Here is a 57,347-nt window from a genome sequence, read left to right as displayed (position 1 = left end):
CTTTGGCCTCACGCGACGCCTGTCCCGCCATCCCCCGGAGATTCCAGCCTCCGCTGGGATGGAAGGCGTGAAAATCGTTCGCCCCCTGCCCCGGCATTGCCGCCAGGCCGGAAACGCAGGAAGGGCCCGCGCGACGGATCGCGCAGGCCCCTGCCCTGTCACCTCCCCGCCCAAAAGGCCGGGAGGCGCTCCATCTTACTGGTTGTTCTGACGATGCAGGAAGCGCGGAATGTCCAGCGACGGGTCCGTGCCGCCCTGGGCATTGTCGTCACGCTGCGCACCACGCGCGGCGTTCGACATGCGCTCGAACAGCGTACCGCCGAGCTTTACGCGAGGCGCTGGCTGGGCGGGAGCCTCGCCCGCTTCGCTGCCCGGAGCGAGCCAGCGGCGACGCGCTTCCTCGCTGCCCGGTGCAGGCTCGGTCGCCTGGGGCTGCGCCTCCGGAGTCGGCGCGGCGGGGACGATCGTGTCGGCCCCCAGAACCAGTTCGTCGTCGCCGTTCTGCGCGGGCGCGGGCTTCGGCGCAGCGGCGGCGGTCGGCGCGGAGACCACCGGAGCGGCCGACGGCGCGGGCGCGACCGGCGCGGCGGCGGTGGCGGGCTGCTCGACCGGCGCGGCTGGGGTTGGCGCCGGGGGCGTCACCGCCGCCGGTTCGCTCGGCCGGTAGCTCGGCGTCTCGTCCGGCTTGCGGGCCATGCCGCCCATGCTGAAGCTGCTGCGCTGCGTCTCGGTCGGGGCCGCCGTACCGGGCTTGACGTCGGCGTCGATGCCGGTGGCGACCACCGAGACGCGGATACGACCCTCCAGCTCGGGGTTGAACGCCGAACCCCAGATGATGTTGGCCTCGGGATCGACCAGCTCGCGGATGTGATTCGCCGCCTCGTCGACCTCGAGCAGGCGCATGTCGTCGCCACCGGTGATCGAGATGATGACACCCTTCGCGCCCTGCATCGACACGCCGTCGAGCAGCGGGTTGGCGATCGCCTTCTGCGCCGCCTCGATCGCGCGATTGTCGCCGGTCGCCTCGCCGGTGCCCATCATCGCCTTGCCCATCTCCTGCATCACCGAGCGGACGTCGGCGAAGTCGAGGTTGATGAGGCCCGGCATGACCATCAGGTCGGTGATGCCGCGCACGCCCTGCTGCAGCACCTCGTCCGCCATCGCGAACGCTTCCTTGAACGTGGTGTTGGCGTTGGCGATCAGGAACAGATTCTGGTTCGGGATGACGATCAGCGTATCGACGTACTTCTGCAGTTCCTCGATGCCGCCGTCCGCCGACTTGGCGCGACGATTGCCCTCGAACGCAAAGGGCTTGGTGACCACGCCGACGGTCAGGATGCCCATGTCCCGCGCCGCCTTGGCGATGACCGGGGCCGCACCGGTGCCGGTGCCGCCGCCCATGCCCGCCGCGATGAAGCACATGTGGCTGCCCTCGAGCAGGCGCGAGAGATCCTCGATCGTCTCCTCGGCCGCCGCGCGACCGATCTCGGGACGGCTGCCCGCGCCCAGGCCCTGCGTGATCTTCGCACCCAGCTGGATACGACGCGGCGCGATCGACTGCTTCAGCGCCTGCGCGTCGGTATTGGCGACGAGGAAATCGACCCCCTGCACCTCGGCGCGCATCATGTTCGCAATCGCGTTGCCGCCGGCACCGCCGACGCCGATCACCGCGATACGCGGCGTCAGCTCGTCGACCTCGGGTGCGATGAATTCGATGCTCATCCCAATTCTACTCCGCCGTTCCCGATCGATACGCTAAGACCGGGCCCCTGATTGATCGTTGATGCACCACAGAAAGGCCCGGTGCCAACCCAAAACCGTCGAACCTACGACGCTTTTGCTTAATAATTTGCCTTCGCAGCCTGAATGAGCCGCCGAAACAGCCCCATGCCGCTCGGGCGATGCACGGTCTGATTGGTCGGCGCGATGCTGCGCAGGTCGATCGGATCGGTCGCGGCGTAGAATGCCAGCCCTGCGAGCGTCGCGAAAGCCGGTCCGCCATGCGCATCGGGCAGGCCGGACAGCCCGCGCGGTCGGCCGATCCGAACCGAGCGCCCCAGTGCCTGCTGCGCATAGTCGGCGATGCCCTTCAGCTCGGCGCCACCGCCGGTCAGCACGACCTGGCGCCCAACCGGCCCCTCGAACTTCAGATGCTGGAGCGCCTTGCGAATCTCACCCATCTGATGCTCCAGCCGCTGGCGGATGACCGCGATGAGCTGCGCCTTGGTGATCTGCATCGTGTCGCCGCCATCTTCCGCGGAGATCGGCGTCACCTGGATCATGTCGTGATTGTCGCGCGGGGAGGCGTTGGCCGAGCCGTGGAAGCACTTCATCCGCTCGGCCATCTGCCGCCGCGTGCCGAAGGCCGAGGCGACGTCGTCGGTAATGTCCGCCGCGCCCATCGGCAGCGAGCACAGCCCGACCAGCATCCCCCCCGCGAACAGCGAGACATTGGTGATCCCCGCTCCCATCTCGACCAGCGCGACGCCCAGCTCGCGCTCCTCGTCGGACAGGCAGGCGAGGCCCGTCGCCACGGGTGCCGCGATGATCGACTTGACCTCCAGATGCGCCGAGCGGACGCAGAGATCGAGGTTGCGCACCGGCGAGCCATCGGCGGCGACGACATGGATATGCACGCCCAGCCGGTCGGCATGAAGCCCGAGCGGCTTCTTCACCCCGGTCAGGCCGTCCAGCGTATAGAGCGCGGGCTGCGCGTGAAGCACCATCCGGCCTTGCGGATCGATCGAGTTGCGCCCGGCGGCCAGCAGCGCATCGATATCCCCCTGCTCGACCTGATGACCGCCCAGCTCGAACTCCACCTCGGCCACGTCGGACACCAGGCCACCGGCGGAGAAACCGACCCAGACATTCTCGATGTTCAGCCCGGCGATCCGCTCGGCCTGCTCGACCGCTTCGCGCACCGCCGCCTCGGTCGCGCCCATATCGGCGATATAGCCGCGCTTGACGCCCCGGCTCTCGCGCTGGCCGGTGCCCAGCACGATCAATTCGCCACCGTCCCCCTTGCGCGCGATCAGCGCCGACACCTTGGACGATCCGATGTCTAGGGCGGTGATCAGCCCTTCGGGTGCAATTTTTGCCATGCTCTTGCTACCCCTGTATTTCCCCGTCGCCGCGCGGCCCCTCCGCGCCGCCGTCCGTCGCGGGTGCGGTCGCATTCGTCGCGCCCGCCTGCGCCGGTTCGGCCAGGGCATGATTCTGATTCAAACCGGGCTTTCGCGCAACCAGCTTTGCAGGGTCGCGCATGTCGAAGCGCAGCCAGCCGCGCCCCAATAGCGGGCGCGAGCCGTCCATCGCCGCGAATTTCATCAGCGCCGCCCCGGCACCGTCCTCCGGCAGGGCCAGCGTCTCGCCGCTGTCGAAGGTCAGGTCCCAGCGGCGATTGCCGATCCAGGTCGCCGCCTTGACGCGGGGTTTCAGAGCGGGCGCGGCGGCAAGCAGCGCCTGATAGCCCGGCTCCTGCAAATTGGCGCCCGGCCCGATGATCAGCGGCAGATCGGGCATCGCCTCGGGCTGCACCGGCTCGAGCAGCACGCCGCCCGCATCGATCAGGGTGAGCTGGCCATTGTCCTGCCACACCGCCGCCGGGGTCCGCTCCTCGATATCGACGAGCAACGTATCGGGCAGGCGGCGCGAGACATGCGCGTCCTTGATCCAGCCATAACGCAGCAGCTTGGCGCGCACGTCCTCCAGATTGACGAGCGGCATGGCGCGGCTCTGCTGGTCGAGGGCCACGGCATAGACCGTCATCCGATCCATGCGCTTCAGGCCCGTGACCTCGATCTGCTGGACGCGGAAACCGGCATGGCCCGCCTGCTCGGCGATCGCCGTGCCGATCATGCCGGGGACGCCGACATAGGCCGCGACCGCCAGCAGCGCCGCACCCGCGCCGCCCAGGATCGTCCAGGTGACCGCCTTCTTGACCGCCTCCTCGCTGACCGGCACCCTCGCCAGCAAGCGTTCGGACAGCGTCGCGCGCTTGACCGGCTGGCGACGGCGCGGCACCGGGCGGCGGGGCGGCGGCCCGCGCTTGATCGTCCGGCTCATCCCGCCTGATCCTCGTACCAGGCCAGCGCCTCGTCGACGATCGCCTGGACCAGCGTGTCATAGTCCATGCCGATATGGCGCCCCTGCTCGGGCACCAGGCTGAGCGGGGTCATGCCCGGCTGGGTATTGACCTCGAGCAGGAAGAGCCCGTCGACGCCGCGCTCGTCATCCCAGCGGAAGTCGGAGCGCGAGGCACCGCGACACCCCAGGATCCGGTGCGCCTCGAGCGCCAGCGACTTGCAAGCCTCGGCGATGTCGTCCGGAATCTGCGCGGGGCAGACATGCTCGGTCAGGCCGTCGGTGTATTTCGCGTCGAAGTCGTACCAGCCATTCTTCGGCTTGAGTTCGGTCACGCCCAGCGCGCGGTTGCCGAGCACGGCTGTGGTCAGCTCGCGACCCCGGATATAGGGTTCCGCCAGCAATTCCTCGAACTCGGCCCAGGGACCGGCCGCGTCGCGGGCGATCGGATTGCCGTGGTTGCTGGTGTCGGTGACGATCGCGACGCCGACCGAGGAGCCCTCGTTGACCGGCTTCAGCACATAGGGGCGTGGCAGGGGATCGCCGGCGAACAGTTCCTCCGACCGCACGATGCGACCGCCGGGCATGGGGATGCCGTGGGGCACCAGCGCCTGCTTGGTCAGCACCTTGTCGATCGCGATGACCGAGGTGGCGAGGCCCGAATGGGTGTAGCGAATGCCCATCAGGTCGAGCATCCCCTGCACCGTGCCGTCCTCACCGGGCGATCCGTGCAGCGCGTTGAAGACGAGGTCGGGCCCGGCCGCGACCAACTGCGCCGCGACGTCGCGACCCATGTCGATCCGGGTAACGCGGTGGCCCTTGCGCTCCAGCGCATCGGCGACGCCCGCGCCCGACATCAGCGACACCGGCCGCTCCGCCGACCAGCCGCCCATCAGTACGACGATATGCATCACGCGATCCTTGTTGTTGGCGTGGAGTCTTCTTCAATCCTCCCCAAGCTCTGCTTGGGGAGGGGGACCAGCCGCAGGCTGGTGGAGGGGCAAGCCCCTCGCCCCTCCACCACTGCTTCGCGGCGGTCCCCCTCCCCATCGAAGATGGGGAGGATTGGGGAGGTGGCGCTCACTTCGCCACTCCGACGCGCTGGATTTCCCACTCGAGCGTCACGCCCGAATGGGCCTTGACCTTCGTCCGCACCTCCTCGCCCAGCGCCTCGATGTCGGCGGCGGTGGCGTTGCCGAGGTTGAGCAGGAAGTTGCAATGCTTCTCCGACACCTGCGCATCGCCGCGCGTCAGACCGCGACAGCCCGCCGCATCGACCAGCGCCCAGGCCTTGTGGCCGTCGGGGTTCTTGAACGTCGAACCGCCGGTCTTGGAGCGCAGCGGCTGCGACGCCTCGCGCGCGGCGGCGATGCGGTCCATCTCGGCCTGGATCGCCTCCGGTTCGGCGGCATGGCCCCGGAAGGTCGCCTCCACCACCACCGTCCCGTCGGTCAGGTTCGAGTGGCGATAGGTGTAGTCGAGATCGGCGACGCCCAGCGTCTCGATGGTGCCGTCGCGACGGACGACCGTCGCGGACACCAGCACATCGGCCACCTCACGGCCATAAGCCCCGCCGTTCATCCGCACGAAGCCCCCGACCGTGCCGGGGATCGAGCGCAGGAATTCCAGCCCGCCGATCCCCGCATCGCGTGCGTTGGACGACACGAGGATGCCCGACGCACCACCGCCACAGGTGATGCGGTGCCCCTCCCCCGGACGCGCATGGGCGAAGGGCTTGCCCAGCCGCACGACCACACCCGACACGCCGCCGTCGCGCACGATCAGGTTCGAGCCGAGGCCCAGCGCCATCACCGGCACCTGGTGGTCGAGCCCGCGCAGGAAGGCCGACAGATCCTCGACGCTCTTCGGCTCCAGCAGATATTCGGCCGGTCCGCCCGCCTTGAACCACACGAGCGGCGCCAGGGCCGCTCCGTGCGTCAATCGGCCGGCGGTGTCGGGCAGGTTCATCGGCGCGCCTCGATGGCGCTCGCCAGACCCGCCGCCCATTTCGTGATGTCCCCTGCCCCCAGGCAGACGATCATGTCGTCCGCGCGGATCGAGCCCGCCAGTTCCTCGGCCAGCGCATCCGCATCGGCGACCGTGGCGGTCGAGCGATGCCCGCGCCGCTTCAGCCCCTCGACCAGCGCGTCGGCGTCGACGCCCTCGATCGGCTGTTCGCCCGCCGCATAGACCGGCGTCACGAGCACACGGTCGGCATCGTTGAAGGCGGTCTGGAACTCCTCCATCAGATTGCCGAGCCGGGTGAAGCGGTGCGGCTGCACCACCGCGATCACGCGCCCGCGCGCGCCCTCGCGGGCGGCGGCCAGCACCGCGCGGATCTCAACCGGGTGATGGCCGTAATCGTCGATCACGGTCGCGACACCGCCGTCCACCGCGATCTCGCCGACCTTGGTGAAGCGCCGCTTGACCCCGCCAAACTGGCCGAAGCCCTGCTGGATGGTCGCGTCGTCGATCCCCAGTTCCAGCGCGACGCCGATCGCCGCCAGCGCGTTCTGGACATTGTGGCGGCCGGGCATGGGCAGTTCGATCCCCTCGATCGAGCGGGCCGTACCGTCGCGGTGGCGGATGATCGCCTCGAACCGATTGCCGCCGGGGATCGGCGTGACGTTGACGCCGCGCACATCGGCCTGGGCCGAGAAGCCATAGGTCACGACGCGGCGGTCGCGGACGCGCGGCAGAATGTTCTGCACCTCGGGATGGTCGAGGCAAAGAAGCGCCGCGCCGTAGAAGGGCACATTCTCGACGAACTCGACGAACGCGTCCTTCACGCGGTCGAACGAGCCGTAATGGTCGAGATGTTCGGGGTCGATATTGGTCACGACCGCGATCGTGCCGTCGAGCCGCAGGAAGCTGCCGTCGCTCTCGTCCGCCTCCACGACCATCCAGTCTGAGGCGCCCAGGCGCGCGTTCGAGCCATAGCTGTTGATGATGCCGCCATTGATGACGGTCGGATCGACACCGCCCGCATCCAGCAACGCCGCGACCATCGAGGTGGTGGTCGTCTTGCCATGCGTACCCGCAACCGCGACGGTGGACTTCAGGCGCATCAGCTCGGCCAGCATCTCGGCGCGGCGCACCACGGGGATGCGGCGTTCCAGCGCGGCTTCGACTTCGGGGTTGGAGCGGGTGATCGCGGTCGAGGTGACGACCACCACCGCCTCGCCCAGATTGTCCGCCGCATGGCCGATGGCGACCGGAATACCCTTGGTCCGCAGCCCCTGCACGACATAGCCCTCGGCCACGTCCGAGCCCTGCACACGGTAGCCGAGATTCTTCATCACCTCGGCAATGCCCGACATGCCGATACCGCCGATCCCGACGAAGTGGATCGTACCGATATCCGTCGCGACGCCCTTCATGCGCCCACCCCTGCCAAATTCTGTCCCTTTCGTGCCGCCCCGACCGGCAAGACCATGCGCGGCGCGTCGAGATTCTCGACCAGATCGGCGAGATCGCTCGCCGCTTCGGGCCGACCGCAACCGCGCGCACGGCCCGCCGCATTTTCCAGCGCCGCCGGATCGAGGCCCAGCTTCTGCATCTGCTTGGCGAGTTCGACCGGCGTGAAGTCCTTCTGCGCGATCGTCCTTGCGCCCCCCGCCTGCGTCATCTCGCGTGCGTTCACCGTCTGGTGATCGTCGGTCGCGGATGGCAGCGGCACGAGGATCGCGGGCCGCCCCGCGACCGTCAGCTCGGCGAGCGTCGAGGCGCCCGCCCGCGCGATCACCAGATGCGCCCAGGCGAGTTGCTCGGGAAGGTCGGGCAGATAGGTGGCTAGCTCGGCCGGAATCTCATGCTCGGCATATTTGGCGCGAACTTCGTCGATATCCTCGATCCGTGCCTGATGAGTGACCTGCAACCGCCGCCGGAAGGTGACGGGCAGCATGGCCAGGCCATCGGGCACGACCTTGGACAATATGCTCGCGCCCTGGCTGCCGCCGGTGACGAGGACGCGGAAGATCCCGTCCTCCTCCAGCAGCGGATAGGGCCGCGAACGCAACGCCAGCACCTGATCGCGAACCGGATTGCCGATCAGCCGGGTCTTGTCGGTATGCTTGGCGCTCAGGCGCTGCGTGTCAGCATAGGAGAGCGCGATCGCATCGACCTTGCCCGCGACCAGCCGGTTGACGCGGCCGAGCACCGCATTCTGTTCGTGAATCGCGGTCGGGATATTCTCGGCGAAGGCGGCGAGCAGCGCGGGCATGGCGGGATAGCCGCCAAAGCCGATCACCGCCTCGGGACGGAAGGTTCGGTACAGCTCGCGCGCCATCGCGCGGCCGCGCCACATCTCGCGCAGGGCCTTGGTCCAGCCCACCGGTCCACCGGCGAAGCGCCCGGCGGGCAGGACATGGGTCTGGATATCCTCGAACAGCCCCGGAAAGCGCACGCCGCGCGCATCCGACACCAGCGCGACGCGGTGGCCGCGCCGGGTCAGCTCGGCCGCCAGCGCGGCGGCGGGGACCATATGGCCGCCGGTGCCTCCGGCGGCGAGGACGAAGTGACGGCTCATTGCCCGCTCCACCTGACTACATAGGGGCTGCGCGTCAGGAACGGGTTGCGCCGCGTGAACGCCAGCAACAACCCCATCCCGATCGACAGCGCGATCATCGACGAGCCGCCATAGCTGATGAACGGCAGGGTCATGCCCTTCGACGGAGCGAGCCCCGTGTTCACCGCCATCGAGATCAGCGCCTGCGCGCCGAACTGCACGGCCAGTCCGGACGCGGCGTAGAGCTTGAACTCGTCCTGTTCGTCAAGCAGCTTCACGAAGACGCGCACCACGATCGCCAGAAAGACGAGGGCAATGATCGAGCAGGCGATCAACCCGAACTCCTCGCCGATCACCGAGAAGATATAGTCGGTATGCGCTTCCGGCAGGCCGAACTTCGCCGAGCCGCCGCCGGGTCCCGTGCCGGTCCAGCCGCCAGCGGTCAGCGTGTTGTGCGCCGCATTGACCTGGAAATGGTCCGCCGCACCCTCTCCGTCGACATCGGGGAAGAGGAAGGCGTTGATCCGGCTGCGCGCCACGCCGTAGAACATATAGGCGGTGACCAGCCCGATCGGCGCCAGCGATCCGATCGCGACCATCACCCGCATCGGCGTGCCCGAGATCATCAGGAGCGCGACCCAGACCAGGCAGAAGACGATGGTCTGGCCGAAATCGGGTTGCAGCATCAGCAGACCCGCGACCAGCCCGGTCATGCCCATCGTGATGAGCGTCGCGGGCAGATCCTTCTCCTTGGCGCGAAGCGACAGGACCCACGCCATCGTCACGATGAACAGCGGCTTCAGGAATTCGGATGGCTGGAACTGCGCGATGCCGAAGCCGATCCAGCGCCTTGCGCCGTTGATCTCCACCCCGATGAAGGGCGTGACGGCCAGGATCGCGATCAACACGCCCGTGCCCAGCACCGCCATCCGCCGCGCGGTAACGACCGGCAGCATCGAGACGGCGAACAGCACCGGCAGCGACACGCCGACCCACATCACCTGTCGCCAGAAATAATAGAGCGGCGCGAACTTCCGGTGCTCGCCCGAATAGCGGATCGCGGTCGCGGGGCTCGCGGCGGCGACGGCGATCAGGCCGATCGCGATGAGGAACAGGGTGAGCAGCAGCAGCACCCGGTCGATATCCCAGAACCAGGTGCCGAGCGGCGAACGGTCGCCGCGCCCGCCCCGGCCCTTCATCGAGCCGATCAGCCCGGGTCGCGGGCCGGACTTTGCAGTGCGATCACTCACGCCAGACCCTCCACCGCCGCGCGAAAGGCATCGCCCCGCGCTTCATAATCGCGAAACTGGTCGAAACTGGCGCAGGCGGGGGACAGCAGGACGGTGTCGCCCGGCCGCGCCGCCGCCGCCGCATGGGCGACCGCCGCCTCCAGCGTGCCCGATTGCTCGACCACGGGAACCCTGTCCTTCAACAGGTCGAAGAAAAGTGGTGCCGCCTCGCCGATCGTATAGGCCGCCACGACATGGCCGAGATGGGGCACGCAGGCGTCGAGATCCTCGCCCTTGCGCTTGCCGCCGACGATCCAGTGGACGCGCGGGAACGCGGCGAGCGCGGGGGCGGTGGATTCGGGGTTGGTCGCCTTGGAATCGTTGACGAACGCGACGCCGCCGCGGGTCACGACATGCTGCATCCGGTGCGGCAGGCTGGCATAGCTCGCAAGGCCGCGCTCGATCGCGTCGTCACCGATGCCCAGTGCGCGCGCGACGGCGATCGCCGCCTGCGCATTCTGGGCGTTATGCGGACCCTGCAGCGCGGGCCAGCGGCTCTGGTCGAGCATGGTGTCGAGCGCGATCGTCACGAGATCGTCGGTTCGCCCCGCCAGCCCCTGCGCGATATTGACCGAGGCCTCGTCACCCGTACCGACCACCGCGACATGTCCTGCCGACTGCATCGCGAACAGCCGTGCCTTGGACGCGGCATAGCCCGCGAATCCGTCATAACGGTCGAGGTGATCGGGCGTGATGTTGAGCAGCACCGCCACGTCGCAATCCAGACTGCGCGTCAGGTCGATCTGATAGCTGGACAACTCCAGCACATAGACCCCGCCATCGGGCAGCGGCACCTGTCCCAGGATCGGCAGGCCGATATTGCCGCCCATCAGGGTGGGCAAACCCGCCGCCTTCAGGATGTGGTGGACGAGCGCGGTCGTGGTCGACTTGCCGTTGGTGCCGGTGATGCCGACCACCTTGTGCGGGGGCAGATCATGCCGCGCCTGCGCGAAGAGTTCGATGTCACCGATCACCTTCACCCCGGCCAGGCGGGCGGCGGCGGCCAGCGGGTGGCTGTTGAGCGGCACGCCCGGCGACACGACGAGCGCGTCGAAGCCCGACAGATCGTCCAGCGGCGCGATCACCAGATCCTCCCCGGCACGGGGAGGGGGACCGCCAGCCGCAGGCTGGTGGTGGAGGGGGGTATCGGAAAAGGGGGTCGCTTGCGGCGCTCCCCCTCCACCAGCTTCGCTGGTCCCCCTCCCCGTACCGGGGAGGATAGCCTCGCGCCGGGCGGGATCGCTGTCCCACGCGACCACGCTCGCGCCGCCCGCCAGCAGCGCCGAAACGGTCGCGGCGCCGGAGCGTGCGAGCCCCAGCACCGCGTAACGTTGTCCCGCCCAGTCGCCCGCGACGATCATCGCAGCTTCAACGTCGACAGACCCGCCAGCGCCAGCACGAAGGCGATGATCCAGAAGCGGATCACGACCGTCGGCTCCGACCAGCCGAGCTGCTCGAAATGGTGGTGGATCGGCGCCATGCGGAACACCCGCTTGCCGGTCCGCTTGTAGAAGAACACCTGGATGATGACCGACAGCGCCTCGACCACGAACAGGCCGCCGATGATGCCCAGCACGATCTCGTGATGCGCGACGACCGCGATGGTGCCCAGCGCACCGCCCAGCGCCAGGCTGCCGGTATCGCCCATGAACACCGCCGCCGGGGGCGCATTGAACCACAGGAAGGCGAGCCCCGCGCCGACCACCGCGCCGCAGAAGATGGCCAGCTCGCCCGCGCCGGGGACGTGCGGGATGCCCAGATAGTCGGCGAACTTGGCGTTACCGGCGAGGTAGACGATGACCATGAACGCGACGCTGGCGATGATCACCGGCATCGTCGCCAGACCGTCGAGCCCGTCGGTCAGGTTCACCGCATTGCCGAACGCGACGATCGTGAACGCGGCGAACAACGGGTAGAAATAGCCGAGGTCGATATACATGCGCGAGGTGAAGGGCAGGTAGAGGTGCGGCCCGTTCTGCCCCATGATGATCCACGCCGCGATGCCCGCGATCGCGAATTCGAGCAGCAGCCGGGTCCGCCCCGACACGCCAGCGGTCGAGGCCTTCCGCACCTTGTCATAATCGTCGAGGAAGCCGATCGCGCCGAACCCCAGGGTGACGAACAGGCACGCCCAGACATAGGGGTTGAAGACGTTCATCCAGATGATGATCGCCAGCGCCATGCTGGTCAGGATCATCAGCCCGCCCATGGTCGGCGTACCGCGCTTGGCGAGATGGGTCTGCGGCCCGTCGGCGCGGATCGGCTGCCCCTTGCCCTGACGGACGCGCAACCAGCCGATGAAACGCGGCCCGATCAGCAGGCCGATGAACAGGGCGGTCGCCACCGTCGCGCCGGTGCGAAAGGATTGGTAGCGGATGAGATTGAAAAGCCCCGGAAAGCCCAGATGCTCCGCGATCCAGTACAGCATTAGTCTTGCGCCCCGCCCGTTCGCCGATCGTCACGCAGCGCCGTCACCACGCGCGACAGCCCAACGCCGTTCGACCCCTTGATCAGCACCACGTCGTCGGGCGTCATGATCGAAGCCAGCGCCTCACGCGCGGCCTTAGCATCGGTCACATGGACGAATTCCACCCGCCCCTCAAGCGCGGCCGCGAGCGGCGCCATCGACTCACCGACGAGCAACGCCCGTTCGACGCGCGCCGCGAGGATCGGCTCGACCAGTCCCGCATGATAGTCGGCGGAGTCCTCGCCCAATTCGCGCATCTCGCCCAGCACCGCGACATGGCGTCCCGGCTCCTCGGCCAGTACGGCCAGGGTGGCGCGCATCGAAGCGGGGTTGGCGTTGTAGCTTTCGTCGATGACGAGCGCGCCGTTGCCGGTGCGGAAGCGCGCGCCCCGTCCCGGCAAACCGCCGAGCTCCGCCAGTGCGAGGCCCGCCAGCCCCAGGTCGCCGCCCGCTGCATCGACCGCCGCCAGCACGGCGAGCGCGTTGGATACCCAGTGGCGTCCCGGTTGCGACAGGGTGAAGTTCAACTCGCGGTCGCCGAGCCTGGCGGTCACGAAGCTGCCGCCCGTCGCGCTGCGGATCGCCTCGACCGCGCGGACGTCGGCGGCCGGATCGAAGCCGAAGGTCACGATATGCGCCGCGTAGGGCCGGGCGGCGGCGATCAGCCGGTCGCGGTGCGGGCTGTCATAGGGGATGATCGCGGTGCCACCGGGCTCGAGCCCCTGGAAGATCTCGCCCTTGGCATCGGCGATCGCGGACTCGTCGGGAAAGAATTCGGTATGCGCCGGCGCGATCGCGGTGACGATCGCGATGTGCGGGCGGACCATCGCGGTCAGCGCGGACAGTTCGCCCGCATGGTTCATCCCCATCTCGAACACGCCCGCACGAACGTCGCGCGGCATCCGGGCGAGGCTGAGCGGTACGCCGGTATGGTTGTTGTAGCTCTTCACCGAGCGATGGACCTGCCCGCGCCAGCCGCGTTCCAGCGCGGCGTAGAGCGCTTCCTTGGCGCTGGTCTTGCCGACCGAACCGGTGACGCCGATGATCACCGCGTCGCTGCGCGCCCGCGAGGCACGCGCCAGATCCTCCAGCGCGTGGAAGCTGTCATCGACCCGGACCGAGGGATGGTCGCAAGCGTCGCTGACCAGCGCGCCCGTCGCACCCTGCGCGAAGGCCTGGTCCAGGAAGCGGTGGCCATCGGTCGCATCGCCGCGCATCGCGACGAACAGATCGCCCGGCCCCACCTCGCGACTGTCGAAGGCGACGCCCGATACCGCGAAGTCGGCGGAGGCGACGCCCCCGGTCGCGGCGGCGATTTCCCGCGCGGTCCACAGGCTCATGGACGCCCTCCCGGCGCGGAGGCGCCGTAATGCAGCGACAGCTTGCGGCGCTCACGCACCGGGGCTTCGGCCTGACCCGCGTCGGCGGGCGGTGCGGGGGGTGCCTTGGTGACGGGCGCCTTGACGTTGGCGCCGCTCATGCCGCGCACTCGCGCGCGACCGCGACATCGTCGAAGGGCAGGACGAGGTCGCCGACGATCTGGCCCTGCTCATGCCCCTTGCCCGCGATCAGCACGATGTCCTGTTCGCCCGCCTCGGCGATGGCGGCGGCGATGGCGGCGCGACGGTCGCCGATCTCGATCGCACCCGTAGCGCCGCGCAGCACCTGCGCGCGGATCGCGGCGGGATCCTCGTTGCGGGGATTGTCGTCGGTCACGATCACCCGGTCGGCCTGCATCGACGCCACCTGCCCCATCGCCTCGCGCTTGCCCGGATCGCGGTCGCCGCCCGCGCCCAGCACCACGATCAGTCGCCCGCCCGCATGGGGCTTGAGCGCGGCGATCGCCGCCTCGATCGCGTCGGGGGTATGGGCATAGTCGACATAGATCGGCGCACCGCTGCGCGCGATGGCGGCGCGTTCCAGCCGTCCGCGCACCGGCTGCAACCGGGCGAGATCGGCGATCGTCCTGGCTACATCGCCACCGGTCGCGATCACCAGCCCCGCCGAGACCAGCGCGTTGGCAGCCTGATAGGCCCCGATCAGAGGCAGTTGCACCTTATGGATCGTGCCCTGCTCATCGGCGATCACCAGCCCCTGCCCCAGCAGCGTCGGATGCCGCTCGACCAGCTTCAGCGTCGATCCGCGCGTGCCCACCGTGACCAGCTTGTTGCCCCGCGCGCGCGCCAGGTCGATCACCCGCCCGCTCTCGACGTCATCCGACCAGACGACCGCCGTCCCGGTCGGCGACAGCACCTCGGAGAACAGCCGCATCTTGGCCGCCAGATACGCGCCCATGTCGCCATGATAGTCGAGATGGTCGCGCGACAGGTTGGTGAAGGCCGCCGCCGATACCTCCAGCCCCTCGGTCCGATACTGGGTCAGGCCGTGGCTGGACGCCTCGAACGCCAGATGGGTCACCCCTTCGCGCGCCAGCCCCGCGACGTTGGACAGGAAGGTCACGACATCGGGCGTGGTCAGGCCGGTATAGGTCCGCTCGTCGGCGGTGGTGACGCCCAGCGTGCCGATCGACGCCGCATGATGCCCCGCCATCCGCCAGAGCTGCCGCGTCATCTCGACCGTCGAGGTCTTGCCGTTGGTGCCGGTGACCGCCACCGCCGTCGTCGGGAATGGCGCGAAGAACGCCGCCGCCAGTCGTGCGAAGGCCGCGCGCGGTTCGTCCGAGGCGATATGGACCGCGCCCTCGACCTTGACGCCCGGCCGCGCCACCACCGCGACCGCGCCGCTGCGCACCGCGTCGGCGATAAAGTCCTCGCCATTCACGCGCGCGCCCTGGAACGCGCCGAAGACGGTGCCCGGCGCGACCTTGCGATGATCGATCGCGAAACCGGAGACGAGGGCGTCGCCGCCCTCGCCGAGATGTTCGTCGGTCAGTTGGTTCAGCTTCATGCCGCCTGCCTCATCGCCCATCCACCGGCGGCCGCGTCGGATCCTGCCATAGCGTCGGCAGGATGTCCGACACGTCGACGTCGCGGTTCGAATCCGGCACGACGCCCAGCATCGACCCAACCCGCGCGATCGTCCGCCCGACCACCGGCGCGGCGTTCCAGGCTGCGGTTTTCCAACCGAATGTCTCCTTCGTCCCCTGAGGCGAGTCGAGCATCGCCAGCACGACATAGCGCGGCGCGTCCATCGGGAAGGCCGCGGCAAAGGTCGCCACGTTGCGCGACCGGTCATAGCCGCCCGCCACCGCCGCCTCCGCCGTACCAGTCTTGCCACCGACGCGATAGCCCGGCGCATCGCCCTTGCGCCCCGTGCCGCGCATCACGACCAGGCGCAGCATCTGGCGCATCCGCGCGCTGGTCGCCTCGCTCAGGACGCGGCGCCCCTCGGGCGCATGGCCGGGCTCGACCTTCAGCAGGGTCGTCGGGCGCCAGATGCCGCCATTCACCAGCGCGGCATAGGCGGAGGCGAGATGGAGCGGCGTCACCGCGATGCCATGGCCATAGGCGGTGGTCATCGTCGTGGTCCGCGCCCAATAGGTCGGCCAGAGCGGCCGTCCCTTCTCACGCAGCTCGATATCGGGCCGGGTGTCGAAGCCCAGCTTCTTGAACATCCCCTGCATCCGCTCCGGCCCGATCTCGTCGGCGACGCGCGCGGTGGCGATGTTGGAGGAATAGATCAGCGTCTCCGCCATGTTGAGCCAGCGCTTCGGATCGCCGCGCTCGTCATGGATGGTATAGCCGCCGACCTTGAGCGGATGCGTCGCGTCGAAGCGCCGCGCCATCGAGGTGACGACGCCGGTGTCCATCGCGATCGCCATGGTGATCGGCTTGAAGGTCGAACCCAGCTCGAACACGCTCTGCGTCGTGATGTTGCGCAACTCCTCGGTGCCCGCCATCCCGACCCGGTTGGGGTTGAAGGTCGGCATCGACACCATCGCGACGACTTCGCCCGTATGGACGTCGAGCACGATGCCGCCGCCCGCCCGCGCATGGAAGGTGTTCATCGCGCGGCCCAGTTCGCTCTCCATCGCCGCCTGGACGCGGGTGTCGATCGACAGCGCGACGGGCTTGCCCGCATGGGCCGGGTTGAGCAGCCGCTCGTCCAGCACGCGCTCCATGCCGCTCATCCCGTGCCCGTCGGTGGACAGGAAGCCGAGTGCGTGCGCGGCGAGCGTCGATTGCGGATAGAGGCGCTGCGTCTCGCGATCGAAGACCAGCCCCGGCTCGCCGATCGCGTTGACCTGCTCGACCAGCGCGGGGCTGGCACGGCGTTGCAGATAGACGAAATTCGCCTTGCGGGTCAGCTGGCCGTAGAACCAGGCCTGATCGCCGCGATCGGGCATCAGCGCGGCGAGGCGCGCCGCGATCTCCATCGGATCGCCGATCAGCTTCTTGGGATGGACCGCGATCGTCCAGCTATCGATCGTCCGCGCCAGCGGCGCGCCGTTGCGGTCGACGATATCGCCCCGCGCCGCCAGCGTCGCGGTCCGCGCGGCCGCATCGGCGGGTCCGGCGAACACCGCCAGCAGCATCAGCCGTCCGATCACGACGAGCACCGCCGCGCCGAACAGCATCATCAGCATCATCAGACGCATATGCGTCGTCGCGACCAGCGCATGGCGCTGGCCGGCGGTCCGCTGGGTTCCGGCAGGGCGGGCGACGAGTACGCTCAACGCCGCCGCCGCGATTCGGTCTTGGCCCCCTTCAAAATGTCACCCAGCGTGGTGTCGGACAGCAGCTGGCGGTCGAGCATCGCCACCGCCTGCGGACGCACCCTGGCGACGGCGGCGGCGGTACGGACGGTCGCGATCGGTGCGGGCTTGGCGGCCTTGGTCGAGACGATACGCTCGGACACGGCCTTCACGACCTGCGGCTGGGGCAGCACGACCTTGGCCAGCTTCACGACGGGGGCGGGCGCGAGCGGCTTGGCGACGGGGGCGGCGCTGGCGGCGGCGGTCACCACGGGCGGGGTGACCGGCAGCGACTGCGAGGGCACGAGCAGCGCGGCGGTCTGGACGGTTCCGGCGGCGGGCCCCTGAGTCACGTCGAGCGAGGCGAGCTGCGCCTCGTCGCCGACGAACTGCCCGGCGACCGGCGCGGTCAGCGCCAGCGTGTCGCCGTTCCATTTCTCGAGCTGGACGAGATTGGCGCGGGTGTCGAACTCGGTCTCGAGCGCGCGAATGTCACGCTCGGCCATACGGATGCGGCCGTTGACGTCGTCGAGCTTCTTGCGCTCCGCCGCCACCTGCAAGGACACCAGGTAAAAGCCCAGGACGACTGCGACGCAGCTCCCGAACCACCCGATCCCCTTCAACCGATATGCCGCCGTCATACGCCCAACTCCTGACCCAACTCGCCCCCCGGCGCCCGTCCCTGTCCCGCCGACCAGGCGGGTGATTCCGTTCGTGTCGCGAACCGCAGCGTCGCCGAGCGCGCGCGCGGATTGCGCGCCAGCTCGACCGCGCCCGCGCGGATCGCCTTGCCCACCTGCGCGAAGCTGGGCGCGCGCGCCGCCGCCTGTTCGGGCAGATGACGCGAGCCGCCCGGCATCTGCCCGGCACGTTCGCGGAAGAATCGCTTGACCATGCGATCTTCCAGACTGTGAAACGTCACGACCGCCAGCCGCCCCCCGGGCTTGAGCGCCCGCTCGGCCGCCGCCAGCCCGTCGGCCAGTTCGTCCAGCTCCCGGTTCACATGGATGCGGATCGCCTGGAAGGTCCGTGTCGCCGGATCCTTCTTGTCGTGCGGTCGGTAGCCGAGCGCGCGGCGCACCACGGCGGCCAGCTCGCCGGTGCGGGTCAGCGGACGTGCGGCGACGATCGCCTGCGCGACACGACGCGACCGCGGCTCCTCGCCATAATGATAGAGGACATCGGCGATCGCGGCCTCATCGGCGGTGTTGAGGAAGTCCGCCGCCGACTCGCCATCCTGCGCCATCCGCATGTCGAGCGGCCCGTCGCCCTGGAAGGAAAAGCCGCGCTCCGCCTGGTCGAGCTGCATCGAGGACACGCCGATATCGAGCACCACGCCGTCGACCGGCGCGCGCAATTCCTGGTCCAGCCCGGAGAATTCGCGGTGCACCAGGGTCAGCCCCGGCTCGGCGGCGACCAGCGCCTGGCCATTGGTGATGGCGTCGGGATCGCGATCGAAGGCAATGACCTTCGCCCCCTGCCCCAGCATCGCGCGGGTATAGCCGCCCGCGCCGAACGTGCCGTCGACATGCGTCTCGCCGGGAACGATCGCGAGCGCGTCGAGCACTTCGGCGAGCAGGACCGGGATGTGGGGGGCGTCGTTCACAGGGGTGCCAGCGGGAGCGCTCACAGGGCGATCCCCTTTTCATGGCAGTGGAAGCGCGCGGCCGAGATCATCTTCGGGGGCAGGCCCGGCGTCTCGACCAGCGTCTTGGGATCCCAGATTTCGATATAGTCGAACGTGCCCCAGAAGAAGGCGTGGCCCGCGATCCCGGCATGGAAGCGCGGAAAGCCCGGCATGATGAAGCGGCCCGATCCGTCGAACGGCACCGCCTCGCCATTCGCCAGGTCGCGCTTGATGTTATAGTCGATACGGCCGTCGGGCCCGCGCGACATCTCGGTCCGCGCGTCCAGCTCCTTCTTCAGCACGGCAACATAACCCGGGTCATAGGCGATCAGACAGCGCTCGGTTTCGTGGACCGCGATGATGATGGTCCCGCCATCCTTTCCGTCGGGGCGCGGCGCGTTCTGGGCGAGTGTGGAGCGGAGTGCGTTAGGGATGGCAACGCGACCCTTGTCGTCGACAAGGCCAATGCCACTTCCCTGATACAAACCCCTCTCGGACACGCCAACCTCGCGCATGGCGCGCATGCCCCACCGTTTCGAAACCCGACCATCGCCGCGTTCCGACCATTTCTGGATAACAGTGAGCCTGCCCCTCTGTTGGATATGGGTGTATCGCTAGGCCATGCGGGAGGCAACGGGATTTTTGGGGATAATCGGGGAAATGGTGGTCAAATCCTCGAATATGCGACGAACGGCCGGGCGCCAAAGGGGATCGCGGCTTTTGCCAACTATCGGGGGAGCGGCGGAAATCCGCCAAGAACGCAGCATTTCCCCGATTTTCCCCGGCATTTTCGAGCCCCGCAATCGGATGGGATCTTGATGCGCGTTAACCACGAATATGGAGTCGATCCAGCCCGTTCGGGGTCGTGCAGAGCCATCGACCGCGCGACTCCGGACAAGAATCGCGAGTCAGACTCGGCTTTTCCTACCTCCCCCCTGGACAGCGGAGAGGGTCAGCGAAGCGTGTCGGCTCGTCGGCAAGCGCCGCTTGGGTCAGTAGTTGGGCGAGCCAAAGCGTCGCGCACGCCATCGCGGCCATCGCCCTTCACCAAGCCCCGACCGGGCCTTTGCCTCGGCAAAGACGAGGTCAACGGCGTCCGTATCAGCGCGGCTGTTCGGCGGGTGCCTGGTTATTGACCTGCGCGGGCGCGACGCCGAGTTCGGCGAGCGGCTCGTTGGTGGCGGGGGCGATGCTGTTGGTCATCGACATGTCGGCGACCATGTTCGACTGCGCGGCACCGGCGGCGGCGACCGGCGGCTCGTCGCGGTTGAGCGAGCCGAGAATGGTGCTGGCGATCGCGATCAGCAGGATCACCGAAGCCAGGCCGATCATACCGACTTTCACGCGTTGCATGATATGATGATGGTCGGGTGATTTCATGGATACGACGTCACTATCCTGCGCCCGGCGTCCTGTCGACCTTTAGGACCGAGGGCGGCCGCACCTCACAGCCCCTTCTCGGTTCGCCACGCCGGGTTGTGAAGCGTGGAGAGGTAGCGAAACCCCGTATCGCACAAAATGGTTGCGATACGCTTACCGGGCCCGAGCGTCCGCGCCAATGCGACCGCACCGGCCACGTTGATCCCCGACGACAGGCCCAGGCACAGCCCCTCCTCGCTGAGTAGCCGCTGCACCCAATACCAGCCCTCGGCATCCGAAAGGCGGTACTGGGTATCGATCGGCGCGCCTTCCAGATTGGCGGTGATCCGCCCCTGCCCGATGCCCTCGGCGACCGACGAGCCTTCCGACTTCAATTCGCCATGCGCATAATAATCGTACAGCGCGGCGCCATGCGGATCGCTCAGCGCGATCGTCACCGATTCGTCGTGCGCCTTCAGCCCCAGCCCGACACCCGCCAGCGTACCGCCGGTCCCCGCCGCGCAGGTGAAGCCGTCGATCCGTCCGCCCATCTGGTTCCAGATCTCCTCCGCCGTTCCCACGATATGCGCGCGGCGGTTGGCGATATTGTCGAACTGGTTGGCCCAGATCGCATTGTCCGTTTCCTCGGCGATCCGGCGCGAGGTGTGGACGAAGTGACAGGGGCTCGAATAGGGCGCGGCAGGCACCAGGACCAGTTCGGCCCCCAGTGCACGCAACGTGTCCATCTTCTCGCGGCTCTGGGTCTCGGGCATCACGATGATCGTGCGGTAGCCCTTGGCATTGGCGACCAGCGCCAGCCCGATGCCGGTATTGCCCGCCGTCCCTTCGACGATGGTGCCGCCCGGGCGAAGCTGTCCCCGCGCCTCCGCATCCTCGACGATGAACAGCGCGGCGCGATCCTTCACGCTGGCGCCCGGATTGGCGAATTCACACTTACCGAAGATGTCGCAGCCGGTGGCCTCGCTCGGCCCCTTCAGTCGCACGAGCGGGGTGTTGCCGATCAGGGCCAGCGTATCGGGGGTCACGTCCATAGCCGCTAGATGGCGCTTGCCCCGCGACACGGCAAGCCAAGCCTTGCTTGGGGTCGGTCAAGCGCGACGCACAGCGCGCCCGAATCCCGGACATTCGTTGCCGGTCATGCACGTCATGCTTGACGCCGGGTTGCTGCATTTGCGAAGCACCACCTCGCTATGAAAAGCCTCCTCCCCGTCCTGATCGCCGCACCGCTGCTCGCCCTTGCAGCGTGCAATTCCAAGCCCAGCCAGCCCGAGGTCGTCGACACCAATCCCGACCCGATGGCCAACGTCCTCGCCAACCGCGCGCCGATCGAACTTCCGCCTGCGATCAAGGCGGACAAGAGCTTCCGCTGCAAGGACAACAGCCTCGTCTTCGTCACCTTCTTCCAGGGCGACAAGCAGGCCAATGTCCGCCTGAAGGAAGGCGAGACCCCCGTCGTGCTCAAGGCGTCCGCCGCTGGCGAGCCCAAGACCGCCGAGGGCGGCTGGAAGCTGACCGGCGACGAGAAGTCGATCACCCTGACCACGCCGAAGAAGGCGGCGCAGAGCTGCCACGTCTGATTGGCGCTATCCGATCCCCCCGTCGGCCGACCGACGATAGGGACTTGATCGAAAGCCGGCCGGCGGAGATATCTCCGTCGGCCTTTTTCGTGGCGTGATATCTGGGAGGTCGGAAATACCGGTGGCCGCGATCGCGATCTACAGCCTGAAGGGCGGCGTCGGAAAGACCAGCATGGCCGTCAATCTCGGCTGGTGCGCCGCCATGCTCGCGGCGCGGCGGACGCTGTTATGGGACCTCGATCCGCAAGCTGCCTCGACATGGCTGCTCGGCGGCGCCGCGCCGGGCGATCAGGCGCAGGCGGTCTTTGCACAGGATATCGCGGTCGACCGCCTGATCCGTCCCACCGCCATTCCCCGACTATCGCTGCTCGGCGCGGACGACTCGCTGCGCGGGCTCGATCTGCTGTTCCACCGGATCGACAAGAAGAAGCGGCTGAGCAAGCTGATCGAACGGCTCGCCGGGTTCGACCGGGTGATTCTCGACTGCCCGCCGGGGCTGACCGAAACCACCGAGCAGATGCTTCGCGCGGTCGACCTGATCGTCGTGCCGGTCGTCCCCTCGGCGCTCGCCACCCGCGCGCTGGAGGTGGTCGACGGTCATGTCCGGGGCCGGGTGCCGATCATGCCGGTGCACGTCATGGCGGACCGCCGCCGCAGGCTCCATGCCGAGGCTCTGGCGGCGCACCCCGACTGGCCGGTCATTCCGATGGCCAGCCTGGTCGAGGCGATGGGCGAACGCCGCGCGCCCATCGGCGGCTTCGCCCCGCGTAGCGCCGCGGCACAGGCCTATGCCCGGTTATGGCAGGCGATCGAACGGCGGCTGGCCAGATCATGAGCCGTCGCGCGGGATCCGGCGCCAATGAGCGGCTGACCCCCCATCTCGTGCTGGGCGCCTATGCCGTCGGGGTGTTCCCGATGGCCGACACGCGCGATACCGAGCATGTCTATTGGGTCGAGCCGCGCAAGCGCGCCGTGCTGCCGCTCGATGCGTTTCATCTGTCCCGCTCGTTACGCAAGACGGTGGCGGGCGACCGGTTCCGGGTGACGGCGGACACCGCGTTCGAATCGATCATCCGGCTGTGCGCCGAAAGCGTGCCCGACCGTCCCGAGACCTGGATCAACTATGCGATCGAGCGCGTCTTCATCGACCTGTTCGACATGGGCTTCGCGCATTCGATCGAATGCTGGGACGGCGACGAGCTGGTCGGCGGCCTCTACGGCCTCAGCCTGGGCCGCGCCTTTTTCGGCGAATCGATGGTCAGCCGCCGGACCGACGCGTCCAAGGTCGCGCTGACCTGGCTGGTCGCCCGGTTGCGCGCCGGGGGCTACAGCCTGCTCGACTGCCAGTTCCAGACCCCGCATCTGTCGACCATGGGCGCGGTCGAGATCGGGCGGGACGATTATGTCGCGCTGTTGTCCGATGCATTGGCCGGGGTCGTCGCGCCGGGGGCGTCGGGCTCGGGTGCCTCCGCGCCGGGCGACTTCGCCGCGCTCGACCGCTTGGGCGCGGCGCCCGGCGTCGCCGCCGGGACGGTGTCGGGGCCGGTCTCTGGCCAGGACATCGTGCAGCTCTTGGCCCAGACGTCGTAGACCGGGTGCTGGACGACGTTGAGCGCCGGACGCTCCTTGTAGAGCCAGCCCGAAAAGGCGCGCTGCCACCGCTGATCCGCTCCGCGCACGTCGAGCTGGACGAACGCGCCGGTCAGTTGCTCGGGCTCCCAGGAGGCGGTCTTCTCACAGGCGCGCAGGCGGACGACGACGTCGCCGACCCGAATCGCCTGACCGGGCTTCAGCGTCAGGTCACGCGCGACGCCGTTGCGCTTGTTGAGCAGGCCGACGACCGCGACGCGCTGCGCCATCGGCGTCCCGCCGCTCGGAAGCGCCATCTGACCCGCATCGACCGACTCGATACCCGAACCGCCGCCGGGACGGTCGGGCAGGATCTGGCTGACCGCCGATTCGTCTCCGGCGGACGCGTCCTTATGGGTCAGCGACTGGTAACCGAACCAGCCCCCGACCCCCAGTGCGGCGGCCAGCACGGCACCGGCCAGCCAGCGAGCGGTCTTCACCCCTCGGGCGTCCAGGCTTCATAGTCGCCGGTCGCGGCGGCACGCTGCCCACCCTTTTCGAGCGCGCCCGACGGGCGATAGGCCATGGCGGTGCCGGTCATGTTGGGCAAGGCGGGCTTCTGCCAGGCGCGACGCGGCGGCAGCGAGCGGTCGGGCACGTCCTCGACCTGATGATGCAGCCAGCTGAACCATTCCGCCGGAACCCGGCTGGCATCGTTCGGACCGTTATAGATCACCCAGCGGCGCGGACGACCGGCGGTATCGCGACCGCCCTCATAATAGACGTTGCCGTGCGCATCCTCGCCCACCTGCGCCTTGCCGCGCAGACCGAACCAGGTGCCGATGGTGGCGCCGTTCCACCAGGTGAAGGGATTGAGGTTGATGCCCATGACGCGCCGTGTAGCCCGCCTCTCGCCGCCCTTCAACCGCGTTCGCATCCGGCGCGGGAATAGGGGGCTTTGCCGGGAGAGTCGGCCTCGGTGAGACACCGCGCCCTCCCCCAGCCCCTCCCGCCTGCGGGAGGGGAGCGGCGTAGGGCGGAGGCTCGCAGGTTCGCGAACGTCATGGCCGAACCGGGACTTGGGTGTAAGCCCCTCCTCCCGGCAGGGGGGAGGGGTTTGGGGTGGGGGCTCCGCCACGGGCGATCGTCTCGGTGAGACACCCCCCCTCCCCCAACCCCTCCCGCCTGCGGGAGGGGAGCGGCGCAGGGGCGGAGGCTCGCAGGTTCGCGAACGTTATCGCCGAACCGGGACTCGGGCGTAAGCCCCTCCTCCCGGCAGGGGGGAGGGGTTTGGGGTGGGGGCTCCGCCACGGGCGGATCGTCTCGGTGAGACACCCCGCCCTCCCCCAACCCCTCCCGCCTGCGGGAGGGGAGCGATCTAGGCTCAGACCTTACCCTTGCGGGAAGGGAGCGGCCCGGGGTCAGGCCATCCCCTCCGCCGCGATCGGCTCAGCGCGGCCAGGAGACGGAGTCGCCCTCCGAAATGCCCAGTTCCGCCGCGCGACCTCCGACCAGTTCCAGCACGGCGGCCACCGGCTCGCCCGAGGGGATCTTGCCCTCGCTGAACGGCGGGGTGTTCTCCGCGATGCGCGCGATCGAGCCGTCCGCGCGGATGAAGAGGATGTCGAGCGAGGTCGGCGTGTTCTTCATCCAGAATTCGGCCACACGCGGGCCGCCGCCCTCGGGCGGGTAGGGCGCGAACAACATGCCGCCGTCGGGCTTCAGGTCGGTCCGGTACATCAGCCCCTGCGCCTGTTCGGCGGTGGTGCGCGCAGGTTCGACGTGGAAGACGTGCTTGCCCTGCGCGGTAGTCACGGTCACCGGCACGGTCGCGACCTTCCGCCCATCCAGCGTGGTGGGAGCCCCCGTCGCGGACGACGACGTATCCGAGGCCGGTTTGGAACAGCCTGCAAGTCCGACGCCAGCCAGCAGGAGCGTCAACGCCAGGGCGCCGAGCCGCATCACCCCGGTCATGCTGCGTCTCGTTCCGACACGACGACCGCCAGCGGCCCCTTGGGTCCGTCGACGATCCGCGCGGCGAACGACTGGCCGGGTTCGACATCGACGATCCCGCCACGCCGCAGCGTCTCCATGTGCACGAAGATATCGGCGCCATCACGGTCGCGCAGCAGAAAGCCATAGCCTTTGAGCCGGTTGAACCATTTGACCACGACCCCCTCGGGCGCCCCGGCTTCCTCGACCAGTGCGACCGGATCGACGCGGTCAGCGGCGCGGGGGCGCTTCGCCTGTTCGGGCACGGCATGGCTGAGGTCGATCGCGACGACCTGTCGCGCCTGATAGCCCCGGCCGCCGCGCACCGCCAGCACCTCGACCCTCGCCCCCTCGGGCAGGCTCCGGCGGCCATGCGGCTGCAACACGGTGAAGTGCACCAGCACGTCACCATAAAGCGGATCGTCCGCCACGACGAAGCCGAAACCCCGCGTCACGTCGAACCATTTGACGACCCCCGCCAGCCCTACGGCCGTTTCCGCCGTCTCGCCGTCGATGCCGCCCCCGTTGATTGGCGTTTCATCCAGCATCATCGCACCCTTGTCGCTATTGCTAGCACCATTGTTCGCGCCTGCAATGCGAAGCGGTCACTTTTGCTGGTCCGGAGTGGGACGGAACCCGCCGCCCATCCCTTGCGGCACGGCCGATCCTGTTCTGGATCAATAACAATCCTCGTCGATCGTATCGCCGGGCGCGGCGGTGACGATCCGGCGCGACAGGGCCGTTCCGTGGCCCGCCCGCATCATCGCGGCGAAATGCTTCTCCCGCAGCGCACGATCCGCCGTGCCGTCGCCGAAGGGACCGATTCGCTTGCGCCGGGCGAAGGCCAGCGCCGCGTCGCGTGCCGCCTCGGCGAGTTGCGGGGCGATCGCCTCATGATCCTCCACGCCGACCCGCGCCGCCTGCAACGCCTGGCGCACCCGCCGCGCGCCCAGCCCGCGCCGCGCCAGCGATGCCGCCTTGGCCTCGGCATAGGCGCGGTCGTCGATATAGCCCAGCGCCACCATCCGCGCCGCCAGCTCCGTGGGGGACGCCGGATCCGCCTCCGCCCACCCCCTTTCGCGGAGCTTGCGGTTCAAATAATCGACGAGCTTCCCCTCGGTCGTCGCAAACCGCTCGACATAGCGTAGCGCGAGATGCTCCAGAGATCGGCCATCGAGTGGCTTTGGAGGGCGACGTTCGGCGGACACGCCTTGTTTGTGCCACACTGACACCGGATTTAGAACGCGGGAAGCCGCTAATGCGGGCTGAAAAGATTCAATCGTCCTCGCCGCGAATGGAGCGGGGGCGCAAAAGCATAAGGGACCAAGGCAAGGCCATGACGATCGAGCACCATCAGGACGACGCGCGCGCCATTATCGCGACGCCGACCGAGGATGCGCGCCCACGCCGCTTCGCCGATTTCGATACGCTGGGCGAGGCGCTGGACTATGCCGCCTCGGGCGCTCGCGGTTTGAACTTCCATGACGCGCGCGGGGTCCTCAACCGTGCCTATCCCTTCGCCGAGCTTCGCGAGGACGCGCTGGCCTGCGCCCGCCGCCTGATCGCCGCGGGCGTCCTGCCCGAGGAGCGGATCGCCCTCGTCGCGGAAACGGGGCCGGAATTCGCCGCGCTCTTCTTCGGCGTGGTCTATGCGGGCGCCTGGCCGGTGCCGTTGCCGCTGCCGACCTCGTTCGGCGGGCGTGACAGCTATATCGAGCAGTTGCGGGTCCAGCTTGCGAGCTGCGATCCCAAGATGCTGATTTTCCCGCCGGAGCTGGCGCAGATGGCGGGCGCCGCTGCCGAGGCGGCGGGCGTCGAGGGGATCGACTGGACGAGCTTCGCCACGCGTCCGGCGCCCGAGGCGGAGCTGCCCAAGGCGGATCCGGAAGCCATCGCCTATCTGCAATATTCCAGCGGTTCGACGCGTTTCCCGCATGGCGTGGCGATCACCCACCATGCGTTGCTCAACAATCTGGCGGCGCACAGCCATGGCATGAAGGTTCAGCAGAGCGACCGCTGCATCTCGTGGCTGCCCTGGTATCACGACATGGGTCTGGTCGGCTGCTTCCTGTCGCCGATCGCCAACCAGGTTTCGACCGATTACCTCAAGACCGAGGATTTCGCGCGCCGTCCGCTCGCCTGGCTCGACATGATCAGCCGCAACCAGGGCACCTCGATCAGCTATTCGCCGACCTTCGGCTATGACATCTGCGCGCGTCGCATCTCGTCGCAGACCAAGGCGTCGGACCGGTTCGACCTGTCGCGCTGGCGGCTGGCGGGCAATGGCGCGGACATGATCCGCCCCGATGTGATGCAGTCCTTCGTCGACGCCTTCGCCGATGCGGGCTTCCAGGCGACGGCGTTCCTGCCATCCTATGGCCTGGCCGAGGCGACGCTGGCCGTGTCGATCATGCCGCCGGGCGAGGGCATCCGCGTCGAGCTGGTCGAGGAAACCCAGCTGTCGGGCGGCGCGCGCGGTGCAGACCGGCCGCAGCGGTTCCGCGCCATCGTCAATTGCGGCAAGCCCGCGCGCGACATGACCATCGAGATCCGCGAAGAGGACGGCACGCCCCTGCCCGACGGCGCGATCGGCAAGGTCTGGTGCAAGGGCCCGTCGGTGATGGTCGGCTATTTCCGCGATCCAGAAGCGACCGCCGCCTGCCTGGTCGATGGCTGGCTCGATACGGGCGACATGGGCTATATGTCCAAGGGATATATCTACATCGTCGGCCGCGCCAAGGACATGATCATCGTCAACGGCCGCAACCACTGGCCGCAGGATATCGAATGGGCGGTCGAGCAGCTGCCCGGCTTCAAGGCGGGCGACATCGCCGCCTTCGCCATCACCACGCCGGGCGGCGAGGAAACCCCCGCCGTGCTGGTCCAGTGCCGCAGTTCGGACGACGAGGAGCGGCTGCGGCTGCGCGACGAGATCCGCGAGCGCGTGCGCGCGGTGACGGGCATGAACTGCGTCATCGAACTGATCCCGCCGCGCACCCTGCCCCGCACCAGCTCGGGCAAGCTGAGCCGTGCCAAGGCGCGCAACCTGTACCTGGCAGGCGAGATCAAGCCCTACGACGTCGCGGCGTGATCCGGGGTTGAAGATTGGAGGAAGGGGCTCGGTCGAAAGGCCGGGCCCTTTTCTTATTCCCAACCCCTGGACTCTAGCCCCTGGCGCCCGGCCGTTCAGCCTGAGCGAAGTCGAAGGCCACGCTCTAACTTCCCGACAAACGCCACCACCCCGGCGAAAGCCGGGGTCCAGTTTGGGCGGTTGCCGCGCCTGCCGGGCACACTGGGGAGGTACTGGACCCCGGCTTTCGCCGGGTGGTACGGGTATGGGGAGGCGGACTCCCATTGCCTTCGACTTCGCTCAGGCTGAACGGAACGGAAGGTGCGCGCCCCTCAATCCTTCAACGGATCATGCCCCCAGTTCATCAGCGAGTAGCGCCAGGGCGAATGCTCGGCATCCTTGTCGGGGCCGCCCTGCTTCAGGTGCCGATGCACATAGCCGACGACCTTCTTCATATGCGCATAGTCGTCGTCGGTCAGATCGGCCTTCTTCTTGCGCTTGATCGCGACGATCCTGCGGCCGGACTCATGCCCGACGCTCTCATCGGAGCCCCCCTTTTTCTGGCCCACCTCCTTCGACTCGGCGGTGTCGAGGAATGTCTCCAGCTCGGCGGGCGCCATGTTCACCGCCTCCTGGAAGTCGGTGTAAACCTCGTCGTGATCGTCGGCCATCAGCGGCTCCTTTCGCGGGTGTTCAACGCCGCCCGCCGCATTTGGGGTTCAGCCGAGCATCCCCTCATAGCTTTGCGGCGGCAGCGGCAGGGTCGCGCGGGCGATGCCGCCGATCAGCAGCACCAGGATCAGCGCGCCGAGCGTCGTCAGCACGATCCGCCTGTCGCCCAGCCAGGGCTTGGCGAGGATCAGGCCGAGCGCGCAGGCGACCACCGGCCAGAGATGGTAGCGAAAATCGGACGCGACGCTGATCACCAGGAAACTCGCCTCCAGCCCCAGCGCCGAGCCAAACAGCGCCCCCGCCAGTCCGCGTCCCCGCGTCACCGCCAGCCCCCCGGCGGCCAGAACCATCCAGACGATCGGCCACATCACCGGCAGATCGACCCATTTTCCCGCCATATGCTGCCACGTCACCGCGACCCGCCCCGGCTGGCCCAGGCCGAGATCATTGGGTTCGCTGGCTTCGGGCGGATTGGCGTTGGGCCAGCGTGCCGGCACCCAGAGCCGCCAGGTCGAATTGAGATGCGCCAGCCGCTGCGCCGCATAGGCGACCGGATGACGCAGGATGGCGGGGCCGAGCCGCGCGTAGATCATCCCCGGCGGCGTGGTTTCGAACCGCCGCAGCAATGTCCCGCACCGTGTCGGTTCGCCCAACGGATCCCAGAAGAAGGGGCGGACGCACGCCTTCGCGCGGATCCCCGCCACCTCGGTCGGGGACAGGCCCAGCCGCGGATCATAGGGCACGCGCGCCGCGATTCCGGCGAGATCGTACAGCGCCTGGCTGCGCGCCACGCCGCTGGGCGATGCGGCGAGCAGCCGATGATTGACGATCGGGGCGAGCGCCAGCGTCGTGATCGTCAGCACCACGGTGAGTATGATCCGGCGCGACCATCGCTCCGCCACCAGCATCGCCACCAGGGGGGCGATCGCAAAGATCGCATTGGCGCGGACCAGCGCGGCATAGCTGAGCAGCAGCGCGACGACCGCCCAGCCGCCACGCGGCACCGACCGCTCGCGCAATCGCCACCAGCCGACCAACCCGACCGCTGCCAGCGTCGCGCCGGTCATCTGCGCGTCCTTCAGCACGGTCGCCTGCCAGCCAAGCCAGGGCGGGACCAGCCCCACGGCCAGGATCGCCAATGCCGCGCGCGGCCGCCGATCGACGATACCCATCGCCAGCGCCCCCAGCCCCAGCCACCAGGCCGCCAGTTGAAGGACGAGCATCGGCATGGCGCCGCTTCGCCCGAACACCGACCAGAGCCGCGCCATGACTGGCGGGTGCCAGTCGTCATATTGCCCGCTCAACGCCTGGGCATATTGGCCGAGGCTGTCATATTCCACATAGCCGGGCGCGAAGACGATCACGCTCAGCCCGAACAGGATGAGTGCGGCGACGAATATGCGCAGGCGGTGGGAAAGGGCTCGGGTCATGGCTCGCGGATCAGGCTGTGGCGGATCGAGCGATGCGGCCAAACCCATCCGTTTCGCAAGCGGAATGCGTCGGGACTCTGGTGGCCCCGGTTAGGCGTGGGAATGCGCAACGAAAAAGGGGCCCGCCACCGCGAGCCCCTTTCCATTTTTCGAAGCGTGAAACCCGATCAGATGTGGATCGCCCGGCCATAAGCGGCCAGCACCGACTCATGCATCGATTCCGAGATGGTCGGGTGCGCGAACACCGTTTCCATCAGTTCGGCTTCGGTCGTCTCGAGCTGGCGGGCGACGACATAGCCCTGGATCATCTCGGTCACTTCCGCGCCGACCATGTGCGCGCCCAGCAGCTCGCCCGTCTTGGCGTCGAACACCGTCTTCACGAAGCCCTCGGCCTCGCCAAGCGCGATCGCCTTGCCGTTGCCGATGAAGGGGAACTTGCCCACCTTCACGCTGTAGCCCGCTTCCTTGGCCTTCGCCTCGGTCAGGCCGACGCTGGCGACCTGCGGGCGCGAATAGGTGCAGCCCGGGATATTGCCCTTGTCCATCGCGTGCGGGTGGACATCCTTGTTGCCCAGCGCCTGCGCGATGGCCTCGGCGGCGATCACGCCCTCATGGCTCGCCTTGTGCGCCAGCCACGGCGCGCCGGTCACGTCGCCGATCGCCCAGATGCCATCGACGTTCGTGCGGCCATAGCCGTCGGTCTTGATGTGGCCGCGATCGGTTTCGATGCCCAGCTTGTCCAGCCCGATATTCTCGGTGTTGGGGACGATGCCGATGGCGACGATCGCATGGCTGAACTCGGCGGTCTCGACCTTGCCGTCGGGGCCCTTCATCGCGGCCTTCACGCCCGATGGCGTGGCTTCCAGCTTTTCCAGGCCGGTCTTGGTCTTGATCGTCATGCCGAACTTGGTGAGCTGCTTGGTCATGAACTCGCTGACTTCGGCGTCCTCGACCGGCATGATCCGGTCGAGCATCTCGACGATGGTCACTTCCGCGCCCATGTCGTTGTAGAAGCTGGCGAACTCCACGCCGATCGCGCCCGATCCGATGACCAGCAGCTTGGTCGGCATGGCGGGCGGGACCATCGCGTGGCGATAGGTCCAGATCCGCTCGCCGTCCGCCTTGGCGAAGGGCAGGTCGCGCGCCCGGGCGCCGGTGGCGACGATGATGTGCTTGGCGGCCAGCTCGGTGGTCTTGTCGCCCTGGACGACCGACAGCTTGCCCTTTCCGGTGATCGTGCCGACGCCCTCATGGACGGCGACCTTGTTCTTCTTCATCAGGCCCTTGACGCCCGCGTTGAGCTGGCCCGCCACCTTGCGGCTGCGATCGACCACCTTGTCGAGGCTGAACGAGGGCTTCTCGACCGAAAGCCCGTACTGCGCGGCATGGGTCATGTAGTGATAGACCTCGGCCGAGCGCAGCAGCGCCTTGGTCGGAATACAGCCCCAGTTGAGGCAGATTCCGCCCAGCCGCTCGCGCTCGACGATCGCGACCTTGAGGCCAAGCTGGCTCGCGCGGATCGCCGCGACATAGCCGCCGGGGCCGGAGCCGAGGACGATAAGGTCGTAAGTGTCAGCCACTTTGCTCTTCCTTCTGAACGCGCGCCTTGGCGGTGCGTGGGGTTCGCCCCCAGATAAATGTCAGTCTTGTGCCGGAGCCATCGGCGGAACGGTACGCGGCTTGAGGTCCTTGTCGGTTCCGACGAAGACGAAGCGCGCCTGGGTCACCTTGGTCGCGTCCTCGACGTGCCGGGCGCGGCGCCAGGCCTCGACCTCGATGGTCATGGAGGTGTTGCCGACATGGACGAGGCGCGCATAGACCGACACCTCGTCGCCGACGAGCACGGGGGCGTGGAACTTCATCCCCTCCGCCGCGATCGTCACCGCGCGACCGCCCGAGTGGCGCGACGCCACCGAACCCGCCGCCAGGTCCATCTGGCCCATCAGCCAGCCGCCGAAGATGTCGCCATAGGGATTGGCGTCGGACGGCATCGCCGTGACGCGGATCGTCGGGTCGAGATCGGGCAGCGTGCTCATTGTTCCGAATGCCTCCGTGCCATGCGGTCGGCGATGCGTGCGCGGTGGACCGGGCCGATGCCCATCGCCACCGTCGCGAGCATCGCCCCCGCCCCGCACCAGAAGATCTCGGTGCGGGCCAGCGGATAGGCCCATGCCGCGAGCCAGGTCAGGTCGAACGCCGCGAACAGCCCGAGGGCGATATAGAACAGCTCGGTCCGAACCCGCATGACGCCGCCCCGGCCGAGATCAGGCCAGCATGGCGAGCGGACGCTCGACCAGCTCCTTGAACACCTTCATCAGCTCGGCGCCATCGGCCCCGTCGATGGCGCGGTGATCGAAGCTGCCCGTCGCCGACATGACGGTCGCCACGCCAAGCTGGTCGTCGACGATGTACGGACGCTTCTCGCCCGCGCCGATCGCCAGGATCATGCCCTGCGGCGGGTTGATGACCGCCTCGAACTGCTTGATGCCGAACATGCCCATGTTCGAGATCGAGGCGGTGCCGCCCTGGAATTCATGCGGCTGCAGCTTGTTGTCGCGGGCGCGGGTCGCGAGGTCCTTCATCGTGGTCGAGATGGACGACAGCGAACGCGTATCCGCCTCCGACACGATCGGGGTGATCAGGCCGGCCGGGGTCGACACCGCGACCGAGATGTCGGCGCGCTTGAAGCTGATGAGCTGATCCGGCGTGAACATGACGTTGCACTTCGGGACCGCCATCAACGCGACGCCCAGCGCCTTGATGAGCATGTCGTTGACCGACAGCTTGACGCCGCGCGATTCGAGACCGGCGTTCAATTCGCCACGCAGCTTGAGCAGCGCGTCGAGGCGGATGTCCACCGTCAGATAGATGTGCGGCACCTGCTGCTTCGACTCGGTCAGGCGACGCGCGATCGTCTTGCGCATGTTGGACAGCTTGGACGCTTCGTGCGGGATATCCGGCACCTGCGCGGGCTTGGGCGCGGCGGACGGGGCCGAAGGGGCCTCCGACGACGAAGCGGCGGCGGCGGGAGCGGCCTTGGCCTGACCCGGCTGCGCGTTCTCGACGTCCGCCTTGACGATCCGGCCATTCGGACCCGAGCCGGTCAGCCCCGCGAGGTCGAGACCCTTTTGCGACGCGATGCGGCGCGCCAGCGGGCTGGCGATCGCGCGGCCGTTGCCGACGCTGGAACCGCCCTGCTTGCCCGAATCGACGGGCTTGCCGTGATCCTCGGCCTGGCTGAGCGTGCGCTCGACCGGCTTGGCCTCGCTGCCCGTCTTGTTGGGATCGGTGGGGTCGGTCGGCATCGGGTTGGCCGGGGCCGGGGTTTCCGACTTGGTGGGCGCCTGGACCGACGACGCATCCTCGCCCTCTTCGGCCAGGATCGCGATGACGGTGCCGACCTTCACATTGTCGGACCCCTCGGATACCAGGATCTTGGCGATGACGCCTTCGTCCACCGCCTCGAACTCCATCGTCGCCTTGTCGGTTTCGATCTCGGCCATGATATCGCCGGACTTCACCGTGTCCCCTTCCTTCACCAGCCATTTGGCCAGCGTGCCTTCCTCCATGGTCGGCGACAGCGCGGGCATCTTGATCTCGATCGACATGGAGGTCCTCTCGGGGCAAACCAATTCCGTAGCGGCCCGTCTCTTGCGCCCGAATTGCGCTCGGTCAAGTCATGGCCTTGCATGAAATACTATGTAACGGCATCGGTTGGAGACAATTAGGGGGTCGGCATGCGTATCTATCTGGTCGTGATCGACGATAGCCCGGAATCGAGAATCGCGCTTCGCTTCGCCGCACGACGCGCGGTAAAGACCGGCGGCGGGGTCGAAATCCTCACCGTCCTGCCGCCGCAGGAGTTCATCGCGTTCGGCGGGGTCCAGGCGACGATCGAGGACGAAGCCCGGCAACAGGCCGAAGCGCTGCTCGCCAGCGCGGCCGGGACGATCATCGACGAATCGGGCCTGCGTCCGTCGATCACGGTGCGCGACGGCGACGGGCCCAGGGTGATCCGGGACATGATCGCCTCCAATCCCGACATCGCGGCGCTGGTCCTCGGTGCGGCGGCAAGCGGCGCGCCGGGGCAGCTGGTCACGCATTTCTCCGGCACCGATGCGGGCGCGCTGCCGGTGCCGGTGATGATCATTCCCGGATCGCTGACGCCCGAGGCGATCGACCGGTTGAGCTGATCCTCCCCGGCACGGGGAGGATTTACTCCGCCGCCTTGGCCAGATCCTCGAACTCCGCCGCCGCCAGGAAGCGCTCGGCGTCGAGCGCGGCCATGCAGCCGGTGCCCGCCGCCGTCACCGCCTGGCGATAGACCTTGTCCGCCACGTCGCCGCACGCGAAGACACCGGGCACGCTGGTGCGGGTCGAGCCCGTCTCGACCGCGATATAGCCGTCCGAGTCGAGCTCCAGATGACCCCGGAACAGCTCGGTCGCCGGATGGTGGCCGATCGCGACGAAGCCGCCCTCCACATCCAGGCGGCTATGCTCGCCCGTCACCGTGTCGAGCAGGTCGAGCGCGACCAGACCGGCATTGCCGCCGCCGTCGACGAACTCACGAACTTCCTTGTTCCACAGCACCTTGACGTTGGGATGCGCGAACAGGCGCTCCTGCAGGATGCGCTCGGCGCGCAGGCTGTCGCGGCGGTGGATCAGCGTCACGTCGTCCGAATGGTTCGTGAGGTACAGCGCCTCCTCGACCGCGGTATTGCCGCCGCCGATCACCGCGACCTTCTTGCCGCGATAGAAGAAGCCGTCGCAGGTCGCGCAGGCCGACACGCCCTTGCCCTTCATCGCATCCTCGCTGTCCAGGCCCAGCCACTTGGCCTGCGCCCCGGTGGCGATGACCAGCACCTCGCCCTCGTACACGTCGCCGCCGTCGCCGATCAGACGGAAGGGCCGGTTGGTCAGGTCGACCTCGGTAATCGTGTCCCACATCATCCGCGCACCGACATGCTCGGCCTGCTTCTGCATCTGCTCCATCAGCCAGGGGCCCTGGATGACGTCGGCGAAACCGGGATAATTCTCGACATCCGTCGTGGTGGTGAGCTGCCCGCCCGGCTGGATGCCCTGCACCACGATCGGCTGCATCCCCGCCCGCGCGCCATAGATGGCGGCGGACAGCCCGGCGGGGCCCGAACCGAGGATCAGCATACGGGTGGCGTGGGTGGTCATGGCGTAATCCTGTGAAGCACGTTTGCGCCCTAGATAGTCACACGGGCGACAAAAATGAACCGCTTCTCATGCGGCCATTCGGCGTTAGCTTCGTTGGGCGTTGCAAGTGGAGATTTGCCCGATGCGCGACGAAGACGATGTGAGGATCACCGAATATACCGCGCCTGCGGGCGGCTGGGGTTCGATGAAGGGCATGGCGAAGGTCCTCCCCAAGGAAGGGCTTGGGCCCGACACGCTCGACACGCTGCGCCGCCAGAACAAGCCCGGCGGCGTGATGTGCGTGAGCTGCGCCTGGGGCAAGCCCGCCAAGCCGCACATCGCCGAATTCTGCGAGAACGGCGCCAAGGCGACCGCCTGGGAACTGAGTTCGCTGCGCGTCACACCCGAATTTTTCGCCAAGCATAGCGTGACCGAACTGGAGGCCTGGCCCGATCACGACCTGGAACAGGCGGGCCGCCTGACCCATCCGATGCGCTACGACCGCGCCACGGATCGCTATGTGGCGGTAAGCTGGGACGAGGCGTTCGCCGCGATCGGCGCCAAGCTGAAGGCCTGCGATCCGACCAAGGTCGTCCTCTACGCGTCGGGCCGCGCCAGTCTCGAAACCTCGTTCATGTATTCGCTGTTCGCGCGGATGTGGGGGCAGCAGAACCTGCCCGACAGCTCGAACATGTGTCACGAGACGACTTCGGTCGGCCTCAAGTCCGCCATCGGCTCGCCCGTCGCGACGATCCAGATGGAGGATTACGACAAGTGCGACGCGATCTTCTCCTTCGGGCAGAATGTCGCGACCAACGCCCCGCGGATGCTCCATAATCTCCAGGCCTGCGCCAAGCGCGGGGTCGAGATCGTGACCTTCAACCCCTTGCGCGAACGCGGCTGGGAACGCTTCGCCTCGCCGCAGAACCCGGTCCAGATGCTGACCGGCAGCTCGACCGACATTTCCAGCCAATATCATCAGGTGAAGGCGGGCGGCGACATCGCCGCGCTGACCGGCATCTGCAAGCTGGTGATCGAGGAAGACGACCGCGCGGTCGCCAAGGGCACGAAGCGCATCCTCGACCATCACTTCATCGAACAGCACACCACGCGGTTCGAGGACTTCGCCAATTATTGCCGCAACGCCGCGTGGAGCGAGATCATCCGCGATTCGGGTCTGACCCGCGACGCGATCGAACAGTCGGCGCGCGTCTATATGAAGGCGGAGCGCGTCATCGCGGTCTATGGCATGGGCATCACCCAGCATCGCTATGGCATCGATGCGCTGCACATGATCGTCAACCTGCTGCTGCTGCGCGGCAATATCGGACGCGAGGGCGCGGGGCCGGGGCCGGTTCGCGGGCACAGCAACGTGCAGGGCCAGCGCACCGTCGGCATCACCGAAAAGACCGAGCTTGCCCCCGTCGAGCGGCTGAAGGAATTGTTCGAGTTCGAGCCCCCGACCGAAAATGGCTGGGACACGGTCGAAGCCTGCCGCCAGATCATCGCAGGGTCGGCGCAAGGATTCGTCCAGCTCGGCGGCAATTTCCTGCGCGCGACCCCCGAACATGCCAAGATGAAGGCGGCCTGGGGCAAGCTGCCCATCACCGTCCACATCGCCACCAAGCTCAACAAGAGCCATCTGGTGCCCGGAGAAGAAAGCTACATCCTCCCCTGCCTCGGCCGTCTGGAAACCGACATGCAGGCGGCCGGACGCCAGGCGGTGTCGATGGAGGATTCGTTCAGCCATATCTACGGCTCGGTCGGCAAGGCGACGCCCGCCGCCGACACCCTGCTGTCCGAACCCGCGATCGTCGCGGGCATCGCCAAGGCGGTGCTGGAACCCAATCCCAACGTCCCTTGGGACGCGTGGGTCGGCGACTATGGCCTGGTCCGCGACGCGATCGAGAATGTCTATCCGGACAAGTTCGCCAACTTCAACGATCGACTGTTCGAACCGGGCGGCTTCTGGAAGGGCAACCCGGCGTCGCACCGCAAATGGGAAACCGAGAGCGGCAAGGCCGAGTTCAACGTGCCGCGCGCGATGGACGCCTCGGGCATCACGCCTGCCGAGGGACGGATGCGGCTCATCACCCTGCGTTCGAACGACCAGTTCAACACGACCATCTACGGCTATGACGATCGCTTCCGGGGGATCAGCGGCACGCGGATGGTCGCGATGATGAACAAGGCCGACATTGCCCGGCTCGGCCTGACCGATGGTCAGACGATCGCGCTGGAGGGCGACGCGGACGATGGCGAAAGCCGCGTGGTCGAGGGTCTTCGCGTCGTCGAGTACAACATTCCGGAAGGGTGCATCGGCGGCTATTACCCCGAACTCAACTATCTGATCCCGCTCGAGCATCATGCACTGGAAAGCCATGTGCCCGCGGGCAAGTCGGTGCCGGTGAAGGTGCGCGCCCAGGCATGAGCACGCGGTCATGAGCATTTTGGGAGCCGTCCTGGCGGGCGGGCGGTCGTCGCGCTTCGGATCGAACAAGGCATTCGCCATGCTCGGCGACCAGCCGCTCGTGACGCATGCGCGCGGCCTGATCGCCCCCTATTGCACGCGGGTGGTGCAGGTCGGCGGGGATGACGGGGTGCCCGACATGCCCGAACCCGGCCTGGGGCCATTGGGCGGGATCGCCGGGGCGCTCGATTATGCCGCCGCCAACGGCTTTCGCTGCGTCCTGACCATCGGTTGCGACATGCCCCGCCTGCCCGAAGGACTGATCGAGGCGATCATGCGGCGCGAGCCCAGCTATTGCCAGGATGCGCCGGTGCTGGGGCTGTGGCCCGCGGCGCTGGGCGCGCATCTGATGGCGCATCTGTCGCTGGGTCACGACCGCTCGATGCGCGGATGGGCCAGGGCGGTCGGCGCGATTCCCATCGCCTCGCCCGAGCCCATCGCCAATGTGAACACCCCCGCCGACCTCGCCGAATTGTGAGTGTCGATGCCGAGCCGGTTCGCCCGCTGACGCTGATCCGCCTGGGTCCGGACGGTGGCACCGACGCCATGGCGCGCACGGTGGCGGTCGAATGCCCGGTGGCGATCGAGGTCGACGGCTTCGGCTATGCGGTGATGATGATGACGCCCGAGCGGCTGGAGGATTTCGCCACGGGCTTCCTGCTGACGGAACGGCTGATCGACGCGCCCCGCGACATGATCGCGATCGAGCCCTTTGCGGCGGAGGCCGGGTGGATCGTCCGCGTCACCCTCGCCGAAGGTCTGCGCGGTCGCATACAGGACCGCGTCCGTCACCGGACCAGCGATACGAGCTGCGGGCTATGCGGTCTGTCCGGCCTGGAGCAGATCGAACGTCCGGTGACGCGCCGCCCCCCTGCCCCCGCCGCGCATCCCGCGACGCTGTTCGCCGTCCTCGCCGACATTCGCGCGCATCAACCGCTCAATGCGCGGACCGGCGCGGTCCATGCCGCCATCGCCTGCGACGCCACGGGCGCGGTGCTGGCGGCGGCGGAGGACGTCGGACGGCACAATGCGCTCGACAAGCTGGTCGGGCAGCTTGCCCGCGCGACGGCGTGCCAGGCCGACTTCATCCTCGTGACCTCGCGGATCAGCTACGAAATGGTCGACAAGGCGCTGGTCGCGGGTGTCGGCCTATTGATGGGCATATCCGCCCCGACCAGCCTGGCGATCGACCATGCGCGTGCGCACGGCCTGACCCTGATCGCGCTGGCGCGTGCCGACGCGATGCTGATCGCGCACGATCCGCATGGGCTCTTCGGGTGATGCCTAACCCGCGACGAGGCGGGCCGCCTCCGGCCAGGCCGTGCCACGTTCGGGGACGATATCCGATCGGTCGTGCAGGATCCGATCGCGCCCGGCACGCTTGGCGCGATAGGCGAGCTGGTCGGCACGAGCTATCATGCCCTCCAGCGTCTCGCCCCGCATGTAGCGGACGGCCCCGCCACTGACGGTCAGCGGAGGCATGCCCCGGTCCTCGAAGGGTTCCAACGCGACGCGGATCGCTCGCCCGAGCCGTGTCGCGCGATTGTCGAGCCCGTCGGGCGCGCTGTCGGCATCGGGGACCAACAGCGCGAATTCCTCGCCGCCCATGCGGACGGTCAGTACGTCCTCCGCGGCCAGCGTTTCGAGGACGCGCGCAAAGGCGACCAGCACCGAGTCGCCCGTCGCATGGCCATATTGATCGTTGATCCGCTTGAAATGATCGAGGTCGAGCATGAGGACATAGAGCCCATAGCCCTGACGCTCGGCCTCGGCCATCAGGCGCGGCCCCATGCGCGACAGGCCACGCCGATTGGTCAGCCCGGTCAGCGGATCGGTCTCGGCGTCGAGGATCGTCTCCTCCAGCGCCTTCTGGATGACCAGCAGCATCAGGAACAGGCCCGCCGCGACCAGCAGGACGCCGGTCGAGACCTGCGACGCGACCGCATAGACGCTGTTGACATAGGCTTTGGCGGACTCGCCCGACCCGATCGCGGCGGCGAGGAACGGCTTGGCGAGGAAGTGCGCGCAGATGACGCCGAAGATGCTCGTCAACATCGCGCGGATCGGTCCCGACTGGCCGATCTGCCCCACCGACCGCAGCACCATGATCGAGGCGAAGGCGAAGGGCAGCTGGAACAGCATCTCGTATCCGAGCGTGCCGCGCGTCCCACCCAGTATCGCCAGCCTGAGCGTGATGCCGCCGATCCAGGCGACGACCGCGAACCGCCATCGCGGGCGCTGTCCGGCAAAGGCCTGTATCCCGACCGACATCATCAATATGCCGCCCAGGAAGACCGCATAGCCGAGCAGCGAGAAGAGCAGCACATGGTCGGTGAACCGGACGAGCAACTCGCAGATCGGCGTCAGGAAGCCGAAGAAATAGCTGCCCATGAACCACGCCGCCGCACGTTGCCGCGAATAGGACACCGCCACCACGCCATAGGTCATGACGAAGAGCGCTGCCATGCAGCTATTGGCTATCAGTGCGTAGACTGCAGCGTTCACGGCGGAAAAACCGATGCCCCCCTGAATTGTCTAGAAATTCATAACCTTCAGAAGCGAAGGACCGGTTAAAATGCCCGCCCAGTTGCGACGCGCCTAACCGTCCGTCATCGCGAAAGCGATACATCAACCTGGATCAAGATACCATGCTATCTCATCCGCAGGTTTATCAAGATACTGGAATAGCACAACAAAATTATTGTGCATTGCGGCATATCATAATTTTCGCTCATTCCGACCGGTAAATGCTTCGATTTACCTCAGAATATTCGGCGACAGGTATCGACCTCGCCTGCCCGAGTCGAGGCCATGGCGGATCGAATGATCCGTTTCGGATGACGTTCGATGCTGACACCCGATGCCATCGACACAGCCGCGTCATTTGCCGCCGTTAGCAACACCGCGGAAGCGTAGGGAGCTCAGGTTTTCAAGGGAGGCGGGACATGACACGGGGCGCGCAATCGCAGCCGGACTGTCAGGAAATTCACCGGGTGGTAGCGAAGGAGGGACTTGAACCCCCGACACGCGGATTATGATTCCGCTGCTCTAACCAGCTGAGCTACTTCGCCATGCCAAGGCGTTTCACCCGGTGGAGGCGCGCCTATAGACAGGGGTTCGGGGCGGCGTCAAGCGAACAAATGACGCGACAGCAATTCCCAAGGACCGCCCCGATACCACCACGCGCCAAGCCCGATCAGCTCGATCGCGCGGGGTTGGAAATCGCGCTCCATCTGTTGTTGCAGCAGCTTGGCGGTGCCGGGCGTCACCTTGTTCTGGATCGTCACGTGCGGACGCCAGCCCCCCGCATCCTGCGGCGTCAGGAGGCCCGCAAACGCGTCCACCAGGTCCCGCCGGATCGCGACGAGGCCCGGCGACTCGATCCGGATCGCCACGCCGCGGCCCAGCGACATGATACCGCCCGCCCAGGCCTCGGGCGCGCGAACGCCCCGCGTGATGCCGTTCAGCCGGTGCTTCAGCTCCGCCTCGACCGAGGGGGGCAGATGGTGGAAGAGCGTGCAATGCGCGTCCAGCACGTTGCGCTCGGGCGGAAAATGCGCGCGTCGCAAGGCGTCGAACCAGCCCTGGTCGCTACGCCCGAACAGCGCGGTGACGATGATAGGCGCGGGGATAGGCGCGGGGATCGGCGCGGAACCGGCGGACATCGTCTAGATTTCCACCTGGCTGCCAAGCTCGACCACGCGATTGGTCGGCAGGCGGAAGAACTCCATCGCGCTTTCGGCGTTGCGCAGCATCCAGGAAAACAGCTTCTCGCGCCACACCGACATGCCGGGCCGCTCCGCCGCGAGCAATGTCTGGCGCGACAGGAAGAAGCTGGTGTCCATCATCTTGAAGCTGCCGCCCGCCATCTCGACCCGCTTGAGCGCGGCGGGAACGTCGGCCTCTTCCATGAAGCCGAAGCGCAGGACGAGGCGGTGGAAGCCGTGCCCGAGGTCGTCCAGCTTGGCGCGATCGTCCTCGGGCCAATAGGGCTGGCTGACGATCTTGACGGTCAACAGGATGATCCGCTCGTGAAGCACCTTGTTGTGCTTGAGGTTGTGGAGCAGCGCGTGCGGCACCCCCTCGGGCGAGGAGGTCATGAAGATCGCGGTGCCCGGCACCCGACTCGCCGCGCCAGCCGCCGAGTCGATGAAGATGTGGATCGGCATCGTCCCCTCGCGCAGCCGCTGGATCATCAGCTTGCGCCCCGTCGACCAGGTGGTGAGGAAGGTGAAGATGACGAAGCCGACCAGCAGCGGGAACCAGCCGCCCGACGGCACCTTGGTCAGGTTGGCGAAGAAATACGCCCCGTCGACCACGAAGAAGAGCGCGAGCAGCGGCACCGCGGCATAGAGCGGCCATTTCCACAACCGGGTCAGCGCGACGCCCAGCAGACAGGTGTCGATCAGCATCGCCCCGGTGACCGCGATGCCATAGGCCGAGGTCAGGTTGGACGAGGATCGGAAGAACAGCACCAGCAGGATGACCATCACCATCAGCATCCAGTTGATGAGCGGGATGTAGATCTGGCCTGCGGTGGCGGCCGACGTATGTTCGATCCGCAGGCGCGGCATGAAGCCCAGCTGGATCGCCTGTTGCGTGACCGAGAAGGCACCGGTGATGACCGCCTGGCTGGCGATGACCGCGGCGGCGGTGGCGAGGATGACCAGTGGCAGCTGCAGTCCCTCGGGCGCCAGCATGTAGAAGGGGCTTTCGAGCGCGGCGGCGCCCTCGCGGAACAACAGCGCGCCCTGCCCCATATAGTTGAGCATCAGCGCGGGCAGCACGAAGACGAGCCAGGACAGGCCGATCGGCCGCCGCCCGAAATGCCCCATATCGGCATAGAGCGCCTCCGCCCCCGTCACCGCCAGCACCACCGAGCCCAGCGCGAGGAAGCCGCGCAGCGGATCGATGAAGAAGAACTGGATCGCATAATGCGGCGAAAGCGCCCAAAGCACGCCCGGCGTCTGGACGAAGCTCATCACGCCCAGCACCGCGATCGACGCGAAATAGACCATCATGACGGGGCCGAAGAACAGGCCGACCCGCTCGGTCCCCGACCGCTGGATCTTGAACAACACGATCAGGATGGTGATCGCGATCGGCAGGACGAAGCCGCCGAATGCCGGTGCGGCGACCGCGAGCCCCTCGACCGCGCCGAGCACGGTCACGGCTGGCGTGATCATGCTGTCGCCATAGAACAGCGCCGTGGCGAATACCCCCAGCAGCACGATGCCGCGCGACCAGCGCCGCGTCTTGGTCTGGCCCGAGACGAGCGCGAGCAGCGCCAGGCTGCCCCCCTCGCCCTTGTTGTCGGCGCGCATGATGATCGCGACATACTTGACCGACACGACGATCATCATCGACCAGAAGATCAGGCTGATGACGCCCAGGATATGCGCGGTGTCGAGCGGCAGCGGATGGTGCGGGTTCGCGAACGTCTCGCGAAAGGCGTAGAGCGGGCTGGTGCCGATATCGCCGAACACGACGCCGATCGCGCCCAGCGCGAGCCGCGCCATGCCCTGGGGATGATGGTGATGCGTATCCTCTGACGCCGTCGTCGCGAGACCGGTCGGGGCGACGCTCATGACTGGGCGATCGTGCCGGTGATGACGAGGATCATCGGCGACATCCGTGGCAACCCTGTGATCATCGCGCCGCCCTAGCATGGCCCCAAAAGGCCAGCAACGCGGACGCATCCCGGTTGTTGCGTCCCGGCACGATTTGGCCGGGCGGGCGATGCGGCGGGGCAACACTGGGCGGTTCTCCTGGGGGGGGGGCCGGTCTCTGCGAGGCCCCGTTGCCCTCCCCCAGCCCCTCCCGCTTGCGGGAGGGGAGAGGCTTGGGGAGCGCGGGCCACTCCGCCAAATCGGCAGAAGCGAACGATGACGCACACCGCCCGCCACAAGCACGCCCCTCCCGCTTGCGGGAGGGGATGGGGGAGGGAATGCCGCGAGCGACGTCCTCGGTGAGACACCCTGCCCTCCCCCGACCCCTCCCGCTTGCGGGAGGGGAGAGGCGTGGGGTGGGCGGGCCGCTCCACCAAACCGGCAGAAGCGAATGGTGACGCACACCGCCCGCCACATGCACGCCCCTCCCGCAGGCGGGAGGGGATGGGGGAGGGAATGCCGCGAGCGATGCCACCGGAGAGACACTCCGCCCTCCCCCGCCCCCTCCCGCTCGCGGGAAAGGAGAAGCACAACGCGGAGCCATCCAAGCTTTCCCATCCGAAACGGTTCACCTGCCGCCCCCGATCGGCTAGGGGCTAGGCATGGTCAGTCGTCCCGCCCCAGAGGCCGCTTCGGTAATCCCGTCCCCCATCGTCACCATCGACGACGTCCGCGCCGCCCATGCGCGCATTTCGGACCGGATCATCCGCACCCCGACCCTGATCAGCCGCACCCTGTCGCAACTGACCGGCGCGACCGTCTATCTCAAGTTTGAAAACCTTCAGTTCACCGCCGCCTACAAGGAACGCGGCGCGCTCAACACGCTGCTTCAGCTTTCCGACGAGGCGCGCGCCAAGGGTGTGATCGCCGCCTCGGCGGGCAATCATGCGCAGGGGCTTGCCTACCACGCCAATCGGCTCGGCATCCCGGCGACGATCGTGATGCCGCGCACCACGCCGATCGTGAAGATCGTCCAGACCGAGGGACACGGCGCGACCGTGGTGCTGGAGGGCGATACGTTCGACGCCGCCTATGCCCATGCCCGCGTGCTGGAGGCGGAGCGCGGCTTTACCTTCGTCCACCCGTTCGACGATGCGCGCGTGATCGCGGGCCAGGGGACGGTGGCGCTGGAAATGCTGGAGGACGCGCCCGACATCGACACGCTGATCGTGCCGATCGGCGGCGGCGGGCTGATCTCCGGCATGGCCACCGTCGCCGCGTCGATGCCGCGCCCGGTCGAGGTGGTCGGCGTGCAGGCCGAGCTGTTCCCGTCCATGTACAACAAGCTGAACGGCACCGATCTGCCCTGCGCAGGCGATACGCTGGCGGAGGGCATCGCGGTCAAGGTGCCGGGCGGACTGACCTCGCAACTGGTCGCGGAGCTGGTTCGGGAGATCGTCCTGGTCGACGAACGCCATCTCGAAGAGGCGGTCAGCGCCCTTCTCCAGATCGAGAAGACCGTGGTCGAGGGCGCGGGCGCGGCCGGGCTCGCCGCGCTGATGTCGCATCCCGAGCGGTTCCGCGGCAAGACCGTCGGCATCGTCCTGTGCGGCGGCAACATCGACACGCGGTTGCTCGCCAACGTGCTGCTCCGCGATCTCGCGCGTTCGGGTCGGCTGGCGCGGTTGCGCATCCGGTTGCAGGACCAGCCGGGCGCGCTGTTCAACGTCGCGCGCATCTTCGACCGCGAGCGGGTCAACATCATCGAGGTCTATCACCAGCGCGTCTTCACCACCCTGCCCGCCAAGGGACTGATCACCGACATCGAGTGCGAGACGCGCGACGCGCTTCACCTGCACCGGCTGATCGAGGCGCTGCGGGCCGGTGGTTATGAGACGACCCAGGTCGAACTAGCCTGAATTCATTCATTTTCGTCCAATCGTCCCGTTTCCGAACGATGCTCCCCCATCGCTTCGGACGGGAAGATCGGCAATAAGGGGCGATCACTCTCCCCCCTTCATGGAGCTGCCCGGCGGTGACCGCGCCCTTTCGTTTTCCGCGCTTTTTCGTCACCAGCCCGTCCCCCTGCCCCTATCTGCCGGGGCGCGAAGAGCGGAAGGTGTTCACCGAGCTTAACGGCGAACATGCCAGCGAGTTGAACGAGGCGCTGAGCCGTATCGGGTTCCGCCGCAGCCAGGGCGTCGCCTATCGCCCGTCCTGCGCGGGATGCAGCGCCTGCGTCTCGGTCCGCGTCGTCGCCGCCGGTTTCCAGACCAATGCCACGCAGCGCAAGCTGCTGCGCCGTCATGCCGACCTGGAGGTCACCGCCTGCCAGCCCTGGGCGACCAGCGAGCAATTCCAGTTGCTTCGCCGCTATCTGGGTGAGCGGCATCCCGGCGGCGGCATGTCGGCGATGGACGAAAGCGACTATGCCGACATGGTCGAGCTGTCGCCGGTCCAGTCGGTGCTGGTCGAATATCGCGAGCCCAGCGGTCCCGACGGGCAGCGCGGGCGGCTGGTGGGCACCTGCCTGACCGACCGGCAGGGCGACGGCTTGTCGATGATCTACAGCTTCTTCGAGACGCAGGACGAGACTCGCCCGGGCCTGGGCAATTTCATCATCATCGATCACATCCTGCGCGCCCGCGCGGCGGATCTCCCTTATGTCTATCTCGGCTATTGGGTGAAGGGGTCGCCGCGCATGGCGTACAAGACCCGCTACCAGCCGCTCGAAGCGCTCGGCCCGCGCGGCTGGGCGACCTTCACCGGCGATCAGGCCACCGCGCCCCTGCCCTCACCCACGGAGACGTTGCGATGACGAACGCCCTCCGCCAGCCGATTTCCCCGCACACGCCGCATTGACCATTCCGGCGTCCGCCAGGGTGGTACGGGAGCCTGGTGCCTCACCGACGTCGTGCGCGCGGGATCTATTGCGCGTCGCCCCCACTGGTCCCACTGCCCCAGGGCTCGCCAGCCACGGCGGCGGCACCGGTCGCATCGAGCGCGACCGCGACGCGGACATGGCGATCGGTCGGACTGAGCCCCGTGCACGGGTCGAAGCCGATCCACCCAAGTCCCTCCACATGCGCCTCGGCCCAGCAATGCGGCTGCCCGCGCATATCGTCCCCCCAGGCGGCGAAGCCCGAGACATAGCGCGCGGGGATAGCGAGCGATCGCGCACCGACGCAGAAGATGTGCGCCAGATCGCACGGCGTGACGACGGGCTGCGCAAAGGCCTGGGCGGCATCCAGCCCCTCTGGCCTGGCCTCACGATCGACGGTGAAGCGGCGATGCAGCGCGGCATTCAGCGCATGGAGCGCCGATAGCGACCCGTCACTTCCCTCGACCGCTTGCGCCGCGAAGGCCGCGATGTGCGGATCACCCGTCGTCGCCTGCGTCGCTCGCAGGAAGAGCGGTGGCGGCAGCGTCTCGGTCGCGCCGTGGATCAGGCCATGTGCGTCGCTGGTCAGCACCTCGCCGGTCGCGGTGATCGTCACCTGCTCGGGCAGCCCCTCGACATAGAGCATGGTCACGGCATTGCCGAAGCCGTCATGGCCGCGCCGCAGCCGCGCGTCGCAATCGACGTCGATCCGCCAGTGGGCCACGGTCTGATCGTCGAAATTCTCCGGCGTCAGGCGAAGCATGTGGACCATCGTCGCCCGACCGGCCTTGGGGCGGTGGACGATCTGGTGCTCGATCGCGATGCGCATCAGGCGAACTTGAACTGACGGCCGATCGCGGCGTGCAGCAGGGCATTCTCCTGAATAAAGGCTTCGAGATACTGGTGAAGTCCGCCCGCGATCACGTCTCCCGACCGCGTCTTCGTCATCCGGTTTGCGCGCAACCTAGCCATACGATCCGCCTCCCCATGCTGCCCCGTCCGCCGGGCGAGTTGCCCCAGCACATCCACCGTCTCCTCGACCGACGCCGCCAGGCTGCGCGGCAGTTCGGCGCGCGCGATCAGCAGGTCGATGACGTTCGCGGGCTTGAGCCCATCGGAATAGAGCCAGCGATAGGCGGTGACGGCGGACACGGTCTGGAGGATCGTCGTCCACTGGTCGCGATCGACGACGCCGCCGATCCGCTCGCCCGCAGGCAGAAGGATATGATACTTCACGTCGAGCAGCCGCGCGGTGTTGTCCGCGCGCTCGACCGCCTGGCCCAGCCGGATGAACCAGGTCGTCTGGTTGCGCAACATGCGATGGACCGCGCCCTCGAACCCGCGCGTCTCGTTCTTCACCGCCTCGACCAGGCTCAGCACCGCGGTCGGATCCTCCGCCGCCGGGCGCGCCTCGAAATGCAGCCAGGCGCGGTTGATCGCGCTCCACGCCTCGCGGGTCAGCGCGGTGCGCACCGCGCGCGCGTTCGTCCGCGCCATGTCGACGCAGCGGACGATCGATCCGGGATGACAGGGCTCGACCGTCAGGAAGCGCGCGACCTCGCGCCGCCGCATCTCGCGTCCGCCCTCGGCAAAGGCACTCGCGGTGTCGGTCACCGCCAGCGCGGAGCCCCACGCCGCCAGCCCCGCCGAGCGCGGCGACAGCACGTCGAGCCGGACGGTCGCCTCGACCAGCCGGGCGATGAAATCCGCCCGCTCGAAATAGCGGCCCAGCCAGTAGAGCGAGGATGCGGTCCGCGAGAGCATCAGCGAACCCCCTGCGTCTGGATCTGCGACTCCTGGCCCTGCACCTGGATCCAGCTATCGGGTTCGGGGGCGAGCAGCACGAAGCTGTCCTTGGTCCCGCCGCCCTGGCTCGAATTGACGACCAGCGATCCTTCGCGAAGCGCCACGCGGGTCAGGCCGCCCGGCGTCACCTCCACGCCGTTGCGGCCCGTCAGGACGAACGGGCGGAAATCGACATGACGCGGCGCGACGCCGCTCTCGACCAGGGTCGGCACGGTCGAGAGCGCCAGCGTCGGTTGCGCGATGTAGCGATGCGGCTCGGCGATCAGCGCGGCACGGAAATGCTCGATCTGCACCTTGCTCGCGGTCGGACCGACCAGCATCCCGTAACCGCCCGATCCATCGACCAGCTTGACCACCAGCTCGTCGAGGTGATCGAGGACGTAGGCCAGCGCGTCGGGCTCGCGGCAGCGCCACGTCTCGACATTCTTCAGCTTGGGCTCGGCACCCGAATAATAGCGGACGATATCGGGCATATAGCTGTAGATCGCCTTGTCGTCGGCGATGCCGTTGCCCGGCGCGTTGAGGATCGCGACATTGCCCGCCGCATAGGCGGCGATCAGGCCGGGCACGCCCAGCATCGAATCGGGGCGGAAGACCAGCGGATCGAGGAAATCGTCATCGACCCGGCGATAGATGACATCGACCTTCACCCGACCCGCGATGGTGCGCATCCAGACGATATCGTCGTCGACCACCAGGTCGGCGGCCTCGACCAGTTCGACCCCCATCGAGTCGGCGAGGAAGCTGTGCTCGTAATAGGCCGAGTTGTAATGGCCGGGCGTCAGGACGACGCAGGTCGGCTCGGCGACGCCGTGCGGCGCGACCGACTTCATGGTGGCGAGCAGCCGGTCGGGATAACTGTCCACCGCCGCCACCCGGAATTGCCGGAAAAGCTCGGGGCAGAGGCGCAGCATCGCCTCGCGATTCTCCAGCATGTAGCTGACGCCGGACGGCGTGCGGGCATTGTCCTCCAGCACGAAGAAGTCGTCCGGGCCGGTGCGGACCAGATCGATGCCGCAAATATGCGCCCAGACGCCGTGCGGCGGCCGTATGCCCGCGATCTCGGGGCGGAATTGCGGATTGCCGAAGATCAGATCGGGCGGCAGCACGCCGTCGCGCAGGATCTTCCGCTCGCCATAGATGTCGTCGAGAAACGCGTTGATCGCCTCGACCCGCTGGACCAGCCCTTCGGACAGCCGCGCCCACTCGTCGGGCAGGAAGACGCGCGGCACGATATCGAACGGGATGATCCGCTCGGCCGCGTCGCTTTCGCCATAGACCGCGAAGGTGATGCCCAGTTGCCGGAAGGTCGCCTCGGCCGCCTGCTGGCGGCGGCGGAGTTCGCCATCGGGGGTGTAATCCAGCCAGCGTTGCAACGCAGAAAGTTCGGGTCGCGGCGCCGCAGCGCCGGAGGCCCCCATGATTTCGTCGAACGCGGCGATTGTCCCCATCCGGTCGTTACGCTCCCCCTAGTGGCCGGGTTCCATGCTGCACCGCATGATGGGGGTGTGCAAGGGGGGCGCACTATAATTCCTCCCCTGTAAGGGGAGGTGGCGCGCGCAGCGCGTCGGAGGGGTGTCACCCTCTCGAGAGCGGGACACCCCTCCGTCAGGCCTGACGGCCTGCCACCTCCCCTGCAAGGGGAGGAATGTGAGCGAGTTACGCCCCCAGCCCCTCCAGCATCGATGGCGTCAGCACCTGGGGCAGCACCCTGGGCTCCTTCGTGCCGGGCGCGTAATAGAGGTAGAGCGGCACCCCGGCCCGGTTATGCCGCTCGATGAAACGTCCCAAAACCGGATCGCCATCGGTCCAGTCGCCGACCAGCACCGCCACCTTGTTGCGCGCAAAGGCGTCGCGCACCGACGATCGCTCGATCGCGGCGGCCTCGTTGACCTTGCAGCTCAGGCACCAGTCGGCGGTGAAATAGGCGAAGACGGGGCGGTTCTGCCTGCGCAGGTCGTCCAGCCTGGCTTCGGTGAACGCCGTGTCGGCGGTCGCCTTGGCGACGGCGGCGGCGGGCCTGACGGTGACGACGATGCCGACCGCCAGCACCAGCGCGGCGATCGCTGGCCAGCCCGCGTGGCCCTTGCCGCCATGCTGGCGCAGTCCCGTCCACCAGAAGCCCAGCGACGCGAGAAGCGCGGCCGCGAGGCCAAGTGTCATGCCGGTCACGCCCGCCTCCTGTCCCAATATCCAGGCGAGCGCGAGCGCGGTCGCGAACATCGGCACCGACAGGATATGGCGCAGACGCACCATCCACATCCCCGGCTTGGGCAAGCGCCGTCGCAGGGCGGGGATGAAGCCGATCGCGATGAACGGTAGCGCGATCCCGATCCCCAGTCCCGCGAACACCGCCAGCGCGGCGGCGGCGGGCAGGACCAGCGCGGCGCCAAGCGCTCCGGCCATGAACGGCCCCGAACAGGGCGTCGCGACGAAGGCGGCCAGCGCGCCGGTCGCGAACGACCCCATCGCGCCCGACCGCCCGGCAAAGGCGGGCGTCGGCAGCTCGAACAGCCCGGCCAGGTTGAAGGCGATGGCGGCGACCAGCAGCAGGAGCACGCCGATCACGCGCGGATCCTGCAACTGGAATGCCCAGCCCGCGCTCTGCCCACCCGCGCGCAACGCGAGCAGGATCACGCCCAGCCCCACGCAGACCAGCACGACGCCGGCGGTATAGGCCAATGCCTCGGTCCGGGCATGACGTTCATCGGCGCCGCCCTTCGCCAGGCTCAGCGCCTTGAGGCTCAGGATCGGGAAGACGCAGGGCATGATGTTGAGCAGCAGGCCGCCCAGAACCGCCCCCAGGAACGCCAGCACGACCGCGCCTGCCCCCGTGTCCGCCTCGCCCCCCGCCTGCGCGACCGCGCCTGGTTTGGCGGCGAAGGACAGGCCCTGCCCCTCGCCGATCGACAGCACGCCCGATACCGGCCCGGCGGTCGGCACGGCGGCGGCGGGCATGGCGAGGATGAGCTGGTCGCCCTTGCGGCTCAAGACCTGCGGCGCGGCATGGTCGATCACCCCGCTGCGATCGGGGAAGAAATAGGCGTCCTTGACCGCGACCGAGGCGGGGAGCGGCACCGCGATCCGCACATCCTTGCCCCTGGTCTCGATCACTCCATCCCCGCCCAGCGGCCTGGGCAGGGCGGCGCGCCAGCGATCGAATTGCGCGCGCGCGGCGGGCTCGACCGCACCGTCGCCGACGGTCAGGCGGGTCGACAGGGTCTGGCTTTCGGGCACGCAGATCGTGTCGGTGCAGACCAGATAGTCGAGCTTGACGGTGACGGGCAGCGGCGTGCCCCTGGCCAGCCCGGCCGGGACGTTCAGCTCGACGAGCAGCGCGAAGGGCCGCTCATAGACATAGTTCATCAGGCCCGCGATCTTCAGCCGCCCCGGCACCGGATAGCGAAGCTCGCTCGCGGTCACACCCTTGGGCAGCGTCCAGTGCGCCTCGGTCGGAAGCCCCGCATCGCCGCCGTTCTTCCAATAGCCGTGCCAGCCCTTGTCGGGCGTCGCCACGATGGCCAGCGTGACCGTGCCGCCCGCAGCGGGGGTGGCGCTTTCGGCGACCAGCCGCATCGGCAGATGGATCGCGCCGGGCGCGGGGGCGCTCTCGGCCATGCCGGGGCTTGCGCCCGCCAGCATGAACAGCATCGTCATCAGGATGTAAAACCAACCGCGCATCGACCGACCTTGCCCAAACCCCGTTTGGCGTTCCATAGCGCCCCCGTTCCCGCTTTGCATCAAGGTTGCCCATGAACTCCCTGACTGCCGCGCTCCTGGCCTCCGCCGCCCTGTTCGCCACGCCAGCGACCGCCCAGAACAATGCCAGTCCGGTGCCGGGCTATGCACCGCCCGCCCCCGTCGTGGCCGAGCCCGCTCTTCCGCAGCCCCCCTTTCCCACCACGCCGCCCAAGCTGATCGTGGCCATTTCGGTCGACCAGTTCTCGGCGGACCTGTTCCAGCAATATCGCAACCACTTCACCGGCGGCATGGCGCGGCTGCTGACCGGCGCGGTCTTCCCCTCGGGCTATCAGAGCCATGCCGCGACCGAGACCTGCCCCGGCCACTCGACCATCCTGACCGGCTATCGCCCCGCGCATACCGGGATCATCGCCAACAACTGGGTCGACCAGTCGGTCGGGCGTCAGGACAAGATCGTCTATTGCTCGGAGGACGAACGCGTCGCGGGGCAGGACCACAACAACTACACCGTCTCCGACATGCACCTGAAGGTGCCGACGCTTGGCGAACGGATGAAGACCGCCGATCCGCGCGTCCGCACCGTCTCCGTCGCTGGCAAGGATCGCGCCGCCGTGATGATGGGCGGGCACAAGATGGACGAGATCTGGTGGTGGGACGGCAAGACCTATGTCTCCTATGCCGGGCGCGCCGTGCCGCCGGTCGTGGCGCGGACACGCAAGGCGGTCGCCGATCTGGTCGCCGCGCCGCAAGCCCCCTTGCCGCTGCCGGGCTATTGCAAGCCGCTCGACCGGGCGATCACGGTCGGCGGCCAGACGCTGGGCACCGGCCGGTTCCAGCGCGCGGCAGGCGATCTGAAGGGCTTCCGCGTATCGCCAGCCGCCGATGCGGCCGTACTCGCGATGGCGGCGGGCTTCGTCCAGGACATGAAGCTGGGCCAGGGGCCGCAAACCGACATCCTGTCGGTGGGGCTGTCGGCGACCGACTATATCGGCCACGCGCTGGGCACCCAGGGGGCCGAGATGTGCATCCAGATGGCCGAACTGGACCGCTCGCTGGCCGGATTCTTCGACGTGCTCGATGCGACCGGGGTCGACTACGAAGTCATGCTGACCGCCGATCACGGCGCGCACGACATGACCGAGCGGCAACAGCTTCGCGCGATGCCGATGGAAAGCCATGTCGCGCCCGAGGCGAAGACCAAGGCCATGTCCGCCGCCATCGCGCAGGCACTGGGCCTGCCCGACTCGCCCCCGCTGCTGCTGAGTGCGGAGGGCGACGTCTATATCAACCGTGCGCTGCCGCCCGCGACGCGAACGCGAGTGCTGGCCGAGGCCAAGCGTCGCTACGAAGCACTGCCGCAGGTCGCCGCCGCGCTGACCCGCGACGAGATCGCGGCGACCCCGTGGCCGACGACGCCGCCCGAAACATGGACGCTGAAGGAAAAGGCGCGGTCGTCCTATGACCCGACCCGGTCGGGCGACCTGCTCATCCTGCTCAAGCCCCGCGTCACGACGATCGAGGAACCGGCACCCGGCTATGTGGAGACGCATGGGTCGCCCTGGGACTATGACCGGCGCGTGCCGATCCTGTTCTGGCGCAAGGGCATGAGCGGCTTCGAACAGCCGCTGTCGGTGGAAACGGTCGACATCGCCCCCACGCTGGCCGCGACGATCGGCCTGCCAATCCCCGGCGTGGACGGGCGGTGTCTCGATCTGGATCCGGGTCCTGCCGATACGTGCAAGCGGTGACGGTCGTTGCTCCCCGGCACGGGGCGTAGCTAGGGGCGATCTACCCGGTACTGGATCGGCTTGAAGGACCCGCCATTGGACGCAGGTGCGGAACAGGCGGTCAGGCCGATCACCAGGTCCATATGCGCCACGAAGCGGATATGGTCGCCCGGCCCGCTGAGCGGCGGCAGCACCTCGAGCCTGCCCGTCGCGCCGTCGACGGGCACGTTCATGAAGCAGTTGAACGCCACCGGTATCCGGTCTGGCACGATGCCGAAGGGTTCGAGCGCCGCCGCCAGATTGCCGAAGCATCCCCGGTGACGCGGCAGGTCGGGGTAGAAATGGTCGAACGTATCGACCGAACACGGCGTCAGCAGAAAGTCGTGCATCCCGACCCTGTCCGCGACGATCTCCAGCATCACCCGCGACCGGTTGGAATAGAGGCGATGCCCCGTCGTCAGCCGGATCGTCTCGGCATAATCCAGCGTCCGGCCCGAGGATATCACCTCGTCCAGATCGTCCGCGTTGAATGCGAGCAGATCCGCGACCTGCCGCCCGCGCGGATCGATCACGGTCAGGCTGTCGCCCTTCGCCATGCGAAAGGCGTCCCCGCTGCGCGGCGGAATTTCGACGGTCTCGGCGCTCATCGCTCGGCCTCGCCCGGCGCGCCGGTATAGTGGAAGGGGCAGCGCCAGCCCTCCTCGACGATGCGACCGCTATATTGTCGCGCCTCGCTGACCTCGCCATGCCGCGCGAGCATCGGGTTGCGCGATCCGGCCAGCGCCTCGTCGCGTACCATGATCTTCTCGCGCATCGTTTCGTACTTCCCTTGTGCGCGCAGCATTTCGAACTGGTCGTGCAGGTTGAAGATCATCGCCGGACGCGGGAAACGCCGCGCCGGTCGACTCGCGCCCGGATGAAGACCGACCACGAAAAACGCCTCGCCACCGAAGGATAGCGAGAAATGCGGGTCGTCGGGATTGGCGCTGACCCTGTGGTCCCATTCCTGCCCCAGCCAGACATCCTTGTCCGAGAGCGACTGGATGCGTGCCCAGACCGCGCGTTCGAACGCCGATTCGTCGAGCCGGTCGGGTCCGGCGAACACCACCGCCAGGCTGCGGAAGAGTTGCGGTTCGGCGCGATAGCGTTCGGCGAAGCGGCGAAGACTGTCATGGATGCGCAGATCGTCCCAGGCGCTGGCGATATCGCGGGCCCCGAGGATTTCGAGCGTCCCCCGCGCCATCGCGGCTTTGGCGCCGACACACGGAAAATCCGCCGCCGCGATATGGGCACGCAGCAACGCGGCCGATTCAGGCTCGCTGGGGTCGCTGGCGGGGAAAAGACTGCTTACCGTTTCTAACATGGATGCCACAAACGTTGGGTCACCCATGGACGTTCCAGGGAAAAGATTCCGTATTCCCAATGAATTGGCAAACGTTGTTATCGGGATTGATAAGGATCAAGATCGCGACTGCGATTGGTTGGTCAGCCGGCCGCCCGCATCGCGACATGCGACAATTCCTGCCCCCCGCTACGACCGGTGCGGACCGGTCCGGGACTACCGTAATGATAGCCCTGCTGCCATAAGGCGCCGCTGACGAAGGCCAGGTCCGCCATCTCCGGCGTCTCGACACCTTCGATAATGACCGTGCCGCCCAGTTCGCGGATCAGCCCGATCAGGTGCGGCAGGCTGTGACAGGGCTGGATCGCCCGGACCGCGCGCTGCAGGAACAGCCCGTCGATCTTCACCAGTGCGGGGACGAGATCCATGAGCTGGCGGATCGACGTATAGCCCGCGCCGAAATCGTCCAGTGCGACGGTCGCGCCGATGGCGCGCACCTGCTGCGCGAACGCGATCGTCTCGCGGATATGGACGATCGGCTCGGTCTCGGTGATCTCCACCACCAGCCGCGACGCGATATCGGGGCGGATGGCGAGTTCGGCGAGGATCCCCCGCCACCAGCCGTTCAGATGCGCCGAACTGGCCGAGATATTGACCCCCAGCGTGGCGGCCGGATCGGCACGCAATTCCTCCAGGACGCGGCGAACCATCAGCCAGTCGAAGGTGGTCGCCATCCCCGTCCGCTCCAGCGCGGGGAAGATTATCGCGGGCGTCAACGCCTCGCCGTCCTGGCCGAAGCGGACCAGGCCTTCGTGATACAGCACGCGGGACGGATCGCGGAAATCGCAGACGGGTTGCCAGTGCGGGATCATCCGCCCGTCGGCCGCACAGCGAAAGGCATGGGCGACGATCTGCATGTCGCTCTTGTATATGGCGAACCAGCGCTCGCCATGATCGCGCTGGATATCGCGCGGGCCGCGATAGCGTGGGGGATCGTCGCGATACCAGGTCATCACCGCATGAAGCGCGGTCGCCGGAGTGCCGGTGGTCGACGCGATCGCGATCGGCTCGATCGTCAGGCGATAGGACAGGTCCGCCAGTCGATCCCATTCGACCGGGCCGCCGGTCCGGATGTCGCTGGTGATCCGGAACCGATGGCGCGCGCCCTGCTGTTCATAACCCAGCCCGATATGGCGCAACCGCGTCTGGATATGGCCGACCACCTGATCCGCCACGACACTGCCCCAACATGCCTCGATCAACTCGAAGTTGCTGATCTCGATTTCGAACGGCCTGCCTGGCACCGTGCCCTACCCCCCCCAAGCCGACGATATTCCCCGGCCAAAATGCGCCGGAACATCGCCAACATTAATGAGGATGACTATCGTCAATCAAACCCGCTGCAAAGATGAAAGCTTTGCCATTAACCATGAAAGATGCGGCCGAGACGATCCGGTCATTTGCGACAGTAGGCTGTGATCAGTCGAGATTGGGCCGAAGCCAACGACTTGCCTGGGGGACGTCGACACCGCGCCGCTCGGCATAGTCGGCCACCTGATCTTCGCCGATCCGCGCCACGCCAAAATATTCGGCCTGTGCGTGCCCGAAGTAGAAGCCGCTGACCGCCGCCGTCGGAAGCATGGCAAAGCTTTCGGTCAGTTCCAGCCCGACCGCCTCTTCGGCGCCCAAGAGATCGAACAGCGTGCGCTTGATGCTGTGTTCCGGGCAGGCGGGATAGCCCGGCGCGGGGCGGATGCCGCGATACTGCTCGCGGATCAGCGCCTCGTTGGTCAGTTGCTCGCCCGCCGCATAGCCCCAAAGGTCGGTGCGGACATGCGCGTGGAGGCGCTCCGCAAAGGCTTCGGCCAAGCGGTCGGCCAGCGCCTTGAGCAGGATGTCGTTATAATCGTCATGTCCTGCCCGGAACCGATCGATATGCGCGTCGATGCCATGGATGCCGACCGCGAAGCCGCCGATCCAGTCGCCCGCCGGGTCGATGAAGTCGGCCAGGCACATATTGGCGCGTCCTTCGCGCTTGGCGATCTGCTGGCGCAGGAAGGGAATGCGGGTCTCCGTGCCCTCGGCGGTCAGGATCACATCGTCGCCATCGCGGCGGCACGGCCAGAGCGCGGCGACACCGCGCGCGGTCAGCCACTTCTCGGCGACGATCGTGTCGAGCATGGCTTGCGCGTCCGCGTACAGCCCGCTGGCGCTCTCGCCCACGACCTCGTCGGTCAGGATCGCCGGGAAATTGCCCGCCAACTCCCAGGCGCGGAAGAACGGCGTCCAGTCGATATAGTCGCGCAGGTCGGACAGGTCCCAGTCCTGAT

Annotated in this window: 51 protein-coding genes, 1 tRNA gene and 1 pseudogene (1 of these 53 only partly in view); 11 read left to right on the top strand and 42 right to left on the bottom strand. The window is 67.8% G+C overall.

Annotation, left to right across the window (positions count from 1 at the left end; genetic code table 11):
- Nucleotides 1–195: 195 nt before the first annotated feature.
- From ftsZ to LRP66_RS05130, 18 genes are all read right to left on the bottom strand, one after another.
- Nucleotides 196–1,722, bottom strand: coding sequence for a cell division protein FtsZ (gene ftsZ / locus LRP66_RS05215; protein ID WP_230481446.1), 1,527 nt, complete (start codon nt 1,720–1,722; stop codon nt 196–198).
- A 119-nt stretch (nt 1,723–1,841) separates the two neighbouring features.
- Nucleotides 1,842–3,101: a cell division protein FtsA gene (ftsA, locus tag LRP66_RS05210; protein WP_230481445.1), complete on the bottom strand. Its 1,260-nt coding sequence runs from the start codon at nt 3,099–3,101 to the stop codon at nt 1,842–1,844.
- Nucleotides 3,102–3,108: 7 nt separating this feature from the next.
- On the bottom strand, nt 3,109–4,065 hold the full coding sequence (locus LRP66_RS05205) for a cell division protein FtsQ/DivIB (protein WP_230481444.1): 957 nt from the start codon (nt 4,063–4,065) through the stop codon (nt 3,109–3,111).
- Entirely contained in the window at nt 4,062–4,994 is a 933-nt protein-coding gene (locus tag LRP66_RS05200) for a D-alanine--D-alanine ligase (RefSeq protein WP_230481443.1), read from the bottom strand. The genes LRP66_RS05205 and LRP66_RS05200 overlap by 4 nt, the downstream gene beginning before the upstream one ends.
- Nucleotides 4,995–5,163: 169 nt before the next feature.
- Nucleotides 5,164–6,051, bottom strand: coding sequence for a UDP-N-acetylmuramate dehydrogenase (murB, locus tag LRP66_RS05195; RefSeq protein ID WP_230481442.1), 888 nt, complete (start codon nt 6,049–6,051; stop codon nt 5,164–5,166).
- Nucleotides 6,048–7,463, bottom strand: coding sequence for a UDP-N-acetylmuramate--L-alanine ligase (murC, locus tag LRP66_RS05190; RefSeq protein ID WP_230481441.1), 1,416 nt, complete (start codon nt 7,461–7,463; stop codon nt 6,048–6,050). Before murC ends, murB begins: the two co-directional genes overlap by 4 nt.
- Nucleotides 7,460–8,611, bottom strand: coding sequence for an undecaprenyldiphospho-muramoylpentapeptide beta-N-acetylglucosaminyltransferase (gene murG, locus LRP66_RS05185; protein ID WP_230481440.1), 1,152 nt, complete (start codon nt 8,609–8,611; stop codon nt 7,460–7,462). The genes murC and murG overlap by 4 nt, the downstream gene beginning before the upstream one ends.
- Entirely contained in the window at nt 8,608–9,789 is a 1,182-nt protein-coding gene (locus tag LRP66_RS05180) for an FtsW/RodA/SpoVE family cell cycle protein (protein WP_230481460.1), read from the bottom strand. Before LRP66_RS05180 ends, murG begins: the two co-directional genes overlap by 4 nt.
- Nucleotides 9,790–9,836: 47 nt before the next feature.
- Nucleotides 9,837–11,240 (bottom strand): UDP-N-acetylmuramoyl-L-alanine--D-glutamate ligase, encoded by a 1,404-nt coding sequence (gene murD, locus LRP66_RS05175; protein WP_230481439.1) that lies wholly within the window; start codon nt 11,238–11,240, stop codon nt 9,837–9,839.
- Nucleotides 11,237–12,307, bottom strand: coding sequence for a phospho-N-acetylmuramoyl-pentapeptide-transferase (gene mraY / locus LRP66_RS05170; protein WP_230481438.1), 1,071 nt, complete (start codon nt 12,305–12,307; stop codon nt 11,237–11,239). Before mraY ends, murD begins: the two co-directional genes overlap by 4 nt.
- Nucleotides 12,307–13,686 carry a UDP-N-acetylmuramoyl-tripeptide--D-alanyl-D-alanine ligase gene (locus LRP66_RS05165; RefSeq protein WP_230481437.1) on the bottom strand — a complete coding sequence of 460 codons (1,380 nt, stop codon included), beginning with the start codon at nt 13,684–13,686 and terminating at the stop codon, nt 12,307–12,309. Before LRP66_RS05165 ends, mraY begins: the two co-directional genes overlap by 1 nt.
- 136 nt (nt 13,687–13,822) lie before the next feature.
- Nucleotides 13,823–15,253 (bottom strand): UDP-N-acetylmuramoyl-L-alanyl-D-glutamate--2,6-diaminopimelate ligase, encoded by a 1,431-nt coding sequence (locus LRP66_RS05160; protein ID WP_230481436.1) that lies wholly within the window; start codon nt 15,251–15,253, stop codon nt 13,823–13,825.
- 10 nt (nt 15,254–15,263) lie between these two features.
- Nucleotides 15,264–16,982: a peptidoglycan D,D-transpeptidase FtsI family protein gene (locus LRP66_RS05155; protein ID WP_230481435.1), complete on the bottom strand. Its 1,719-nt coding sequence runs from the start codon at nt 16,980–16,982 to the stop codon at nt 15,264–15,266.
- Complete coding sequence (locus LRP66_RS05150; protein ID WP_230481434.1) at nt 16,979–17,641, bottom strand: hypothetical protein; 663 nt, start codon at nt 17,639–17,641, stop codon at nt 16,979–16,981. The genes LRP66_RS05155 and LRP66_RS05150 overlap by 4 nt, the downstream gene beginning before the upstream one ends.
- Complete coding sequence (rsmH, locus tag LRP66_RS05145) at nt 17,638–18,606, bottom strand: 16S rRNA (cytosine(1402)-N(4))-methyltransferase RsmH (RefSeq protein WP_230481433.1); 969 nt, start codon at nt 18,604–18,606, stop codon at nt 17,638–17,640. The genes LRP66_RS05150 and rsmH overlap by 4 nt, the downstream gene beginning before the upstream one ends.
- A 20-nt stretch (nt 18,607–18,626) precedes the next feature.
- Entirely contained in the window at nt 18,627–19,151 is a 525-nt protein-coding gene (locus LRP66_RS05140) for a division/cell wall cluster transcriptional repressor MraZ (protein WP_230481432.1), read from the bottom strand.
- Between the two features lie 577 nt (nt 19,152–19,728).
- A complete protein-coding gene (locus LRP66_RS05135) occupies nt 19,729–19,980 on the bottom strand; it encodes a hypothetical protein (protein WP_230481431.1) in 252 nt (83 codons plus the stop codon).
- Between the two features lie 92 nt (nt 19,981–20,072).
- Nucleotides 20,073–21,038, bottom strand: coding sequence for a cysteine synthase A (locus LRP66_RS05130; protein WP_230481430.1), 966 nt, complete (start codon nt 21,036–21,038; stop codon nt 20,073–20,075).
- 159 nt (nt 21,039–21,197) lie between these two features.
- Here LRP66_RS05130 and LRP66_RS05125 point away from each other — a divergent pair, with 159 nt between their 5' ends.
- From LRP66_RS05125 to aat, 3 genes are all read left to right on the top strand, one after another.
- On the top strand, nt 21,198–21,584 hold the full coding sequence (locus LRP66_RS05125) for a hypothetical protein (RefSeq protein ID WP_230481429.1): 387 nt from the start codon (nt 21,198–21,200) through the stop codon (nt 21,582–21,584).
- A gap of 121 nt (nt 21,585–21,705) precedes the next feature.
- Nucleotides 21,706–22,419, top strand: coding sequence for a ParA family protein (locus LRP66_RS05120; RefSeq protein WP_230481428.1), 714 nt, complete (start codon nt 21,706–21,708; stop codon nt 22,417–22,419).
- Nucleotides 22,416–23,174, top strand: a complete 759-nt coding sequence (aat, locus tag LRP66_RS05115; protein WP_230481427.1) for a leucyl/phenylalanyl-tRNA--protein transferase — start codon at nt 22,416–22,418, stop codon at nt 23,172–23,174. Before LRP66_RS05120 ends, aat begins: the two co-directional genes overlap by 4 nt.
- Before the next feature lie 35 nt (nt 23,175–23,209).
- Here the strand turns inward: aat and LRP66_RS05110 are convergent.
- The 5 genes and pseudogenes from LRP66_RS05110 to LRP66_RS05090 form a co-directional block, all read right to left on the bottom strand.
- Nucleotides 23,210–23,443 (bottom strand): annotated as a pseudogene (locus LRP66_RS05110) (DUF2155 domain-containing protein); the annotation flags it as partial.
- A gap of 206 nt (nt 23,444–23,649) precedes the next feature.
- Nucleotides 23,650–24,042 (bottom strand): NADH:ubiquinone oxidoreductase subunit NDUFA12, encoded by a 393-nt coding sequence (locus tag LRP66_RS05105; RefSeq protein ID WP_230481426.1) that lies wholly within the window; start codon nt 24,040–24,042, stop codon nt 23,650–23,652.
- A gap of 560 nt (nt 24,043–24,602) precedes the next feature.
- Nucleotides 24,603–25,127, bottom strand: coding sequence for a DUF192 domain-containing protein (locus tag LRP66_RS05100; protein WP_230481425.1), 525 nt, complete (start codon nt 25,125–25,127; stop codon nt 24,603–24,605).
- Nucleotides 25,124–25,693 carry a cold-shock protein gene (locus LRP66_RS05095; protein WP_230481459.1) on the bottom strand — a complete coding sequence of 190 codons (570 nt, stop codon included), beginning with the start codon at nt 25,691–25,693 and terminating at the stop codon, nt 25,124–25,126. Before LRP66_RS05095 ends, LRP66_RS05100 begins: the two co-directional genes overlap by 4 nt.
- A gap of 129 nt (nt 25,694–25,822) precedes the next feature.
- Nucleotides 25,823–26,353, bottom strand: coding sequence for a regulatory protein RecX (locus LRP66_RS05090; RefSeq protein WP_230481424.1), 531 nt, complete (start codon nt 26,351–26,353; stop codon nt 25,823–25,825).
- Between the two features lie 128 nt (nt 26,354–26,481).
- On the opposite strand from LRP66_RS05090, the gene LRP66_RS05085 reads away from it, so the two are divergent.
- Nucleotides 26,482–28,236 (top strand): fatty acyl-AMP ligase, encoded by a 1,755-nt coding sequence (locus LRP66_RS05085; protein ID WP_230481423.1) that lies wholly within the window; start codon nt 26,482–26,484, stop codon nt 28,234–28,236.
- Nucleotides 28,237–28,547: 311 nt separating this feature from the next.
- On the opposite strand, the gene LRP66_RS05080 is transcribed toward LRP66_RS05085, so the two are convergent.
- The 6 genes from LRP66_RS05080 to LRP66_RS05055 all read right to left on the bottom strand — a co-directional run bounded on the left by LRP66_RS05080 (nt 28,548) and on the right by LRP66_RS05055 (nt 33,925).
- Nucleotides 28,548–28,886, bottom strand: coding sequence for a DUF3140 domain-containing protein (locus LRP66_RS05080; RefSeq protein ID WP_230481422.1), 339 nt, complete (start codon nt 28,884–28,886; stop codon nt 28,548–28,550).
- A gap of 48 nt (nt 28,887–28,934) precedes the next feature.
- Nucleotides 28,935–30,317, bottom strand: a complete 1,383-nt coding sequence (locus LRP66_RS05075; RefSeq protein ID WP_230481421.1) for a hypothetical protein — start codon at nt 30,315–30,317, stop codon at nt 28,935–28,937.
- A gap of 167 nt (nt 30,318–30,484) precedes the next feature.
- Complete coding sequence (lpdA, locus tag LRP66_RS05070; protein ID WP_230481420.1) at nt 30,485–31,897, bottom strand: dihydrolipoyl dehydrogenase; 1,413 nt, start codon at nt 31,895–31,897, stop codon at nt 30,485–30,487.
- Nucleotides 31,898–31,957: 60 nt separating this feature from the next.
- Nucleotides 31,958–32,353: an acyl-CoA thioesterase gene (locus LRP66_RS05065; RefSeq protein WP_230481419.1), complete on the bottom strand. Its 396-nt coding sequence runs from the start codon at nt 32,351–32,353 to the stop codon at nt 31,958–31,960.
- Entirely contained in the window at nt 32,350–32,562 is a 213-nt protein-coding gene (locus LRP66_RS05060; RefSeq protein WP_230481418.1) for a hypothetical protein, read from the bottom strand. Before LRP66_RS05060 ends, LRP66_RS05065 begins: the two co-directional genes overlap by 4 nt.
- A gap of 19 nt (nt 32,563–32,581) precedes the next feature.
- Nucleotides 32,582–33,925, bottom strand: a complete 1,344-nt coding sequence (locus LRP66_RS05055; protein WP_230481417.1) for a pyruvate dehydrogenase complex dihydrolipoamide acetyltransferase — start codon at nt 33,923–33,925, stop codon at nt 32,582–32,584.
- A gap of 129 nt (nt 33,926–34,054) precedes the next feature.
- Here LRP66_RS05055 and LRP66_RS05050 point away from each other — a divergent pair, with 129 nt between their 5' ends.
- Nucleotides 34,055–34,510: a universal stress protein gene (locus LRP66_RS05050; protein ID WP_230481416.1), complete on the top strand. Its 456-nt coding sequence runs from the start codon at nt 34,055–34,057 to the stop codon at nt 34,508–34,510.
- 22 nt (nt 34,511–34,532) lie between these two features.
- On the opposite strand, the gene trxB is transcribed toward LRP66_RS05050, so the two are convergent.
- A complete protein-coding gene (gene trxB / locus LRP66_RS05045; protein ID WP_230481415.1) occupies nt 34,533–35,501 on the bottom strand; it encodes a thioredoxin-disulfide reductase in 969 nt (322 codons plus the stop codon).
- Between the two features lie 121 nt (nt 35,502–35,622).
- Between trxB and LRP66_RS05040 the strand changes: the two genes are divergently transcribed.
- Genes LRP66_RS05040 through fdhD form a run of 3 tightly spaced genes read left to right on the top strand, consistent with a single transcriptional unit; the run spans nt 35,623 to nt 39,231 of the window.
- Nucleotides 35,623–37,911: an FdhF/YdeP family oxidoreductase gene (locus LRP66_RS05040; RefSeq protein ID WP_230481414.1), complete on the top strand. Its 2,289-nt coding sequence runs from the start codon at nt 35,623–35,625 to the stop codon at nt 37,909–37,911.
- A gap of 10 nt (nt 37,912–37,921) precedes the next feature.
- Complete coding sequence (gene mobA, locus LRP66_RS05035) at nt 37,922–38,428, top strand: molybdenum cofactor guanylyltransferase (RefSeq protein ID WP_230481413.1); 507 nt, start codon at nt 37,922–37,924, stop codon at nt 38,426–38,428.
- Nucleotides 38,425–39,231, top strand: coding sequence for a formate dehydrogenase accessory sulfurtransferase FdhD (gene fdhD / locus LRP66_RS05030; protein WP_230481412.1), 807 nt, complete (start codon nt 38,425–38,427; stop codon nt 39,229–39,231). Before mobA ends, fdhD begins: the two co-directional genes overlap by 4 nt.
- Before the next feature lie 3 nt (nt 39,232–39,234).
- Here the strand turns inward: fdhD and LRP66_RS05025 are convergent, their stop codons facing one another.
- From LRP66_RS05025 to LRP66_RS05010, 4 genes are all read right to left on the bottom strand, one after another.
- Complete coding sequence (locus LRP66_RS05025; RefSeq protein WP_230481411.1) at nt 39,235–40,416, bottom strand: GGDEF domain-containing protein; 1,182 nt, start codon at nt 40,414–40,416, stop codon at nt 39,235–39,237.
- A 528-nt stretch (nt 40,417–40,944) separates the two neighbouring features.
- Nucleotides 40,945–41,021: transfer RNA gene (locus tag LRP66_RS05020), tRNA-Met, on the bottom strand.
- Between the two features lie 57 nt (nt 41,022–41,078).
- On the bottom strand, nt 41,079–41,615 hold the full coding sequence (locus LRP66_RS05015) for a 2'-5' RNA ligase family protein (RefSeq protein ID WP_230481410.1): 537 nt from the start codon (nt 41,613–41,615) through the stop codon (nt 41,079–41,081).
- Between the two features lie 3 nt (nt 41,616–41,618).
- On the bottom strand, nt 41,619–43,469 hold the full coding sequence (locus LRP66_RS05010; RefSeq protein ID WP_443026660.1) for a potassium transporter Kup: 1,851 nt from the start codon (nt 43,467–43,469) through the stop codon (nt 41,619–41,621).
- A 752-nt stretch (nt 43,470–44,221) separates the two neighbouring features.
- Here LRP66_RS05010 and LRP66_RS05005 point away from each other — a divergent pair.
- Both LRP66_RS05005 and LRP66_RS05000 read left to right on the top strand, forming a co-directional pair.
- Entirely contained in the window at nt 44,222–45,478 is a 1,257-nt protein-coding gene (locus LRP66_RS05005) for a threonine ammonia-lyase (RefSeq protein WP_230481408.1), read from the top strand.
- A 116-nt stretch (nt 45,479–45,594) separates the two neighbouring features.
- Nucleotides 45,595–46,377: an arginyltransferase gene (locus LRP66_RS05000; RefSeq protein WP_230481407.1), complete on the top strand. Its 783-nt coding sequence runs from the start codon at nt 45,595–45,597 to the stop codon at nt 46,375–46,377.
- Between the two features lie 109 nt (nt 46,378–46,486).
- Here LRP66_RS05000 and LRP66_RS04995 read toward each other — a convergent pair whose 3' ends face one another.
- From LRP66_RS04995 to LRP66_RS04980, 4 genes are all read right to left on the bottom strand, one after another.
- Nucleotides 46,487–47,269 (bottom strand): transglutaminase family protein, encoded by a 783-nt coding sequence (locus tag LRP66_RS04995; RefSeq protein ID WP_230481406.1) that lies wholly within the window; start codon nt 47,267–47,269, stop codon nt 46,487–46,489.
- Entirely contained in the window at nt 47,269–48,204 is a 936-nt protein-coding gene (locus tag LRP66_RS04990) for an alpha-E domain-containing protein (protein WP_230481405.1), read from the bottom strand. Before LRP66_RS04990 ends, LRP66_RS04995 begins: the two co-directional genes overlap by 1 nt.
- Complete coding sequence (locus LRP66_RS04985) at nt 48,204–49,697, bottom strand: circularly permuted type 2 ATP-grasp protein (protein WP_230481404.1); 1,494 nt, start codon at nt 49,695–49,697, stop codon at nt 48,204–48,206. Before LRP66_RS04985 ends, LRP66_RS04990 begins: the two co-directional genes overlap by 1 nt.
- Nucleotides 49,698–49,905: 208 nt before the next feature.
- Nucleotides 49,906–51,927 (bottom strand): protein-disulfide reductase DsbD family protein, encoded by a 2,022-nt coding sequence (locus tag LRP66_RS04980; protein WP_230481403.1) that lies wholly within the window; start codon nt 51,925–51,927, stop codon nt 49,906–49,908.
- 71 nt (nt 51,928–51,998) lie between these two features.
- On the opposite strand from LRP66_RS04980, the gene LRP66_RS04975 reads away from it, so the two are divergent.
- A complete protein-coding gene (locus LRP66_RS04975) occupies nt 51,999–53,696 on the top strand; it encodes an alkaline phosphatase family protein (RefSeq protein WP_230481402.1) in 1,698 nt (565 codons plus the stop codon).
- 29 nt (nt 53,697–53,725) lie between these two features.
- Here LRP66_RS04975 and LRP66_RS04970 read toward each other — a convergent pair whose 3' ends face one another.
- The 4 genes from LRP66_RS04970 to metH all read right to left on the bottom strand — a co-directional run.
- Nucleotides 53,726–54,322, bottom strand: a complete 597-nt coding sequence (locus LRP66_RS04970; RefSeq protein ID WP_230481401.1) for a DUF1989 domain-containing protein — start codon at nt 54,320–54,322, stop codon at nt 53,726–53,728.
- Nucleotides 54,319–55,038, bottom strand: a complete 720-nt coding sequence (gene gntA / locus LRP66_RS04965) for a guanitoxin biosynthesis heme-dependent pre-guanitoxin N-hydroxylase GntA (protein ID WP_230481400.1) — start codon at nt 55,036–55,038, stop codon at nt 54,319–54,321. Before gntA ends, LRP66_RS04970 begins: the two co-directional genes overlap by 4 nt.
- Before the next feature lie 122 nt (nt 55,039–55,160).
- On the bottom strand, nt 55,161–56,321 hold the full coding sequence (locus LRP66_RS04960; protein WP_230481399.1) for an EAL domain-containing protein: 1,161 nt from the start codon (nt 56,319–56,321) through the stop codon (nt 55,161–55,163).
- Between the two features lie 175 nt (nt 56,322–56,496).
- Nucleotides 56,497–57,347 carry the final stretch of a methionine synthase gene (gene metH, locus LRP66_RS04955; RefSeq protein WP_230481398.1) on the bottom strand. It continues 1,750 nt past the right edge of the window, so the window shows 851 of its 2,601 coding nt (coding positions 1,751–2,601); the start codon falls outside the window, past its right edge; its stop codon occupies nt 56,497–56,499.

It is taken from the genome of Sphingomonas sp. Leaf21 (assembly GCF_916858675.1).
Classification (GTDB): Bacteria; Pseudomonadota; Alphaproteobacteria; order Sphingomonadales; family Sphingomonadaceae; genus Sphingomonas.
The sequence above is the reverse complement of the archived record's forward strand: the minus strand, read 5'-3'. Positions and strand labels throughout refer to the sequence as shown.

Excerpts from the sequence above, each read along its gene's own strand:
- trxB (WP_230481415.1), bottom strand. The coding sequence starts at position 35,501 with ATGACCACCCACGCCACCCGTATGCTGATCCTCGGTTCGGGCCCCGCC.
- LRP66_RS05125 (WP_230481429.1), top strand. The coding sequence starts at position 21,198 with ATGAAAAGCCTCCTCCCCGTCCTGATCGCCGCACCGCTGCTCGCCCTT.
- LRP66_RS05015 (WP_230481410.1), bottom strand. The coding sequence starts at position 41,615 with ATGTCCGCCGGTTCCGCGCCGATCCCCGCGCCTATCCCCGCGCCTATC.
- mraY (WP_230481438.1), bottom strand. The coding sequence starts at position 12,307 with ATGCTGTACTGGATCGCGGAGCATCTGGGCTTTCCGGGGCTTTTCAAT.
- aat (WP_230481427.1), top strand. The coding sequence starts at position 22,416 with ATGAGCCGTCGCGCGGGATCCGGCGCCAATGAGCGGCTGACCCCCCAT.
- LRP66_RS05065 (WP_230481419.1), bottom strand. The coding sequence starts at position 32,353 with ATGAGCACGCTGCCCGATCTCGACCCGACGATCCGCGTCACGGCGATG.
- murC (WP_230481441.1), bottom strand. The coding sequence starts at position 7,463 with ATGAAGGGCGTCGCGACGGATATCGGTACGATCCACTTCGTCGGGATC.
- LRP66_RS05130 (WP_230481430.1), bottom strand. The coding sequence starts at position 21,038 with ATGGACGTGACCCCCGATACGCTGGCCCTGATCGGCAACACCCCGCTC.
- LRP66_RS05150 (WP_230481434.1), bottom strand. The coding sequence starts at position 17,641 with ATGACGGCGGCATATCGGTTGAAGGGGATCGGGTGGTTCGGGAGCTGC.
- LRP66_RS05080 (WP_230481422.1), bottom strand. The coding sequence starts at position 28,886 with ATGGCCGACGATCACGACGAGGTTTACACCGACTTCCAGGAGGCGGTG.
- LRP66_RS04970 (WP_230481401.1), bottom strand. The coding sequence starts at position 54,322 with ATGAGCGCCGAGACCGTCGAAATTCCGCCGCGCAGCGGGGACGCCTTT.
- LRP66_RS05055 (WP_230481417.1), bottom strand. The coding sequence starts at position 33,925 with ATGTCGATCGAGATCAAGATGCCCGCGCTGTCGCCGACCATGGAGGAA.
- LRP66_RS05105 (WP_230481426.1), bottom strand. The coding sequence starts at position 24,042 with ATGGGCATCAACCTCAATCCCTTCACCTGGTGGAACGGCGCCACCATC.
- LRP66_RS04980 (WP_230481403.1), bottom strand. The coding sequence starts at position 51,927 with ATGCGCGGTTGGTTTTACATCCTGATGACGATGCTGTTCATGCTGGCG.
- murB (WP_230481442.1), bottom strand. The coding sequence starts at position 6,051 with ATGAACCTGCCCGACACCGCCGGCCGATTGACGCACGGAGCGGCCCTG.
- LRP66_RS05205 (WP_230481444.1), bottom strand. The coding sequence starts at position 4,065 with ATGAGCCGGACGATCAAGCGCGGGCCGCCGCCCCGCCGCCCGGTGCCG.
- LRP66_RS04975 (WP_230481402.1), top strand. The coding sequence starts at position 51,999 with ATGAACTCCCTGACTGCCGCGCTCCTGGCCTCCGCCGCCCTGTTCGCC.
- mobA (WP_230481413.1), top strand. The coding sequence starts at position 37,922 with ATGAGCATTTTGGGAGCCGTCCTGGCGGGCGGGCGGTCGTCGCGCTTC.
- LRP66_RS05005 (WP_230481408.1), top strand. The coding sequence starts at position 44,222 with ATGGTCAGTCGTCCCGCCCCAGAGGCCGCTTCGGTAATCCCGTCCCCC.
- LRP66_RS05180 (WP_230481460.1), bottom strand. The coding sequence starts at position 9,789 with ATGAAGGGCCGGGGCGGGCGCGGCGACCGTTCGCCGCTCGGCACCTGG.
- ftsZ (WP_230481446.1), bottom strand. The coding sequence starts at position 1,722 with ATGAGCATCGAATTCATCGCACCCGAGGTCGACGAGCTGACGCCGCGT.
- ftsA (WP_230481445.1), bottom strand. The coding sequence starts at position 3,101 with ATGGCAAAAATTGCACCCGAAGGGCTGATCACCGCCCTAGACATCGGA.
- LRP66_RS05040 (WP_230481414.1), top strand. The coding sequence starts at position 35,623 with ATGCGCGACGAAGACGATGTGAGGATCACCGAATATACCGCGCCTGCG.
- LRP66_RS05085 (WP_230481423.1), top strand. The coding sequence starts at position 26,482 with ATGACGATCGAGCACCATCAGGACGACGCGCGCGCCATTATCGCGACG.
- LRP66_RS05010 (WP_443026660.1), bottom strand. The coding sequence starts at position 43,469 with ATGGCGCGGCTCGCGCTGGGCGCGATCGGCGTCGTGTTCGGCGATATC.
- LRP66_RS05060 (WP_230481418.1), bottom strand. The coding sequence starts at position 32,562 with ATGCGGGTTCGGACCGAGCTGTTCTATATCGCCCTCGGGCTGTTCGCG.
- murD (WP_230481439.1), bottom strand. The coding sequence starts at position 11,240 with ATGATCGTCGCGGGCGACTGGGCGGGACAACGTTACGCGGTGCTGGGG.
- LRP66_RS04985 (WP_230481404.1), bottom strand. The coding sequence starts at position 49,697 with ATGGGGACAATCGCCGCGTTCGACGAAATCATGGGGGCCTCCGGCGCT.
- LRP66_RS05075 (WP_230481421.1), bottom strand. The coding sequence starts at position 30,317 with ATGACCCGAGCCCTTTCCCACCGCCTGCGCATATTCGTCGCCGCACTC.
- gntA (WP_230481400.1), bottom strand. The coding sequence starts at position 55,038 with ATGTTAGAAACGGTAAGCAGTCTTTTCCCCGCCAGCGACCCCAGCGAG.
- LRP66_RS04990 (WP_230481405.1), bottom strand. The coding sequence starts at position 48,204 with ATGCTCTCGCGGACCGCATCCTCGCTCTACTGGCTGGGCCGCTATTTC.
- LRP66_RS05025 (WP_230481411.1), bottom strand. The coding sequence starts at position 40,416 with ATGGCAGCGCTCTTCGTCATGACCTATGGCGTGGTGGCGGTGTCCTAT.
- LRP66_RS04995 (WP_230481406.1), bottom strand. The coding sequence starts at position 47,269 with ATGCGCATCGCGATCGAGCACCAGATCGTCCACCGCCCCAAGGCCGGT.
- LRP66_RS05140 (WP_230481432.1), bottom strand. The coding sequence starts at position 19,151 with ATGCGCGCCATGCGCGAGGTTGGCGTGTCCGAGAGGGGTTTGTATCAG.
- LRP66_RS05200 (WP_230481443.1), bottom strand. The coding sequence starts at position 4,994 with ATGCATATCGTCGTACTGATGGGCGGCTGGTCGGCGGAGCGGCCGGTG.
- LRP66_RS05050 (WP_230481416.1), top strand. The coding sequence starts at position 34,055 with ATGCGTATCTATCTGGTCGTGATCGACGATAGCCCGGAATCGAGAATC.
- LRP66_RS05135 (WP_230481431.1), bottom strand. The coding sequence starts at position 19,980 with ATGCAACGCGTGAAAGTCGGTATGATCGGCCTGGCTTCGGTGATCCTG.
- murG (WP_230481440.1), bottom strand. The coding sequence starts at position 8,611 with ATGAGCCGTCACTTCGTCCTCGCCGCCGGAGGCACCGGCGGCCATATG.
- LRP66_RS05160 (WP_230481436.1), bottom strand. The coding sequence starts at position 15,253 with ATGAAGCTGAACCAACTGACCGACGAACATCTCGGCGAGGGCGGCGAC.
- LRP66_RS05100 (WP_230481425.1), bottom strand. The coding sequence starts at position 25,127 with ATGACCGGGGTGATGCGGCTCGGCGCCCTGGCGTTGACGCTCCTGCTG.
- LRP66_RS05095 (WP_230481459.1), bottom strand. The coding sequence starts at position 25,693 with ATGCTGGATGAAACGCCAATCAACGGGGGCGGCATCGACGGCGAGACG.
- LRP66_RS05165 (WP_230481437.1), bottom strand. The coding sequence starts at position 13,686 with ATGAGCCTGTGGACCGCGCGGGAAATCGCCGCCGCGACCGGGGGCGTC.